Origin of the sequence: Enterobacter sp. P82 (assembly GCF_037053385.1) — a bacterium.
Taxonomy (GTDB): Bacteria; Pseudomonadota; Gammaproteobacteria; order Enterobacterales; family Enterobacteriaceae; genus Enterobacter.
Genome location: NZ_JBALHX010000001.1, coordinates 2,476,221 through 2,532,997, shown reverse-complemented (window position 1 = coordinate 2,532,997; position 56,777 = coordinate 2,476,221). Strand labels below are relative to the sequence as shown.

Sequence of the window (56,777 nt, the reverse complement as noted above, 5' to 3'; positions counted from 1 at the left end):
GAATGTCATCCTGAACCTGGAATGCCAGACCGATACTTTCTGCGTATCTGTCCAGAATCGGCAGGGCTTTGCGCCCTTGCTCACCCGCGCTCAGCGCGCCCAGGCGAACGGCGGAACGAATCAATGCCCCGGTTTTATGGCGATGGATACGCTCCAGCTGTTCCAGATTAACCTGACGTCCTTCGGCGTCCAGATCCAGTGCCTGCCCCCCGCACATACCGGCCACACCGCTGGCCATGGCCAGTTCGGAGATCATTGCCAGACGGTCGCGATCGGCCACCTCAGCCATCGGTGCATCGCTCAAAATCGAAAATGCCAGTGTTTGCAGGGCATCTCCCGCCAGAATGGCATTTGCTTCGCCAAACTTGATATGGCAGGTAGGTTGACCCCGACGTAAGTCGTCATCGTCCATTGCCGGTAAATCATCGTGGATCAGCGAGTAGGCATGGATACACTCAACGGCGGCTGCCGGAGCGTCCAGCGTGTTTTCGCTGATACCAAACATATTGCCTGTGGCATAGACCAGGAATGGGCGCAGGCGCTTTCCACCCAAGAGTGCGCCATAGTGCATGGCCTCAACCAGTGGAGTGTTCTGAAAAGGCTGTGGCTCGATAAAACGGCGCAGCGCATCGTTGGCACGCGCGACGCATGCCTGAAGCTCGTTGGCAAAATCCATTTACTCGGCGTCCGGTGTAAAAGGCGTGGTTTTAGCGTCTTCGCTGTCGGACAGCAGGATCTGCACACGCTGTTCGGCCTGCTGCAGTTTGACCTGCCCCTGACGTGCCAGTTGCACGCCACGCTCGAATTCGTTGAGTGCCTCTTCCAGCGGGAGATCGCCGCTCTCAAGACGGGTAACGATTTGCTCCAGTTCACTCAGCGCAGTTTCGAAACTGGCCGGTGCGTCGTTCTTCTTCGGCATAGTGAATTGACTCTTATATTCTCAGCCCTGACATGGTAACGGACTCAGGGCAATTATCAAATAACGCGCAATGTGCACAGGAGCGGCGCGATGGTGGTATACTTGCGCGCCTGGAAGCAGCCTTCGGTTATAGGGGCTGCTGTATTTTTCCATTACAAGCCTTATAAGCTTGCCTAAGAAACATTGCCGCCATGAAGTTTATCATTAAATTGTTCCCTGAAATCACCATCAAAAGCCAATCTGTGCGTTTGCGCTTTATTAAAATTCTCACCGGGAACATTCGTAACGTATTAAAGCACTACGACGAAACCCTTGCCGTGGTGCGCCACTGGGACCACGTTGAAGTCCGTGCGAAAGACGAAAACAAACGTCAGGATATCCGCGACGCACTGACCCGTATTCCGGGCATTCACCATATTCTGGAAGTGGAAGATGTTCCTTTCACCTCCCTGCATGACATCTTCGAAAAAGCGCTGGTGCAGTACCGCGACCAGATCGAAGGCAAAACCTTCTGTGTCCGCGTGAAGCGTCGCGGTAAGCATGAATTCAGCTCCATTGAAGTGGAACGTTACGTTGGCGGCGGTCTGAATCAGCACGTCGAGTCTGCGCGCGTGCGTCTGACCAACCCGGACGTAACCGTTAACCTGGAGATCGAAAACGATCGTCTGCTGCTGGTGAAAGGTCGTTACGAAGGTATTGGCGGTTTCCCAATTGGTACTCAGGAAGATGTATTGTCACTGATCTCCGGCGGCTTCGATTCCGGCGTCTCCAGCTATATGCTGATGCGTCGTGGCTGCCGCGTGCACTACTGCTTCTTCAACCTGGGCGGCGCGGCACATGAAATCGGCGTTCGTCAGGTTGCGCATTATCTGTGGAACCGCTTCGGCAGTTCCCACCGCGTGCGTTTCGTGGCGATCAACTTTGAGCCGGTCGTGGGTGAAATCCTCGAGAAAGTCGACGACGGCCAGATGGGCGTGGTGCTGAAGCGTATGATGGTGCGTGCAGCATCCAAAGTGGCTGAGCGCTACGGCGTGCAGGCGCTGGTTACCGGTGAAGCGCTTGGCCAGGTCTCCAGCCAGACGCTGACCAACCTGCGTCTTATCGACAACGTGTCAGATACGCTGATCCTGCGTCCGCTGATTTCCCACGACAAAGAGCACATCATCGACCTGGCGCGCGAAATCGGTACTGAAGATTTTGCCCGTACCATGCCGGAATACTGCGGCGTGATCTCAAAAAGCCCGACCGTCAAAGCGGTGAAGGCGAAGATCGAAGCGGAAGAAGAGAACTTCGATTTCGGCATTCTGGAAAAAGTGGTGGCGGAAGCGTCCAACATTGATATCCGCGAGATTGCCCAGCAGACCGAACAGGAAGTCGTAGAAGTTGAAACCGTGAGCGGTTTCGGCGCTAACGATGCAATTCTGGATATTCGCTCCATTGATGAGCAGGATGACAAGCCGCTGCAGGTTGAAGGCGTCGAAGTGGTTTCTCTGCCGTTCTACAAGCTGAGCACCAAATTTGGCGACCTCGACCAGAGCAAAACCTATCTGCTGTGGTGTGAGCGTGGGGTGATGAGCCGTCTGCAGGCGCTGTATCTGCGCGAGCAGGGCTTTGCGAATGTGAAGGTGTATCGCCCGTAGTTTCTCACCCGGTGGCGCCTCGCTTACCGGGCCTACGGGTGTATGCATTTGTAGGCCGGGTAAGGCGCAGCCGCCACCCGGCTTTTCTTTGCACTACTCTTCATAATAATTATAAATCCCCGCCGGTATCACCAGCGATGACGCCACTTCGTACGCCTTCTCACGCCCGACCAGCAGGTCAATAATCTTTAAGCCAAAATCAATCGCGGTACCGGGCCCCTGGCTGGTCAGCAGGTTGACGCGCGGGTCCCAGACGACGCGTTTATCCACCCAGTGCTCTTCCGGGATCGTATCCTTAAGCCCTGGGAAACCGGTCATATTGCCGATGGGGAAAATGTCGTGCGGAACCAGAACCGTTCCGGCGGCGGCGCAGATGGCTGCGACGATACGGCCGGATAAATGAAACTGGCGCACGGTTTCGACCAGCAGCGGGCTGTCGCGAAAGCACTCTGCGCCCTTCAGGCCACCGGGCAGGACGATGATGTCGTATTCCCCGTCGGCCACCTGCACCAGCGGGGCATCCGCGAGGATTTTTACCCCGCGTGAGCAGGTGATTGCCAGATTACCGTCGCTGGCGACGCTGGCGGTTGTCACCTTAATACCGCCGCGCACCATTAAATCAATGGTGGTGACCGCTTCTGTCTCTTCGCTACCAGGAGCGAGGCAGACCAGTGCCGACGCGCTCATATTCACTCTCCTTACGTTTAACCAGGTCATACAGACGGGCGTTTTCCGGCACCGTAATACCGTGTGCGCGGGCGCGTTTTAGCAGATAGCCGGTAATGTAGTCGATTTCAGTGTGGCGTAATGCCCGAACATCCTGCAACATCGAGGAGATATTTTCTGCAGTACTATCAATAACCTGCTCGACATAATAGCGTAAATCCTCCGCCGAGGTATGCAAGCCTTCCCGTTCAATGACCTCCGCGACTTCTGCACACAGCATCGCAACCTCCTGCGGATGTTTTTTCAGTTCTCCGTTCGGACAGTTCCACAACGCGGTTAGTGGGTTAATCACGCAGTTTACGGCCAGCTTGCGCCAGAGCTGAGGACGGATATTGTTATGCCAGGCCACGTCCGGCAATACCTTCTGCAGTATGTCGGCAAGATAACTGTAGTCGCCATCCTGTGTCCTGGCTGGGCCGATATGCGTCACCCCACTGGCGACATGTACGATGATATTGCCGTCGCGACGTGCAGCGTGCGTGGTCGTTGCCATCAGCAGCGGCTGCGGGATACTTTTGAGCTCATCAAGCGTCCCCATGCCGTTATGCAGCAGCAGAACAGGGGAAGTGGGGGGGAGTTGAGCGGCCAGTGCTTTTACGGCGTCTGAAACCTGCCATGCCTTGAGCGTCACCAGTAAGAGGTCGCTTTGCGCCAGGAAGTCAGGATCGTTCGCGGTGAGAGATTCGTTAAAGATGCTTCCGTCTTCACCAATCAGGTTTACCCTGCAATAGGGCTGGGGCACGCGCAGCCAGCCCTGAACCTCATGTCCGTGCTTGCACAGCGCGGTCAACCACAGCTGACCAAGCGCTCCGCATCCGAGCACTGTAATTTTCATTGTTCCTCCTCACCTGCAACTGCGCCAGGTGTTACAGCTTAATTATACAGCTAAGCTTCTGTTGAGTTATGCCTCGTAGCGGGTATTATGCAACGCAACAAAAGTGAAGGGAGAAGAAAAGATGCCATCTTTCGATATTGTTTCCGAAGTTGATATCCAGGAAGTTCGCAACGGCGTTGAGAACGCAACCCGCGAAGTTGAGTCACGTTTCGATTTTCGTGGCGTTGAGGCAACGTTTGAGCTGAACGATGCAAATAAGACCATTAAGGTGCTGAGCGAGTCTGATTTCCAGGTGAATCAGCTGCTCGACATTCTGCGTGCCAAGCTGTTAAAGCGCGGCATTGAAGGAACATCTCTGGATGTGCCGGAAGAGTTTGTGCACAGCGGTAAAAACTGGTTTGTCGAAGCCAAACTGAAGCAGGGTATTGAGAGCGCGGTGCAGAAGAAGATCGTTAAGCTCATCAAAGACAGCAAGCTGAAAGTGCAGGCGCAGATCCAGGGCGAAGAAATTCGTGTAACGGGCAAATCCCGTGATGATTTGCAGTCCGTAATGGCGCTGGTGCGTGGCGGCGATCTGGGGCAACCGTTCCAGTTTAAAAACTTCCGCGATTAAGACGAAAATGCCCGGTCAGACCGGGCATTTTTTCAGGCTTTGAGTGCCTGCTCGACTTCAAAGCGGTTAGTTACCTTACTGTCTATTTTGACATAGGCACTGCGCTCTTCCGGGGCGATCAGCACTTCACTTACCCCCTCCGTGGTTTCAAGACGCTGTTTGAGTGCGTCGTTGATCTCAACATCATCCGGAATTTCTACTCGCAGACTGCTGACGTAGCGCGGTTCTTTCATGGTGCTGGCAACCAACAGCCAGACAGTAGCCAGCAGCGCGCCCGCAAGGAACACGGTTTGTGAGTCAAACAGACCATCCACCCAGCCGCCAAGCGAACCGCCAATTGCCACGCCGATAAACTGGCTGGTGGAGTAAATACCCATCGCCGTGCCTTTGTAACCCGCAGGAGATTCTTTACTGATAAGCGACGGCAGCAACGCTTCCATCAGGTTAAACGCCAGGAAGAAGAGTTGCACACCCGCTACCAGTTCCCAGAAGTGAGGGCCGGAGCCCCAGAGCACAATCTCGGCAATCAGCAGTACCGCCACGCAGCCCACGAAGACGCGCTTCATCTTGCGTTTCACTTCGGCGTAGATGATGAACGGTACGACGGAGACAAACGAAATTAGCATCGTGACCAGATAGATTTTCCAGTGCTCAGCGGCCGGGAAACCCGCCGCAGCAAGCTGGCCTGGCAGGGCGACAAAGGTCGACATCAGCAGGATATGCAGGCACATAATGCCAAAATTGAGCTTGAGCAGGCGAGGCTCGACAATCACTTTGCTGAAGCAGCCTTTTACCATCCCGGATTCACGGTTGAGGACGTGGTTTTTGCTGTCTGGCACCACCCATAGGGTTAAGACGATACCGACTGTCGCCAGCACGGCAATCATCCAGAACAGGGCGTGCAGGCCGAGTGCATGGGTAATAATGGGGCCGAGCACCATTGCAATGGCAAAGGTGACGCCAAAACTTACACCGATAAACGCCATCGCCTTAGTGCGGTTTTGCTCGCGGGTTAAATCTGACAGCAATGCCATCACCGCAGCAGCTATTGCGCCGGAACCCTGCAAGGCCCGGCCAAGAATAATGCCCCATATGGAGTGGGAGAGGGCGGCAATGACGCTCCCGAGAACAAAAATAAGCAGACCACCGACAATTAGCGGTTTTCGTCCAACCCGGTCAGAGAGCAGGCCAAACGGGATCTGGAATACCGCCTGCGCCAGTCCGTAGATACCGATTGCGAGTCCAATCAGCGCTTCGCTGGCTCCCTGCAACGCCATACCGTACGTGGTCAGAACAGGCAGGACCATAAACATGCCAAGCATCCGTAGCGAGAAGACAGTCCCTAAGCCCCAGGTCGCGCGAAGCTCGCCTGGCGTCATTTTATAATCGTTCATTACCACCTCAGTTCAAAAGCAGGCCATAGTGTAGTGCGGGGAAGGGGCGGGGTAAATAAAGGGTTATTTAACAAATATTACATGCGTTATTAATAGATTCAGTGAATAAAAAAGGGTGCCGAAGCACCCCTCTATTCACCTGTTGTGGCTTACCAGACGTAAGTCAGCAGGTTGTGTGATTCAGGCACCATGAAGTCTACGGACATCATCACGGACAGCGAGGTGATGGCCACAATCGAGAACACAAACAGTTTGCGCGCCCAGACTTTGTCATCCTCCACTTTGTAACCGCGCAGCGCCATACCGAGCCACCAGACGCTCACTGCGGCCGCTACCGCCAGATATTTGTATCCAGCGTAGCCGCCCAGAGAGAGCATCAGTGTTGCCACGGCAAAAGCGATGATGTACAGCGTGATGTGGTTCTTGGCAACGGAGATGCCTTTCACGACTGGCAGAACCGGGATATTCGCTGCCTGATAATCCTTAAAGCGGAAAATCGCGATGGCATAGGAGTGCGGCATCTGCCACAGGCTAAAGATAGCCAGCAGGATAGCTGCACCACTGTCGAACTCGTTCGTGACCGCGCAGTAGCCAATCACCGGCGGCGCAGCGCCGGAGAGAGAACCAATCAGCGTGCCGTAAACGGAGTGACGTTTCATATACAGGCTGTAAACGCCCACATAAACCACGAACCCCATCACCCCCAGCCAGCAGGCCAGTGGGTTAGCACCAAACCACAGCAGCATAAAGCCAGCAATACCCAGCAAGGTGGCGTACACCAGCGAGACGGAAGGGGCGATCAGGCCTTTCACCAGCACCCGATTTTTGGTCCTTTCCATCTTCTTGTCGATATCCATGTCGATGTAGTTGTTAAATACACAACCGGACGCAACAACCAGTGACACACCGACCAGCGTGTAGATAAAGAGGGTGTAATCAATGCTACCTTTAGAGGCCAGCAGGAACCCTCCGATCACAGAGATCAGGTTGCCAAAGATGATGCCTGGTTTCGTTACTTGCAGGTATTGCTTAAACATACTCGCCGCTCTTAGTGAACCATCATGTTGTAGTTGAGGTTCCACATAATCCAGATGGAACCGACTACCAGGATAGCGATGATAATCACGGTAAAGACGAAGGCCGTCATGTTCCAGCCTTCATCGGACTTGGTGTTCATGTGCAGGAAGCAAACCAGATGCACCAGAATCTGAACCACAGCGGTGACCAGGACAGTGCCCAGAATCGCCGCGTGAGAAGCAGAACCGCTCATCACCATCCAGAACGGGATCACCGTCAGGATGATCGACAGGATAAAACCTGTCATGTAGGTTTTTACGCTACCGTGGGAAGCGCCATGATCGGTTGAATGACTCATTACATCGCCCCCATCAGATAGACAACAGAGAACACACAGATCCATACCACGTCCAGGAAGTGCCAGAACAGGCTCAGGCACATAATACGGGTACGGTTAGTGCTGGTCAGGCCGCGACGGGATACCTGGAACATCAGTACCGCCATCCAGATCAGGCCTGAGGTTACGTGCAGACCGTGAGTACCGACCAGCGCGAAGAACGCGGACAGGAAGCCACTACGATCAGGCCCGAAACCTTCCATAATCAGGTGATGGAATTCATAGATTTCCATCCCGATAAATCCAGCACCAAACAACCAGGTCAACGCCAGCCAGGAGACAACCTGGCTCTTGTTGTTTTTATACATGGCGATAGCCGCCATGCCGTAGGTGATAGAGCTGAATAACAGCAGTGCGGTTTCAACCAGAACGAACGGCAGTTCAAAGATGTCCTTGCCAGTCGGGCCGCCCGCTGTGCCGTTCACCAGAACGGCATAGGTCGCGAACAGACAGCAGAACAGAATGCAGTCGCTCATCAGGTAGATCCAGAAACCGAAGACTTTGGTCGGTCCTGTATCGTGGTGCGCATGTTCATGCGCGTGGGCAGTTGAGTGCGCCAGAGTATCAGTTGCCATTTTTCAGCCCCGCTTTAGAAATCTCGTCGAAATGCTGGTTTTCCAGTTTTTCGACTTCACGGACTGGTACGTAGTAGTCCACGTCCTCGTCAAAGCTCTTCACAATCCAGCTAATGATGACGCCAGCGAAGCTCGCAATCGCCAACCACCAGATGTGCCAGATCATTGCGAAACCAAACACCGTTGCGAAAGCGGCAATCACAATGCCCGCGCCGCTGTTTTTCGGCATATGGATCTCTTCGTAATGAGCAGGTTGCTTGTACGCTTCACCTTTTTCTTTCATTTCCCAGAATGCGTCACGCTCATGAACGTGTGGCACGATGGCAAAGTTATAGAACGGAGGTGGAGAAGAAGTCGCCCACTCCAGCGTACGACCACCCCATGGGTCACCGGTCAGGTCACGGTTCTGATCGCGGTCGCGAATAGAAACGTAGAACTGAATCAGCTGGCATGCGATACCCAGTGCAATCAGCGCCGCACCACAGGCTGCAACAACCAGCATTGGGTGGAACTGAGGGTCAATCTGCTGGCTCAGGCGACGGGTCATACCCATGAAGCCCAGCACATACAGCGGCATGAACGCTACGAAGAAGCCGATGATCCACAGCCAGAACGCACGTTTGCCCCAGGTCTCGTTCAGCGTGAAGCCGAACGCTTTTGGCCACCAGTAAGTGACGCCAGCGAAGCAACCGAAGACCACACCACCAATAATAACGTTATGGAAGTGCGCAATCAGGAACAGGCTGTTGTGCAGTACGAAGTCAGCACCCGGTACCGCCAGCAGTACGCCGGTCATCCCACCCACGGAGAAGGTCACGATGAAGCCGATGGTCCACAGCATTGCTGAGTGGAACACGATGCGGCCCTGGTACATGGTGAACAGCCAGTTGAAGATCTTCACCCCGGTAGGGATGGCGATAATCATGGTGGTGATACCGAAGAAGGCGTTTACGTTCGCGCCAGCACCCATGGTGAAGAAGTGGTGCAGCCAAACGATGAACGACAGCACGGTAATACACACGGTTGCCCACACCAGAGAGGTGTAACCAAACAGGCGCTTACGTGAGAAGGTCGCTGCGATTTCGGAGAACACACCGAAGACAGGCAGAACCAGAATGTACACTTCCGGGTGACCCCAGGCCCAAATCAGGTTGATGTACATCATCATGTTGCCACCCATATCGTTGGTAAAGAAATGGGTGCCCAGGTAGCGGTCCAGGGTCAGCAGCGCGACGGTGACGGTCAGAATTGGGAAGGAGGCAATAATCAGGATGTTGGCGCACAGAGATGCCCAGGTAAATACTGGCATCTTGAACATCGTCATGCCAGGGGCACGCATCTTGATAATGGTCACGAAGAAGTTAATACCGGTCAGGGTTGTACCGATACCGGAGAGCTGAATCGCCCAAATCCAGTAGTCGACACCTACGCCAGGACTGTATTCAATTCCCGAAAGCGGTGGATAAGCCAGCCAGCCGGTCTGAGCAAATTCGCCCACACCCAGTGACAGGTTAACCAGGATTACGCCGACAACCGTGAACCAGAAGCTCAGGTTGTTCAGGAACGGGAATGCAACGTCGCGCGCGCCGATTTGCAGCGGAACGACAACGTTCATCAGACCGATAACCAGCGGCATCGCCACGAAGAAGATCATGATAACGCCGTGGGCGGTAAAGATCTGATCGTAGTGGTGAGGCGGCAGGAAGCCCGCTTCACCCGCAGAGGCAAGCACCTGCTGGCTACGCATCATGATCGCATCCGCAAAGCCACGAATTAACATGACGATACCGACGATGCAGTACATGATACCGAGTTTTTTGTGGTCAACCGAAGTCAGCCACTCATTCCACAGGTAGCTCCACTTACCGAAGTAAGTGATTAAGGCCAGTAAAGCCGCACCACCAATGATAATTGCAGCCACCGTAACCACGATAATGGGTTCATGGTATGGCACTGCATCCAGTGTCAATTTTCCGAACATTTTCTTCCTCGGCCCCTTAGTGAGCGGTTTCCGCGTGGCTCATGTCCATGCCTTCCATACCTTCATGCGCGCTGTGCTCGCCTTCTGGCTGGGACATGTTCATGCTCTTACCGTGATCCATAAATTTGCCAATAACGTCTTTGAACAAATCAGGTTTCACGTTAGAGAAGTACTCCACCTTGTTGTATTCGCTAGGTGCAGCCACTTTATCGAACGCCGCCATGTCAGACATGGTGTTTTGAGACTGTTTCGCTTTTTCAACCCACTGGTCGAAAGCGGCACGGTCTGGCGTCGCAATAGCTTTGAACTTCATACCTGAGAAGCCCGGACCGCTATAGCTGGCGGAGATACCATCATAGGTGCCTGCTTCATTGGCAATCAGGTGCAGGTTAGTCTGCATACCGGCCATCGCGTAAATCTGGCTGCCCAGACGCGGGATGAAGAAGGAGTTCATTACGGAGTTGGAGGTCACTTTGAACTGAACCGGAGTGTTCGCCGGGAAGGCGATTTCATTCACGGTAGCAATGCCCTGTTCCGGATAGATGAAGAACCATTTCCAGTCCATGGAGACCACTTCGATGGTAATCGGTTTTTCATCATGAACCAGCGGTTTGCTTGGTTCGAGGGAGTGAGTGGTTTTCCAGGTCAGCACGGCAAGGAACAGGATGATCAGAATAGGCACTGTCCAGACCACAGCTTCCACTTTATTGGAGTGTGACCAGTTAGGACTATACTTCGCATCTTTATTGCTCGCACGATACTTCCAGGCGAAACCAACAGCCATCAAAACGGCAGGAATAACCACAATCAACATCAGGCCAAAAGCCGTCAATATCAGTGAACGTTGTTCCAGTCCAATCTGCCCTTTGGGGTCTAGTAGTGCAGAATCGCAGCCACTGAGTAATACAGTGCCCGCGAATAATGACAACCATCCCAAACTTTTATTGTATTTCCCGAGTCTCATTTAACGACCTCAATTCCACGGAGTCTGGTGGCGTTTAAAGTGTGCGGGCATTTTACGGGAAGGTTACATTACTGTAAACATCATTAGGACTGTGTCAGGAAGGTGTTACCGGGTTCTGCCGCACGTGTCACAAGTGTTGCAAATTATGTCGGTTTTTATGACCGAAGCCGCATGGCAAGGGCTTTATAACGAAAGGACCCCCAAGCATACCCTAAAAGGGGCAATTGGTATAACCATTGTTGAAAATAAACAAAAAATTAACAATTAATTATCAATAAAGAGACATATAAAAAACGAAAAATCAAACTATCTGATGCTGAATCGGTTAATGAAAAATAGTGTTTTGGAACAGGCTCCAATAATTTCCAAATTTTATCCCGCACAAAACAACAATTATTTTTTTCAGCGGTTGGCGGCTATTTCACCGTTATAATTTCGTTTAGTGATTACAACGGGAAATAACCTTTCGCATTTCTCTTCAGGTCACCTGTGTTTTACGCAGAGCCATGAAATCGAGTAGACCCCCGATCAGGATCCCGGCAACAGCCAGCAGGGCTCCTGCATCCAGCAGAAGGGTATCAACGGGAAGTGCCAGAGAGGTACTGGCATTAATAATGAGCACCACAAGCCAGAGCACCAGCGCGAAGCAACCCGCCATTAACAGACGTAACGCGAAACGGTAAGCGCGGTGATATTCAGTGCGCGGCATAAAGTGTTCTGTCCGTTGGGTGTATTCCAGCGTCTGGCGACAGACCAGCAACAATAAAATACCCGGCACGGCAGCCACCACGGAGAAGAGATAAAACGTTGGCCAACCGTGCGCTTCAACAAACCAACCGGCAATCGGCCCCACATATACGCGACCCACGGCAGAAAGCGCCGAGAGCAGGGCGAACTGCGTTGCAGAAAACGACTTGTTGCAGAGCGTCATCAGCAGGGCGACAAACGCCGCGGTACCCATTCCGCCACACAGGTTCTCAAAGAACACTGCCGCGGCCATGCTGATCATATGTTTATCGGTAATCGACAGCAGCCAGTAGCCTGCGTTGGAGACCCCCTGAAGAATGCCAAAGATCAGCAGTGCACGGAACAGCGTCAGGCGCTGCATCAATACACCGCCGTAAAGTGCACCGACAATGGTTGCAAACAACCCGAGCGTTTTGTTCACCACGCCCACTTCCCCCGCATCAAAACCCACACCACGAATGAGGAAGGTGGTGGTCAGGCTCATCGCGAAGGCATCGCCCAGCTTATAAAGGACGATAAGCAGCAGGATCAGCCAGGCATTGTTGCGGCCAAAGAAATCACGTAGCGGTTCGGCGACGGCCTGTTCCAGCGAGCGTGGTACCGGGATCACATCGCTGGGTTCGGGGGCGAACAGTGTTGCAATAATGCAGGGGATCAGCAGGGCAGCCATCAGCCAGTACATACCCTGCCAGCCGAGGTAGCGGTCGGCCAGCCACAATGCCAGCCCACCAGAAACCAGCATCCCGAGGCGATAGCCCAGCACGCTGATGGCCGCACCGGCTCCGCGTTCTTCCGCAGGCAACACGTCCGTCTTCCAGGCATCAAACACAATATCCTGGGACGCGGAACAGAAGGCGATCACCACCGCAAGGGCGGCCATCCAGCGAAGTTGTGTTGAGGGTTCCAGGAAGCCCATGGCGGCAATGGCCAGCAGCAGCAGCACCTGCGTCATAACCAGCCAGCCGCGACGGCGGCCCAGGAACGGTGGGGTGTAGCGATCCATCACCGGCGACCACAGGAACTTAAAGACATACGCCTGGCCGACGAGTGAGAAGAAACCAATAGTTTTGAGATCGATATTCTCGACCGTCATCCACGCCTGAAGCGTGCCGGAGGTGAGCGCGAGCGGTAAACCGGAGGCAAAGCCAAGGATCAGCAGAATGGCTGATTTGGGTTGCTGGAAAATGCGTAAGTAATGACTGGACATGTTCTTAAAAACTGACCCGGCTAAAAACCGGGTCAGTCAGCAGGATTAACGCGCGTTCTGCTTGATGAAGTCGTGAATGCTGGTGTCCTGCGCCATATCGGAGATGGTATCGGTCAGCACGCTGTTCACCGCGTTAGCAATGTTCTGATTAGAGGCCTGGAACGCACCTTCTACGGAGTAGCTGGCGCGATAGTTTTTGGTCATCTTATTGCCGTTCTTCGCGGTGGCGATGATGGCGATATCAGCTTTGGTGGCGATGTTGTAGCGAACGTTACCCTGGGAAACATCAGCGTACAGATTGTTGACGATGATCTGCAGATCAACTGCACCGCTTGGGCCAATCATGTAGCCACGGGAAGTCATCTGTTTCTCCAGCACTTCCTGCAACAGGAAGCGCAGGTCACGGGATGCGGTCAACGTCACCAGTTGATTGTCGCGGGTCACTTTCGCCAGGGCCTGATCCTGACGCTGATCGGCACCGTTAATGCTCACGGTAACGCCCATCAGGCTTGGATCCTGCTGAGGCAGCGTAATTTTTGGTGAGACATCAATTGTTGTTGGCGGGGTAGCGCAGCCTGCCAGCATAAAAAGGGCTACCAACGGAAAGAAGAGTTTTTTTAACATTTTCGGGTTCTCAACGAATCGTAAGCATATAGAGAGAAAAATTGCCGCCATCATAACATCGCTAACGGCCAGGGGAAGTGGTCAACGCATGTAAATTCATCGCCTTGTCTGAAAACTGACCAGCTTACTCTTTTTCTCAACCTTTGAATGACAAAACGTATGAGCCTCACAGTAAACTTCATTCGTTTGAATGAGAAAATCAGACGAAAGCTAAATATTTGTTGTCAAGGTGTAATGGAAACGGTAAAAGCGGCTAACATTTAAAGGGATGGGTGACATCCTGGCGTTGTCGGAGGAGTAATTTCATGATGATACGTGAGCAGATAGAAGATAAATTAAGGGCAGCGTTCAACCCTGTGTTCCTCGAAGTCGTCGACGAAAGCTATCGTCATAACGTGCCGGCAGGTTCTGAAAGCCACTTTAAAGTGGTTCTGGTTAGCGATCGCTTCACGGGAGAACGTTTCCTGAACCGACACCGCTTGATCTACAGCACCTTGACGGAAGAACTCTCCACAACCGTACATGCGCTGGCATTGCATACCTACACCATTAAGGAATGGGAAGGTTTGCAGGATACGGTTTTCGCATCGCCGCCGTGCCGCGGTGCTGGCACCATCGCCTGATAAATCGGATTTGCAACGGCTGGAGCTTTTCCAGTATGTTGCTTAAAGATTTCCTCAAAACGGCCTCCGGGCCGTTTTGTTTTGTCTGAGTTTTGAGCGGATGGTGCGATTTTAAGGCTAAAAATAGCCTTAAAGTGTGAAAAAAGCCGCAGCAACATGCCCCAACCGTTCTCGACTCACCTAAGTGATGCCGCTATAATGCCGCGTCTTATTGAATGTCTTCGGGATGATTCTGGCGACAGGGAATGTGAATCTGCACTAAGAGAGCATCCCGGTATAACAGACAGATTCAGAGTTGACCGAGCACTGTGATTTTTTTGAGGTAACAAGATGCAAGTTTCAGTTGAAACCACTCAAGGCCTTGGCCGCCGTGTAACGATTACTATCGCTGCTGACAGCATCGAAACTGCTGTGAAAAGCGAGCTGGTCAACGTAGCAAAAAAAGTACGTATTGACGGCTTCCGTAAGGGCAAAGTACCAATGAATGTTGTTGCTCAGCGTTATGGCGCTTCCGTGCGTCAGGATGTGCTGGGTGAACTGATGAGCCGTAACTTTATTGATGCGATCATCAAAGAAAAAATCAATCCGGCCGGCGCGCCGAACTACGTTCCAGGCGAATACAAACTGGGCGAAGACTTCACCTACTCCGTAGAGTTCGAAGTATATCCAGAAGTTGAGCTGAAAGGTCTGGAATCAATCGAAGTTGAAAAACCGATTGTGTCCGTGACTGACGAAGATGTTGACGGCATGCTGGACACCCTGCGTAAGCAGCAGGCGAACTGGAAAGAGAAAGAAGGCGCTGTTGACGCGGAAGACCGTGTGACCATCGACTTCACCGGTTCTGTAGACGGCGAAGAGTTCGAAGGCGGTAAAGCGTCTGACTTCGTACTGGCAATGGGCCAGGGTCGTATGATCCCAGGCTTCGAAGACGGTATCAAAGGCCACAAGGCTGGCGAAGAGTTCACTATTGATGTGACCTTCCCTGAAGAGTACCACGCTGAAAACCTGAAAGGTAAAGCGGCCAAGTTCGTTATCAATCTGAAGAAAGTCGAAGAGCGCGAACTGCCAGAACTGACTGAAGAATTCATCAAACGTTTCGGCGTGGAAGATGGTTCTGTAGCGGGTCTGCGTACTGAAGTGCGTAAAAACATGGAACGCGAGCTGAACGGCGCTGTGCGTAACCGTGTGAAATCTCAGGCGATCGAAGGTCTGGTGAAAGCGAACGATATCGACGTTCCAGCTGCCCTGATCGACAGCGAAATCGACGTACTGCGCCGTCAGGCTGCACAGCGTTTCGGTGGCAACCAGCAGCAAGCGATGGAACTGCCACGCGAGCTGTTCGAAGAGCAAGCGAAACGCCGTGTTGTTGTTGGCCTGCTGCTGGGCGAAGTGATTCGTACCCACGAGCTGAAAGCTGACGAAGAGCGTGTGAAAGGCCTGATCGAAGAGATGGCGTCTGCATACGAAGATCCATCAGAAGTTATCGAGTTCTACGGTAAAAACAAAGAGCTGATGGACAACATGCGCAATGTCGCACTGGAAGAGCAGGCTGTTGAAGCAGTACTGGCGAAAGCTAAAGTGTCCGAAAAAGCGACCTCTTTCAACGAACTGATGAACCAGCAGGCGTAATTTCGCCCCAAAGGTTTAAAGTTTGAACAGAAAACCCGTTGCCTTGTGGCAGCGGGTTTTTTTTATCACACCAATAGCCCAGGAAGAGTGCTAAAACGCCCTTTCAGTGTTAGCGTAACAACAAAAGGTTGTTATGCTTGAAATAGGGCACAGTGAACCCCATAAGTGTGTAATCACGATGAATGAGACTGGCTGATAATCCGTCCGTAAGGTTACAATCAGTACAGCAGGTGTTTTCAATTTTGATCCAGGAGACGGAAATGTCATACAGTGGCGAACGAGATAACTTTGCACCCCATATGGCGCTGGTGCCAATGGTTATTGAACAGACCTCACGTGGTGAGCGTTCTTTTGATATCTATTCCCGTCTGCTCAAGGAACGCGTTATCTTTCTGACCGGTCAGGTGGAAGACCACATGGCTAACCTGATCGTGGCGCAGATGCTGTTTCTGGAAGCGGAAAACCCGGAAAAAGACATTTACCTGTACATTAACTCCCCGGGTGGCGTGATTACGGCAGGTATGTCCATTTATGACACCATGCAATTCATCAAGCCTGATGTAAGCACTATCTGTATGGGTCAGGCTGCATCTATGGGCGCGTTCCTGTTAACTGCAGGGGCTAAAGGTAAGCGTTTCTGCTTACCTAATTCCCGCGTGATGATTCACCAGCCGCTGGGTGGTTACCAGGGGCAGGCGACGGATATTGAAATCCACGCCCGTGAAATTCTGAAAGTAAAAGCGCGCATGAATGAACTCATGGCGCAGCATACAGGTCAATCGCTTGAGCAGATCGAGCGCGATACCGAGCGCGATCGCTTCCTCTCTGCTTCAGAGGCAGTTGAGTACGGCTTAGTCGACTCCGTATTGACCCATCGTAATTGATGCCCGCGACGCAAGTGTGCCGCTATACTAAAGTAAGGCGGCACTTTGCCTGAGAGCAGCTTGCGTCTTAGAATGGCATTTGCGTCGTCATGTGCGGCACAAAGAACTTAAAAAGAGGTTTGGACTCATGACAGATAAACGCAAAGATGGTTCGGGCAAACTGCTGTACTGCTCTTTTTGCGGCAAAAGCCAGCATGAAGTGCGTAAACTGATTGCCGGGCCGTCCGTGTATATCTGCGACGAATGTGTCGATTTATGTAACGACATCATTCGCGAAGAGATTAAAGAAGTTGCGCCACACCGTGAACGTAGTGCACTGCCAACACCGCATGAAATTCGTCATCACCTTGACGACTATGTCATCGGTCAGGAGCAGGCCAAGAAAGTGCTGGCGGTAGCGGTATATAACCACTACAAACGTCTGCGTAACGGTGATACCAGTAATGGCGTCGAACTGGGTAAAAGTAACATTTTGCTGATCGGCCCAACCGGTTCAGGTAAAACGCTGCTGGCTGAAACTCTGGCGCGTCTGCTGGATGTTCCGTTCACCATGGCGGATGCCACCACCCTGACCGAAGCGGGTTATGTGGGTGAAGATGTAGAAAACATCATCCAGAAACTGCTGCAGAAGTGCGATTACGACGTACAGAAAGCCCAGCGCGGGATTGTTTACATCGATGAGATCGACAAGATTTCTCGTAAATCCGACAACCCGTCGATCACCCGTGATGTGTCGGGTGAAGGCGTACAGCAGGCACTGCTGAAGCTGATCGAAGGGACTGTTGCCGCCGTTCCGCCACAGGGAGGTCGTAAACATCCGCAGCAGGAGTTCCTGCAGGTTGATACGTCTAAGATCCTGTTCATCTGTGGTGGTGCGTTTGCGGGTCTGGATAAAGTTATCTCCCACCGTGTTGAAACCGGCTCCGGCATTGGTTTTGGCGCGACGGTGAAATCGACGTCAGAAAAACCGAACGAAGGCGAACTGCTGTCGCAGGTTGAACCAGAAGATCTGATTAAATTCGGTCTGATTCCTGAATTCATTGGTCGTCTGCCGGTTGTGGCCACCCTCAATGAGCTGAGTGAAGAGGCGCTGATCCAGATCCTGAAAGAGCCGAAAAATGCGCTGACTAAACAGTATCAGGCGCTGTTCAATCTGGAAGGTGTTGATCTGGAGTTCCGTGACGAAGCGCTGGATGCGATTGCTAAAAAAGCGATGATTCGTAAAACCGGTGCGCGTGGTCTGCGTTCTATCGTAGAAGCGGCGCTGCTGGATACCATGTACGATCTGCCGTCGATGGAAGATGTCGAAAAAGTGGTTATCGACGAGTCTGTCATTAGCGGTCAAACCAAACCGTTACTGATTTACGGCAAACCGGAAGCGCAGCAGGCGTCTGGCGAATAATTCACCAAATCATACAAGCAGTTAATCAAAAAGGGGGGATTTTATCTCCCCTTTACTTTTTCCGTAATCATGGCGTTGAATGTGTGGGAAACATCCCCATATACTGGATACATGTTAATGGTTGTGTGAAGTACTGTTACATGACCAGCTTACCTGGCGGACACTAAACTAAGAGAGAGCTCTATGAATCCTGAGCGTTCTGAACGCATTGAAATCCCCGTATTGCCGTTGCGCGATGTGGTGGTTTATCCGCACATGGTCATACCCTTATTTGTAGGGCGGGAAAAATCTATCCGTTGCCTTGAAGCTGCCATGGATCATGATAAAAAAATCATGCTGGTGGCGCAGAAGGAAGCATCAACGGATGAGCCGGGTGTAAACGATCTTTTCACCGTCGGGACCGTGGCCTCTATTTTGCAGATGCTGAAGCTGCCTGACGGCACCGTGAAGGTGTTGGTTGAAGGCCTGCAGCGTGCGCGTATTACCACTCTGTCTGACAATGGCGAACATTTCTCTGCGAAGGCAGAGTACCTTGATTCGCCTCAGCTTGATGAACGCGAGCAGGAAGTGCTCGTACGCACCGCGATTAGCCAGTTTGAAGGCTATATCAAGCTGAACAAGAAAATCCCACCAGAAGTGCTGACGTCGCTGAACAGCATCGACGATCCTGCCCGTCTGGCGGACACCATCGCTGCACATATGCCGCTGAAACTGGCTGACAAACAGTCCGTTCTGGAAATGTCCGACGTTAATGAGCGTCTGGAATATCTGATGGCGATGATGGAGTCTGAAATCGATCTGCTGCAGGTTGAGAAGCGTATTCGCAACCGCGTGAAAAAGCAGATGGAGAAATCTCAGCGTGAGTACTATCTGAATGAGCAAATGAAAGCTATTCAGAAAGAACTGGGCGAGATGGACGATGCGCCGGACGAAAACGAAGCGTTGAAGCGCAAGATCGACGCGGCGAAGATGCCAAAAGAGGCAAAAGAGAAAGCGGAAGCAGAACTGCAGAAGCTGAAAATGATGTCTCCTATGTCAGCTGAAGCGACCGTCGTACGTGGCTACATTGAGTGGATGGTGCAGGTTCCGTGGAATGCCCGCAGCAAGGTCAAAAAAGATCTGCGTCAGGCTCAGGAAATCCTCGATACTGACCACTACGGCCTGGAACGCGTGAAAGATCGTATTCTTGAGTACCTCGCGGTACAAAGCCGTGTAAACAAAATCAAAGGCCCAATTCTGTGCCTGGTAGGACCTCCTGGCGTGGGTAAAACCTCTCTGGGTCAGTCCATCGCCAAGGCGACCGGGCGTAAGTACATCCGTATGGCGCTGGGTGGTGTACGCGATGAAGCGGAAATCCGCGGTCACCGTCGTACCTACATCGGTTCTATGCCGGGTAAACTGATCCAGAAGATGGCGAAAGTGGGCGTTAAAAACCCGCTGTTCCTGCTCGATGAGATCGACAAGATGTCGTCGGACATGCGTGGCGATCCTGCGTCTGCTTTGCTGGAAGTGCTTGATCCAGAACAGAACGTGGCGTTCAGCGATCATTACCTGGAAGTGGACTACGACCTGAGCGATGTGATGTTCGTGGCGACCTCCAACTCCATGAACATTCCGGCCCCACTGCTGGACCGTATGGAAGTGATCCGTCTCTCCGGTTATACCGAAGATGAGAAGCTGAACATCGCTAAGCAGCACCTGCTGCCGAAACAGATTGAGCGTAACGCGCTGAAAGCCAATGAGCTGACCGTAGAGGACAGCGCGATTATTGGCATCATCCGCTACTACACCCGTGAAGCGGGCGTGCGTAGCCTTGAGCGTGAAATCTCTAAACTGTGCCGTAAAGCGGTCAAACAGCTGCTGCTGGATAAGAGCCTGAAACACATTGTGATTAACGGCGACAATCTGCATGCCTATCTCGGTGTTCAGCGTTTCGACTATGGTCGCGCGGACAACGAAAACCGCGTGGGTCAGGTGACGGGTCTGGCATGGACGGAAGTGGGTGGCGATCTGCTGACCATCGAAACCGCCTGTGTACCGGGTAAAGGTAAGCTGACCTACACCGGCTCTCTGGGCGAAGTGATGCAGGAGTCCATTCAGGCTGCATTGACCGTGGTACGTGCGCGCGCGGAAAAACTGGGTATCAACCCGGATTTCTACGAAAAACGCGACATCCACGTTCATGTTCCTGAAGGCGCGACGCCGAAAGATGGCCCAAGCGCAGGTATTGCCATGTGTACCGCTCTGGTTTCCTGTCTGACAGGTAACCCGGTGCGTGCCGATGTGGCAATGACGGGTGAAATCACCCTGCGTGGTCAGGTACTCCCAATCGGTGGATTAAAAGAAAAACTGCTGGCTGCACATCGTGGTGGGATCAAAACAGTATTGATTCCTTACGAGAATAAACGCGATCTGGAAGAGATTCCGGACAACGTAATTGCCGATCTGCAGATCCATCCGGTTAAACGCATTGAGGAAGTTCTTAGTCTCGCACTGCAGAATGAACCCTCCGGAATGCAGGTTGTAACCGCAAAATAGTGACCTCGCGCAAAGAGCGTCAATAAAAACAAGGCTGGTAAGTCATTTCGCACTTGCCAGCCTTTTTTTGTATAGCTAATTTAGATTGCTGATTAGGTCAGCCATCAACAACGGGTGTTGTAAGGTCATGGCAGGCCTGATATAACTGCTGCGCGGTCGCGTTGTGAAGGATTCAGGCGCGATATAAATTATAAAGAGAGGAAGAGAACAGTGAATAAATCTCAACTGATTGACAAAATTGCTGCTGGTGCTGATATTTCTAAGGCTGCAGCTGGACGTGCGTTAGATGCATTAATTGCTTCTGTTACTGAATCTCTGCAGGCTGGGGACGACGTTGCACTGGTAGGCTTCGGTACTTTTGCTGTTAAAGAGCGTGCTGCCCGTACTGGCCGCAACCCTCAGACCGGTAAAGAGATCACCATTGCTGCTGCTAAAGTGCCGGGTTTCCGTGCAGGTAAAGCGCTGAAAGACGCAGTAAACTGATTGCTTTCCCGATTCAGGGAAGCTGAATAGTACAAGGGCGCATCATTTGATGTGCCTTTTTTGTTTGTCCAGACCTGATTTGTGCGAGTTTATGCGAGTTGTGGGCTGACAATCGCCCCGTTTTCTTGTCACAATACGACCTTACGCGCGACGGGCAGGATTTTCCGTCAGCGTCAGGTAACCAGTCACCTACAGCGGAGTGTTGTTACACCATGATGGACAGCTTACGCACGGCTGCTAACAGTCTCGTGCTCAAGATTATTTTCGGTATCATTATCGTGTCGTTCATATTGACCGGCGTGAGCAGTTACCTTATTGGCGGTGGCGCAAACTATGCCGCAAAAGTGAATGGCCAGGAAATCAGCCGTGGTCAGTTCGAGAATGCTTTTGCCGGTGAACGTAACCGTATGCAGCAACAGCTGGGCGACCAATTCTCTGAACTGGCGGCGAACGAAGGGTATATGAAAACCCTGCGCCAACAGACACTGAACCGTCTTATCGACGAAGCGCTGCTGGATCAGTATGCCAAAAAACTGGGTTTGGGTATCAGTGATGAGCAGGTGAAAAAAGCCATCTTCTCCACGCAAGCCTTCCAGTCTAACGGCAAATTCGACAACGCACGTTACAACAGCATCGTTAATCAGATGGGCATGACTGCCGATCAATACGCTCAGGCTCTGCGTAATCAACTGACCACCCAGCAGCTCATCAATGCCGTCGTGGGCACCGATTTCATGCTCAAAGGTGAAACGGATGAACTGGCAGCATTAGTGTCACAGCAGCGCGTTGTTCGTGAAGCGACCATTGATGTGAATGCCCTGGCGGCGAAACAGCAGGTGAGCGATGCTGACGTTAACGCTTACTACGAGCAGAATAAGAATACCTTTGTTTCTCCGGAGCAGTTCCGTGTGAGCTATATCAAGCTGGATGCCGCTGCGTTGCAGGAAACTGCGTCTGATACGGAAATCCAGTCTTACTTCGATCAGCATCAGGATCAGTTCACTCAGCCGCAGCGTAACCGCTACAGCGTGATCCAGACCAAAACTGAAGCAGATGCTAAGGCAGTTCTGGACGAACTGAACAAAGGTGCTGATTTCGCCACCCTCGCGAAAGCGAAATCCACCGATATTATCTCCGCGAAAAACGGCGGTGATATGGGCTGGCTGGAAGATGCAACGACCCCTGATGAGTTGAAAAATGCCGGTCTGAAAGACAAAGGCCAGCTCTCTGGCGTAATCAAGTCTTCCGTTGGTTTCCTGGTCGCGCGTCTGGACGATATTATCCCTGCGAAAACCAAGCCACTGGCTGAGGTTCGTGATGATATCGCGGCGAAAGTGAAGCAAGAGAAAGCGCTGGATGCCTACTACGCGCTGCAGCAGAAAGTGAGCGATGCAGCCAGCAACGACAACGAGTCTCTGGCAGGTGCAGAGCAGGCGGCTGGTGTGAAAGCGGTTGAGACGGGCTGGTTTGGTCGTGACAACCTGCCGGAAGAGCTGAATTTCAAACCGGTTTCTGATGCCATCTTCAACGGTGGTCTGGTGGGCGAAAATGGCACTCCTGGCAGTAACTCTGACATCATTACCGTCGACGGCGATCGTGCATTCGTTCTGCGTGTCAGCGAGCACAAACCAGAAGCGATTAAACCGCTGGCGGAAGTGAAAGATCAGGTTGTCGCCCAGGTTAAGCACAACAAAGCGGAACAGCAGGCAAAACTGGATGCTGAGAAGATTCTGGTTGATCTGAAAGCGGGCAAACAGGACGCGCTGAAAGCCGCTGGTCTGAACTTCGGTGAGGCGAAAACGCTGAGCCGTACCGGCCAGGACCCAATCAGTCAGGCTGCGTTTGGTCTAACTCTGCCAGCAAAAGACAAACCGAGCTTCGGTACCACAACGGATATGCAGGGTAATGTGGTTCTGCTGGCGCTGGATGAAGTGAAAGCCGGCACGATGCCAGAAGCGCAGAAGAAAGCGATGGTTCAGGGAATTACCCAGAACAACGCTCAGATTGCTTTCGAGGCGATGATGAGCAATCTGCGTAAAGAAGCCAAAATTAAGCTGGGTGATGTGATGACTCAGCAGCAATAATTACGTAACTGCTCGCAGATTTTCGTAACGCTCTGCAAAAACTAAAGGCCGCTTTCGCGGCCTTTTCCATTTCTGTTATCTGTCGTTTGTGCCTGTTTTCCCGGGCGGCTATCGTGGTGTGGCTGTCAACAAACAAGGAGATAACAGCATGAAATGTGGAATCAAAGTACTGCTCATTACACTGGTTATTGCCACCACCGGGATGAGCACTGGGGCGCTGGCTGCAAAAGCACAGGGCGTACAAAGCCAGGCAGAGACATCAGCACAAACGAATGCTCCCGCCAAAACAACAGAGAGTAACAAAGCGACTGACAATGATGGCTCGCGAGTCAGCATCAATTCGGCATCAGCAGAGGATATCGCTCGTGTGATGAATGGGGTTGGGCTGAAAAAGGCGCAGGCCATCGTCAGCTACCGCGAAGAATATGGCCCCTTTAAAACGATCGACGACCTGAAGCAAGTCCCTGGGATGGGTAGCTCACTTGTTGAGCGCAATCTCTCACACCTGACGTTGTAAACAAGCAATTTCTTGCACTGCGGCAAAAATTTGCCAGGATAATGAGGTCATACCAGTTGTGACCTCTAATCCTATAACAACACTAAAGGCTATTGCGCTATGCAGACAAAAATCAAAGTTCGCGGTTTCCATCTTGATGTATACCAGCATGTCAATAACGCCCGCTATCTTGAGTTTCTTGAGGAGGCTCGTTGGGACGGTCTGGAAAACAGCGAAAGTTTTCAATGGCTGACTGCGCACAACATCGCGTTCGTGGTCGTCAATATTAATATTAACTACCGTCGCCCTGCCGTACTGGGGGATGTGCTGACTGTCACCAGCCAGGTACAGCAGCTAAACGGGAAGAGTGGCGTGTTAAGTCAGGTGGTGACGCTGGATCCCGAAGGACAGGTGGTGGCTGATGCCCTCATTACCTTTGTCTGTATTGATCTTAAAACCCAGAAAGCGCTACCGCTGGAAGGAGAGTTGCGTGAAAAGCTGGAGCAGATGATCGTGTAGGGTATTTTTCCAGTCCACCTATGCTGTCGACGCTTATTCGTCGACAGCAGGGTGAAGTAACTTTATTTCAGTCCGGTTTTTTTCTGCATCGCGGCCATTACGCCGGCTTTATCGGCCAGATAGTGATTAAGCCCGTTAGCGCGCAGATTGCAGGCAGCGCACTGACCACAACCGTTACCTTTGATACCGTTATAGCAGGTGAGGGTTTCACTGCGAACCAGGTCCAGTTTGCCCCAGTAGTCTGCCAGCGCCCAGGTCTCTGCTTTATCCAGCCACATCAGGGGTGTTTCAAAGCGCGTTTCTTTTGCCATCCCAAGATTGACCGCGTGGTTTAGTGCCTTCACGAATTCGTCGCGGCAGTCCGGGTAGCCAGAGAAGTCAGTCTCGCACACGCCGGTGATCACCGCTTCGGCTTGCACCTGGTAAGCATAAATCGCTGTCAGGGTCAGGAAGAGAATATTACGTCCAGGAACAAAGGTATTGGGGATACCGCTGGCGTCAGGTACATAGTCAGGTACAGGAATACTGTCGCGGGTGAGGCTACTGACGGCGAGTTCATTTAACAGTGTAACGTCCAGTACCTTGTGCGCGCGTGCACCCAGTTTCAGAGCCAGTTCACGCGCAACGTCGATTTCAGCACGATGGCGTTGACCATAATCGAAAGTGACACAGTGAACTTCATCATACTGATGAAGGGCCTGAACCAGGCAGGTAGTAGAATCTTGTCCTCCGCTGAATACGACGACGGCACGTTTCATAAATCATCTCGATAGTTACGATAAAACGTTATGTTACCGTCTGACCACGACGGCGACCAGCTTCTTCACGATTTGGGGGCGGGCAGCCAGGCTTCGGTAAAATCAAACCAGCCGCGAGTGTTAAGCCGAATTCCGTTGACCCCTGGCGGGGCGCTGATCTGGTATTGATAGTTGAACAGTGGCGTTAGTACAGCTTTTTCCATGAGCTGAGAGAAAATGGCTTTGAGCCCGGCATGTCTGGCCTGTTCGTCGGTCTGGGTCTGTACGGCGTCCAGAGTGGCTTGCAGATGGGCAAATTGCGGCGCGTTCAGCAGGTGTGGCCATAAGACGTCACAGCGTAGCCATTGTTCAAGCGTATATTCTGGCGCTTCGCCAATCAGTCTGTCCCCCATCATGATGTCAGCATCAGCAAGACTTTGACATCCGTCCCAGGTTTTCGCATCGTAAAAGTTGACCGTAAGCTCACAGCCCTGTTGCGCAAGATACAGTTTAAGTTGGCTTGCCATCGTATGTAACTCGACGGGCAAATGGTAAGCCAGTGTTAATTTTTCCGGCAGAGGTACATTCGTTAAATCAGGCCACTGTGGGATCGCCCAGCCGGGAAGTAACTCCTCTGTCGGGGTAATCAACCCTTCATCCAGTGGAAGCGTATGCAGAAGCGTTGAGAGATGGATGATATTGATGAGCCGTCGCGCCTGCATTTCACTCAGGCGCGGGCTTTGCTTCAGGGTGAGATAACAAAAACCCAGGCTGGTGCTGTTAGTAACCAGTCGCAGGCGCTCCAGTTCATCCGGCTCGCCAATGGCGATCTGCACCGGATGGCGACAGCTGGTACCTAACCCATAGTCAAACAGCGACGGTGTTATCCAGTATTCGATAGCTTTAAGCAATGGATGGCTGAGATGGTACTGTTCGTGGCTTTCCAGCCGCACCAGATCGGGGGCGTACACGCTGAGTCTGAAGGGGCCGCTACCCGTCATCGGCTGGTCGGGATGCGCAAGCCGGCTACAGTAGGTTGCCAGTCGATGCGCCAGCCAGAAATCCGGTTGATGCAGGATAAAGGTCAGGCACTGAGGATGGGTGACTTCAATACATAAGACGCTCTGGAATAGCTTACGCAAGGCAGGCAGTGCAAGCAGTGCCATCAGGCTTTGCTGAAGCTGCATGGTTTCGACCTTATCACCGTTATGCCAGTGTAGCGTGGAGCGAATATAAAAATGCCAGCGCAAACCGTCCTCTGACACTTCCCAGTGATGGGCAAGATCGCCAGTTGGTTCACTGCTGTTGCCGTGAAAGCGTGTTAACCCGGAAAAAACCTGTCCTGCCAGGTGCTGTTCTGCCCGGCCGGGTAAAAAACCCGGATGAAGGGGATCCAGTGAGCGGTAATAGGGAATGCGCAGCGTCGGCGTATCGTTTTGCCATTGCCCGCCTAAGAACGGATGCAGCAATGAACGTAACTCTTGTGGTGCAAGCTGGGCAAGCTCAAGCGCATTGTGCTGCTGCCCATGCTTCAGAGCCTCTTCCATCATCGCATTGCGCAGTGACTCCGGGGTGACATGGAACGTCAGTTCACCGCGCTTTCCGCGACCAGACTGTGCACGCCAGGTAAGCCATCCCGCCTCATGAGCCTGACGCAGCAGCGTTCGAACATGTCTTTCACTACAGAAACAGCGGGTGGCCAGTTCGCTGATGGTGACGTGTTGTGTCGCGCCAGCGGAAGGCTGCCACAAACGGTGATACTGGTTGAGTCGGTTGAGCTGGCGCATGAGAAACCCGGAACAATAATTATCATCTATTCACTATTACTTCCGTATATCTCACGTAATACTGAAGCACAAGTTAATCGCATCACACTTCAGGAGTAATCATGGCTCGGCTCGCTGCATTTGATATGGACGGTACGCTGTTAATGCCGGATCACCGTTTAGGGGAGAAAACCCTGAACACGCTGAAGCGTCTGCACGAGCGTGATGTCACTTTGACGTTTGCCACCGGCCGCCATGTGCTGGAGATGCGCCATTTACTGGGGGCGTTTTCCCTGGACGCTTTTCTGATCACGGGCAACGGGACGCGCATTCATTCCGCGGAAGGGGACGTTCTGCACCGTCAGGATCTTAATCCGGAAGTGGCGGATATCGTGCTACACAGTACCTGGGATACGCAGGCCAGCCTCCACGTTTTTAACGATAACGGCTGGTTTACCGGGCGTGAAATACCGGAGCTGTTGCATGCGCATGTCTACAGCGGTTTTAAATATCAGCTTATCGATCTGCGTCGGATCCCTGCCCATGCGGTGACCAAAATCTGTTTTTGTGGCGATCATGACGATCTCTGTCGCTTGCGCATTCAGTTAAATGAGTCTCTGGGAGACAAGGCGCACCTGACCTTCTCGGCGGTGGATTGCCTGGAAGTGCTCCCCGTGGGCTGTAACAAAGGTTCTGCCCTGGCGGTACTGAGTGACCACCTGGGCTTCACACTGCAGGATTGTATGGCGTTTGGTGATGCCATGAATGACCGCGAGATGCTGGGCAGCGTAGGTCGCGGTTTGATAATGGGGAATGCGATGCCGCAGCTAATTGCAGAACTTCCTCATCTGCCTGTTATCGGGCATTGCGGTAACGAAGCGGTGTCCCATTTTTTGACGCATTGGCTGGACAACAACAACCTCCCATATTCCCCCGAATAGTGAGACCCTTCCAGCAAGCCAGACTTCGGTCTGGCTTTTTTTATTTCACCAGCTGTGCAATTTGCGCTTTCCAGGGCTCAATATCGCCGATATTTGCCTGCACCCATTGCGCATTGTAATAGGTCTCAAGGTAGCGCTCGCCGCTGTCGCAGAGCAGGGTGACGATGGAGCCGGTTCGACCCTCTTCACGCATACGTACTGCGAGCTGCAGGGCTCCCCACATATTGGTCCCGGTAGAAGCCCCGACTTTGCGGCCAAGTTGCGTTTCCAGCCAGTGCGCGGTGGCGACACTTGCGGCATCCGGCACGCGCAACATCTCATCCACCACATCCGGGATGAACGACGGTTCCACGCGTGGGCGGCCAATCCCTTCAATTTTACTTCCCACCGGGCTGCGCAGGCCGATATCGCGGTTCTGCCAGTAGTCGAGGAACACGGAGTTTTGCGGATCAACCACCATCAGTTGGGTGTCGTAGCCCTGGCAGCGGATATAACGCCCGATGGTGGCGGAGGTGCCGCCCGTTCCGGCGCTCATCACAATGTATGAGGGAACGGGATGCGGCTCATGGGACATCTGACGGAAAATACTGTCGGCGATATTGTTATTACCGCGCCAGTCGGTGGCACGTTCCGCAAAGGTGAACTGATCCATGTAGTGGCCGTTCAGCTCGCGTGCCAGCATTTCGGATGCCGCGTAGATTTCACAGGCGCTTTCCACAAAGTGGCAGCGTCCGCCGTAGAATTCGATCTGTTCAATTTTACGTTTCGCCGTGCAGGAAGGCATCACGGCGATGAAGGGTAAACCCAGCAGGCGGGCAAAATAGGCTTCAGACACCGCCGTTGAACCGGATGAGGATTCAATGATGGTGGTACCTTCTTTAATCCAGCCGTTACATAAACCGTATAAAAACAGTGAACGCGCCAGGCGATGCTTCAGGCTACCGGTAGGATGGGTGCTTTCATCTTTCAGATAGAGCTGAATACCGTCAAATCCCGGCAGGGAAAGTCGAATCAGGTGCGTATCCGCCGAGCGCTGATAGTCGGCATTGATTTCGCTGATGGCATGTTTAACCCAGGAGCTATTCATCGTAGTTATCCGTTTGTCATTTTGTGCCCAGCATAGCGAAAAGCACAGAAAAAATTGTTGCTATCTGGCCTTTAAAATAGAATGAAGGGAGAAAAATTTTCTCTGTGAGGTGGGTATGCTAGATAAAATTGACCGCAAGCTCCTTTCATTGCTGCAAAGTGACTGTACCCTCTCTTTGCAGGCGCTGGCAGATGCCGTTAATCTGACCACCACACCGTGCTGGAAGCGCCTCAAGAAGCTTGAAGATGACGGCATTCTTCTGGGACGCGTCGCGCTATTAGATCCCGAAAAACTAGGGCTTGGGTTGACGGCATTTGTCCTGATTAAAACCCAGCATCACAGCAGCGAGTGGTATTGCCGTTTTGTCACTCAGGTTTCTGACATGCCTGAGGTGCTCGGTTTCTGGCGTATGGCCGGAGAATACGATTACCTGATGCGCGTTCAGGTAGCTGACATGAAGCGCTATGACGATTTTTACAAACGACTGGTGAACAGCGTGCCGGGCTTGTCGGACGTCACCTCGAGCTTCGCTATGGAACAGATTAAATACACCACAGCACTACCTATTGAATAACTTCGTAAAATACCTTCAGGAACAAACCGCGTGCGATTATTTGCCCAATTAAGCTGGTACTTTCGTCGGGAGTGGCAACGCTACCTCGGTGCAGTAGCCCTGCTTATTATCATTGCCATCCTGCAGCTGATCCCGCCGAAGGTGGTGGGCTACGTCGTGGATGGCGTCACTGAACAACATTACACCACCGCACGGGTGTTGATGTGGGTTGGCACGCTGGTGCTGACGGCCGTCATTGTTTATCTGTTGCGCTATGTCTGGCGGGTGCTCCTTTTTGGCGCTTCCTATCAGCTGGCCGTTGAGCTGCGTGAAGATTTTTACCGCCAGTTGAGCCGGCAACACCCAGAGTTTTATCTGCGACACCGCACCGGGGATCTCATTGCACGCGCGACAAACGACGTCGATCGCGTGGTGTTCGCCGCAGGAGAAGGGGTGTTAACGCTGGTGGATTCTCTGGTCATGGGGTGCGCAGTCCTGATTGTGATGTCTACTCAGATCAGCTGGCAGCTCACCCTGCTGGCATTGTTGCCGATGCCGCTGATGGCACTGGCGATCAACCGTTTTGGTGAGCAACTGCATGAGCGCTTTAAGCTGGCGCAGGCGGCGTTCTCTTCACTGAACGACCGTACGCAGGAGAGTATGACCAGCATCCGTATGATTAAAGCCTTTGGTCTGGAGGACAGACAATCAGCACTGTTTGCAGCCGATGCCGCAGACACGGGGGCGAAGAACATGCGCGTCGCGCGAATTGATGCGCGTTTTGACCCGACAATCTATGTCGCGATCGGCATGGCAAACCTGCTGGCTATTGGTGGGGGAAGCTGGATGGTGGTACAGGGCTCGTTAACCCTGGGACAATTGACCAGCTTTGCGATGTACCTGGGGCTGATGATCTGGCCGATGCTGGCATTGGCCTGGATGTTTAACATCGTTGAACGCGGTAGCGCCGCCTACAGCCGTATTCGCACCATGTTGGCCGAAGCACCGGTGGTGAATGACGGCAACGAAGCCGTACCTGAAGGGCGCGGTGTCATAAATGTTGACGTCCGTAAGTTTGTTTATCCGCAAACGGAACATCCGGTACTGGAGAACGTTAGTTTTACGCTCAAGCCAGGTCAGATGTTGGGCATTTGTGGCCCAACAGGTTCTGGCAAAAGTACCGTGCTCTCACTGCTTCAGCGCCACTTTGACGTCACGCAGGGCGATATTCGCTTCCATGATATTCCCCTGACGCAACTGTTGCTGGACGACTGGCGAGGTCGTCTGGCGGTCGTCAGCCAGACGCCGTTTCTCTTTTCTGACACCGTGGCTAACAACATTGCCCTCGGACGTCCGTCGGCGACGCAGGAAGAGATTGAGCATGTGGCGCGTTTAGCCAGCGTACATGATGATATTTTGCGTCTACCGCAGGGCTACGAAACGGAAGTCGGGGAACGTGGCGTCATGTTGTCCGGAGGACAAAAGCAGCGAATCTCAATTGCCCGCGCGCTGCTTCTTAATGCCGAAATCCTGATTCTGGATGATGCGCTTTCCGCGGTGGATGGTCGTACCGAGCACCAGATCTTGCATAACCTGCGCCAGTGGGGCGACGGACGTACGGTGATTATCAGTGCCCACCGTTTGTCGGCGTTGGCGGAAGCCAGCGAAATTTTAGTGTTGCAGCACGGGCATATTGCCCAGCGCGGGCAGCATGAAAAACTGGCTGAGCAACCGGGCTGGTATCGCGACATGTATCGTTATCAACAGCTTGAAGCGGCGCTGGATGATGCTCCGGAACAGGATACGGAGGCCGCTAATGCGTAAATTTGGCTCGATGTGGCCGACGTTAAAACGTCTGCTGGCCTACGGTTCACCGTGGCGAAAACCGCTGTCTGTTGCCGTGCTGTTGCTCTGGATTGCGGCGATTGCTGAAGTCAGCGGTCCACTGCTTATTAGCTATTTCATCGACAACATGGTTGCCAAACGTTACCTGCCACTGGGGCTGGTGGCGGGCCTGGGTGTGGCTTACGTTGGCTTACAGCTGACAGCGGCGGGGCTTCATTATGCTCAGTCGTTGCTGTTTAACCGTGCAGCCGTGGGGGTCGTGCAGCAGTTGCGTACCGATGTCATGGACGCTGCGCTGCGCCAGCCGCTCAGCGAGTTTGATACCCAGCCAGTCGGGCAGGTGATTTCGCGCGTGACCAACGATACGGAGGTGATCCGCGATCTGTACGTCACCGTGGTGGCAACCGTCCTGCGCAGCGCGGCGCTGATTGGCGCGATGCTGGTGGCGATGTTCAGCCTCGACTGGCGTATGGCACTGGTGGCGATCACCATCTTCCCGGCGGTGTTGATTGTGATGGTTATCTATCAACGTTACAGCACACCCATTGTGCGTCGGGTGCGAGCCTATCTGGCCGATATTAATGATGGCTTCAATGAAGTGATCAACGGCATGAGCGTCATCCAGCAGTTCCGCCAGCAGGCACGTTTTGGCGAGCGGATGGGCGAAGCCAGTCGTTCGCACTATATGGCGCGTATGCAGACGCTGCGGCTTGACGGTTTCCTGTTACGCCCGCTATTGAGCCTCTTCTCCGCGCTGGTGCTCTGTGGCCTGCTCATGCTGTTTGGCCTGACCGCTCACGGAACCATTGAAGTTGGGGTCCTGTATGCTTTTATCAGCTACCTTGGCCGCCTTAACGAACCGTTGATTGAGCTTACGACACAGCAGTCGATGCTCCAGCAGGCCGTTGTGGCAGGGGAGCGCGTGTTCGAGTTGATGGACAGACCGCGTCAGACCTACGGCAACGATGACCGCGGGCTGCAAAGCGGGGCCATTGCTTTTGATAACGTCTCGTTTGCTTATCGCGAAGACCGGCTGGTATTGCAGGACATCACACTGGATGTCCCGTCGCGGGGCTTTGTTGCGCTGGTGGGGCATACCGGCAGCGGTAAGAGTACGCTCGCAAGCCTGTTGATGGGTTACTACCCGCTAAGCCAAGGTGAAATTCGCCTCGACGGACGCCCGCTCGCGTCTCTCAACCATAATGTGTTACGTAAAGGCGTTGCAATGGTGCAGCAGGATCCGGTCGTGATGGCGGATACTTTCTACGCCAACGTGACGCTGGGCCGGGACTATACCCATCAACAGGTCTGGGATGTACTGGAGAAAGTGCAACTGGCAGAGCTGGCACGTGGTTTCAGCGACGGGATCAATACGAAGCTGGGTGAGCAGGGGAACAATCTCTCTGTTGGGCAAAAACAGCTTCTGGCGCTGGCACGGGTACTGATTGAAACGCCGCAAATTTTGATTCTGGATGAAGCGACGGCCAGTATTGATTCCGGTACCGAACAAGCTATCCAGCAGGCGCTGGCCGCCGTGCGTGACCATACTACGCTGGTGGTGATTGCCCACCGCCTTTCCACGATTGTTGACGCGGATACCATTCTGGTGCTGCATCGCGGACAAGCCGTTGAGCGCGGTACACACCGGGAGTTGCTGGAAGCAAAAGGGCGCTACTGGCAAATGTACCAGTTGCAACTGGCAGGCGAAGAGCTGGCTGCCAGTGTGCGCGAGGAAGAGTCACTGAGCGCCTGATGCACCAAAATGAGGCGGCGCACTAACAGTCATTCCTGTTGGTGCAAAACTGAAACGCACCATGCACTGGCATGGTGCGTTTTTTTTCACCCGTTTGTTGATCAAGGCCGCGTAATGCTCCTTGCACCGCGATTCACCCTGTTTTTCATTTCTGGCACATCCCTTGCAATATCTTCTGCGTTAGCTGCGGCCATTACCGAATTCTGACTGGAGGGGATCTATGAAGCTGGTTACGGTTGTAATCAAACCATTCAAACTCGAAGACGTGCGTGAAGCGTTGTCTTCAATGGGTATTCAGGGACTGACTGTCACCGAAGTGAAAGGCTTTGGTCGTCAGAAAGGTCATGCCGAGCTTTATCGCGGGGCGGAATACAGCGTTAACTTCCTGCCAAAAGTAAAAATTGATGTCGCGATTGCTGATGACCAGCTTGATGAAGTCATCGATGTGATCAGCAAAGCGGCCTACACCGGCAAAATTGGCGACGGCAAAATTTTCGTTGCCGAACTGCAGCGCGTCATTCGCATCCGTACTGGCGAATCCGACGAAGCGGCACTGTAAGTAACTCCTGGCACACAGTGATAGGGATCGAGAAAATGAAGATAGCAACACTTAAAACGGGTCTGGGTTCGCTGGCACTGCTGCCGGGCCTGGCGCTGGCTGCTGCTCCTGCGGTGGCAGACAAAGCCGATAACGCCTTTATGATGATCAGCACCGCGCTGGTGCTGTTTATGTCCATTCCGGGCATTGCGCTGTTCTACGGCGGCCTGATCCGTGGCAAAAACGTTCTCTCCATGCTGACGCAGGTTGCCGTGACGTTCGCACTGGTCTGCGTGCTGTGGGTGGTTTACGGTTACTCGCTGGCCTTCGGCACGGGCAACGCCTTCTTTGGCAACTTCGACTGGGTGATGCTGAAAAATATTGAGCTGACCGCGCTGATGGGTAGCTTCTATCAGTACATCCATGTTGCTTTCCAGGGCTCGTTCGCCTGTATTACCGTCGGGCTGATTGTGGGCGCGCTGGCTGAGCGTATTCGCTTCTCTGCGGTGCTGATCTTTGTGGTGGTCTGGCTGACGCTCTCCTATGTGCCAATTGCACATATGGTCTGGGGTGGTGGTCTGCTGGCAACGCACGGTGCGCTGGACTTCGCAGGTGGTACCGTTGTACACATCAACGCTGCGGTCGCAGGCCTGGTGGGCGCATACCTGATTGGCAAACGCGTTGGCTTCGGTAAAGAAGCGTTCAAACCGCACAACCTGCCGATGGTCTTTACGGGTACTGCGATCCTCTACTTTGGCTGGTTCGGCTTCAACGCCGGTTCGGCAAGTGCTGCGAACGAAATTGCCGCACTGGCTTTCGTGAACACTGTAGTGGCAACGGCGGGTGCAATCCTCTCCTGGGTATTTGGTGAGTGGGCGGTGCGCGGTAAACCTTCCCTGCTGGGTGCCTGTTCGGGAGCCATTGCCGGTCTGGTTGGTATCACGCCAGCGTGTGGTTATGTTGGTGTAGGCGGTGCGCTGCTGGTTGGCCTGGTGTCCGGTCTGGCGGGTCTGTGGGGCGTGACTGCACTGAAACGTGTTCTGCGCGTTGATGACCCTTGTGATGTGTTTGGTGTACACGGTGTGTGCGGCATCATCGGTTGTATCATGACAGGTATCTTCGCCGCGAAATCTCTCGGTGGCGTGGGTTACGCAGAAGGCGTCACCATGGCACATCAGCTGCTGGTACAGCTGGAAAGTATTGCTATCACCGTTGTGTGGTCTGCTGTAGTGGCCTTCATTGGCTATAAACTGGCGGACATGACAGTCGGTCTGCGCGTACCGGAAGAGCAGGAGCGCGAAGGTCTGGACGTCAACAGCCACGGCGAGAATGCGTATAACGCATAATAAACAGCAAAACGGCAACTTCGGTTGCCGTTTTTAATGGTTGTTCCCTCAGCCTCTATTACGCATCACCCCTTCCTGTACGGTCGAGGCTACCAGCACGCCATCCTGGGTATAAAACTCCCCACGTACAAACCCGCGTGCGCTTGACGCCGACGTACTCTCCACACTGTAGAGCAACCACTCATTCATGTTGAACGGACGATGGAACCACATGGAGTGATCAATCGTCGCAACCTGCATCCCTTTTTCCAGGAACCCGACACCGTGCGGCTGCAGCGCCACCGGCAGGAAGTTGAAATCAGACGCATAGCCCAGCAAATACTGATGAACGCGGAAGTCTTCTGGCACATTACCGTTAGCCCGGATCCAGACCTGGCGCGTCGGCTCGGCGGTGTGACCTTTCATCGGGTTATGGAACTCGACGGGACGGATCTCAAGCGGCTTGTCACAGAGGAACTTCTCTTTGACCTGCGGTGGAAGCAGGTGCGCCAGCGCGCGGGCGATGTCGGTTTCAGATTTCAGCTCGTCGGGTACCGGTGCCGGAGGCATCGCCTTCTGGTGCTCATAACCGGTTTCAGGTGCCTGGAAAGAGGCGGTCATGTAAAAGATTGGCTTACCGTTTTGAATGGCTGCTACGCGGCGCGCGCTGAAACTGTTGCCATCTCGCAATACTTCGACGTCATAAACAATCGGTTTTGCGCTATCGCCGGGGCGTAAGAAGTAGCTGTGGAATGAATGCACCAGACGGTCTGCCGGGACAGTCTCCTTTGCAGCGTACAGCGCTTGTCCAACGACTTGCCCACCGAAGACCTGGCGTAAGCCCAAATCTTCGCTCTGTCCGCGAAAGAGTCCTTCCTCAATTTTTTCCAGATTCAGTAATGTCAGCAGATTGTTCAGTGCCTGACTCATAGTTGTCCTCAATAAACGCCGTAGCGAAAGATAGGCAGAGTATAACGCAGAAATGAAAGTGGTCCGATGGGTAGAATAATCTGAATATCGGGACGATCTCAGGCATTAATCAGTGATCTGTGCCACACTTGAATATGTTATGTGATTGAAACGACATCGGATGGGATCGATCCCGCTGGTGCATTGATGATAAGGAGACTTCAATGAAACTCGTGCCCATGCTAAGTGGTGTAGCTATTGCGGTGGCGTTGTCCGCCTGTGCCGGTAAGAGCGCCCAGGTGCCAGTGCCAGCAGCAGATCCATACGGGATTAATACCCTTTCTCAGCAATCCATTCAGCAGCCTAACGTTTCTGGTACCATCTGGATTAAACAGAAAGTGGCGTTACCGCCGGATGCGATATTAACGGTCACACTGTCTGATGCTTCTCTGGCAGACGCGCCGTCGAAAGTACTCGCGCAGCGTGCCGTCCGTACTGAAGGTAAGCAAGCACCGTTTAGCTTCGTGTTGCCGTACAACCCATCAGACGTGCAGCCTAATGCCCGTATCCTCATGAGTGCAGCGGTAACGATCAACGGTAAGCTGGTCTTTATCACCGATACGGTCCAGGAAGCGATCAACAACGGTGGGACCAAAGTCGACCTGAACCTGGTGCCGGTGCAGCAGACCGAAGTGCCTGTGGCTCCGCAGACGAACCAACCGTCTGTACCAACCCCACCGACTCAGCTGTAATTTATACCCCTCTCCTTTGGGGGAGGGGTCAGTATACCCAGCGATACTTCTGTAAATCGATCTGACCTGATCCAGATACCTGCACACCTTCTGAGAGTAACGCCTGACGTTGACGCTGGAGATCCGGACCCGTCAGCGAGATGACACCATGTCGGTTCACCACCCGGTGCCAGGGCAGGGTACTCCCTTCCGGTAGCCTTTTCAGGACACCGCCCACCTGCCGCGCTGCGCGCGGGGAACCCGCCAGACGCGCGACATCACCATAGGTGGTGACATAGCCTTCCGGAACAGAGGCCACGATTTGCCATACACGCTGTGGAAATGAGTCGTGTTCGTCCATACGTTCACCTGTGGGATTTACTGGACAGCCATGTTAAACGAAGATCGTCAGGATTGCTGCGCCAGTTTGCGCAAGAAACCAGCATCCGGTTCCTGGCGGCTTGCAATTGGGCGTTAGCACAGGGATAATGCGCCAGCGCGTTGGTTATCAACGCTCTCAATGGGGGCTCTGTTGGTTCTCCCGCAACGCTACTCTGTTCACCAGGTCAGGTCCGGAAGGAAGCAGCCAGGGCAGACGACGTGTGTGCCGGGATGTAGCTGGCAGGGCCCCCACCCATTTCTGGCTCCGCAAGATTTTCCCTGCTTCTCCTTTCCCCTTAAACGGTTAGTCCGCAATATTTGTGTGCCTATATCGTGTAATATATATTTCATCGCATTGAAATATTATTGTCATAAACCTGTAATAATAGACTGTCATTTTATCATTGGATGTCTATTTTCTTCCATAACTCAAAAAAATATATATCTGGATAACATTGTTAACTTCGTGTATTAAATAAAGCACTTATTCCGAAGGGAAGTGACAAACATGGCTACTGCGGTATTAAACGTTAAAATTGATGGCGCGCTAAAAGAAAGACTTCGTCACTATGCGGAAGTGAATAACGAGAATTTAAGCGTGACGACAGAGAAACTACTGCTGCTGGCATTTGAAGCAGTAGAAGAGGCGGGAGTATCGGAAGAGGATATTGATAATCAGCATACGGAAGAAGAGAGTGTTACTCCTTTTACTCCTAAAGAAATCAAAGCTCTACGTAAACTTCTGAAGAAGAGAAAATGAAACAACAACTGTCTACTGCCAGTGACTACAAAGAGGCCTGTGATTTGTTGCGTTCAGGCTACGTGAAGCATGTACGTCTTGGCTGGAATGTCGGAAGTGATGAGTTCTTTCGTATTGCGTCTGACTGGTGTGATACCGGCGCAAAAATAAAGAAAGACGGTGAAAACTTCGTTATTTCACTGAAAGGTTTTCCTATTCCTCCTCAGCACTAAATCCTGACAGGTGAAAACTGCTGACTGCATGTATTACAGTCAGCAGTTTTTATTTTATGATCTACTTCAAATTTTTAAATATTACACCAGACTGCGTTTTATTGACGGCACGTTTTTATTCAGGGCGAGCCAGAGTGGTTTGATCCTCAGTAAAGCCTGTTCAAGCTCTGTCGGTTCGAGCGAAAAAGGCATCCGTAAATAGCGGTCGAACGCCCCCGATAAGCCAAACCGTGTACCGGTCCCCAGGTTGATCCCTGGTATTTCCGCTCGTGCGGCTAGCTGTGTAGCTTGCATACCAGGCAGTTCGATCCAGTATGAGAGTCCACCTTCCGCTTCATGAAATTTCCATTCCGGGAAATGTTCACGTAGCAATTCACCACATCGATCACGTCGTTCTGCCAACATTTTTCGTCGAGCAGGGAGAAACGTCTCGCTATTGTTAATCAGCCACAGCGTCGCCAGTTGCTCCAGCAGCGGAGATCCCAGATCCAGGGTATCTCGGGTCTGAGCGAGTGTCGCGATGGTGCGAGAAGAGGCGCGGATCCAGCCGAGACGTAACCCTCCCCAGAAACTTTTTCCGGCGGAACCTAGCGTGATTACGTTGGCTTGAGGATTAAACGATGCCAGCGGTGGCGGTGGCGGTGAGTCAAACCAGAGATCGACCATCGTCTCATCCACCACCAGCGCCGTACGGGTCTGTGCGGCGATATCGGTTATTGCCTGACGGGTCGCGATATCCATACATCGTCCGGTTGGGTTATGAAAATCTGGCATCAGATACGCCAGACGAGGTGCCGTCTGGGCAAGCGTTGCCGCAAAGCCATTCGTATCCCAGCCGGTTTCCGGCAGTGAGACCCCCACGGGCCGACACTGTGCCCCCTGAATGGCGGCAATCGCCAGCGGATAGGTGGGATGATCGACCACGACACGATCCCCCGGCCCGGTCATCATCCGCAGTACCAGCGCAAAACCACTGACGGCACCATTAACCACCATCACCTCGTCCGCCCTGGTCGGAAGACCACGCGAGGTATAGCGTGCAGCGATGGCTTCCCGCAGTGACGGCAGCCCAAGCTGATCGTAACCCGTCAGCGAGAGATGCTGGGTAATGGCCGTGAGCGCATGGGTGTAAGCCTGGTGGATCTCTGGCCCGGCATTGAGCGCGGCAGTGGAGAGATCCAGCGCGGCGCTTGCCGCTGAAAGTGTTGGAACGGCGCGCGTATCCGGGAGGATCACGCGTGATCCACTACCGTGTCGGCTTTCGAGGTATCCCTCTTCGCGCAGATGGGCGAGGGCGCTGCTGATAGTCGTCCGGCTCACATCCAGCGCGGTGGCCAGTTCCCGTTCGCCTGGTAGCCGCGTATTCAGTGCCAGCCTGCCATCAAGGATTAACAGACGCAGCGCGTCGGCCAGCTGACGCCAGAGTGGGCTGCGGGATGAGGTTTGCTGCCAGTGGCCTAAAAGACGTACCAGAGACTGACTTCCGAAGCGACGTGATGACATATGCAGTCCACTATTTGAAAACTGGACATTAATCATAGTGCCATTTTAGGTCAGGATGAAAGCCTGGTTCACTGGAGAAGATAAAAAATGGTACGTCGCCTGCTACAACTCTATGTCGGTTTAGGACTGTATGGCCTTTCCACCGCAATGTTTATTCGTTCCGATTTGGGTGTCGATCCCTGGGATGTTTTTCACCTTGGGGTGGGGATACAGCTGGGAATGACTATCGGGACGGTAATCATTGTGACCGGCGCTGCGGTGCTGCTGCTGTGGATCCCACTGCGTCAGATGCCGGGCCTTGGCACAATCAGTAACGTGATTTGTATCGGTCTGGCGGCGGACGCCAGCATGGCGCTTATCCCGGAACTTGATTCCTTATCCGTTCGAATCGCTTTCCTGGTGTCGGGCATCGTGATGAATGCGATTGCGACCAGCATGTACATCGGTGCCGGTTTCGGGCCTGGACCGCGCGACGGTTTGATGACCGGTATTCATTCCCGGTTGGGGTGGTCCATTCGTAGCGTGCGTACGTCAATTGAAGTGTCCGTCCTGCTGATTGGGTGCGTGCTTGGTGGCTCGTTTGGTGTGGGAACCGTCTTGTATGCCCTGACCATTGGCCCGCTTATTCAGCTCTGTTTGCCCTGGTTCCGCCAAAAGCCTCGCATTGAGAAAGTACCTCAGCCGGAACGGGTTGTTTAATTTTGCGAAGCGCTCACATGCTTTAACGGCGTCGCTGTGCCAGAATAGAAGCTTCTAAAATTGCGATGCCAGAATGCATGAAAGCAATCACTCTCTATGATGTTGCCCTCCTTGCGGGGGTTTCTTATCAGACCGTGTCCCGCGTCATTAACGATGCGGAACATGTCTCTGCCCGTACGCGGGAAAAAGTGCAGCAGGCGATGGCGGAGCTGCACTACGTTCCTAACCTTCGGGCACAGCAGCTGGCGGGTAAACGCACCCGTACGCTGGGTCTCATCACTACCGACCTGGCCCTGCACGCGCCTTCGCAAATTGTGTCGGCGGTAAAATCGCGTGCGGCGGAACAGGGGGCGAGCGTCCTTATCTCCATGGTTGAGCAACCGCAGCAGTGTCAGATCGCGCTTCAGACGCTGCTGGCCCAGCGTGTGGAAGCGCTACTGGTGAATGTGCCGCTTGACGATCGTCTCGCTGAACAGCTCAGGGCGCTGGCGTCACCTGTCCCGGTGCTGTTCCTCGATGTATCGCCTGCAGCGCAGGTGAACAGCCTGGTGTTTAATGCCGAGCAGGGGGCACGTCTGGGCGTTGAGCATTTACTTTCATTAGGGCATCAACGTATTGCCCTCCTGAGCGGTCCGGAAAGCTCGGTTTCTGCGCGGGCGCGTCTGGCGGGTTGGAAAGCTACGCTGGCACAGGCTGGTCTTGAAGCTATCGCGGTGGCATACGGTGACTGGAGTGCGGCGTGTGGATATGAGAAAGGACATGTGCTGTTGTCGGCGGCGGAATTACCTGATGCCATTCTGGTGGCGAACGATCAAATGGCGCTCGGAGTAATGCGTGCCTGCGCAGAAAAGGGGATATCTATTCCCGGGCAGATATCCGTGGTTGGGTTTGACGATACCGCAGACAGCGCCTGGTTTTCCCCGCCGCTGACGACCGTTCGCCAGGCGTTTCGTGAGGCGGGAGAGCAAAGTGTGGAATGGCTGCTGGCGCCCACTCAGGGTGATGAGTGCTGGCAGATTCAGTTGCCTGTTACGCTGGTGACCCGTAATTCCAGCGCGCGCCGTGTACCGCAGCAGGCAGAATATGAGGATCTCGCGCAGCAGCTCAGAAGCCTGGCGCTACGGGCTGAACAACTTGCCCGTAAATAAGACTTTTGTGATCTGACTCGCTACCCCACGATCGAACACTTTACCGTAACCCAGTGCCAGGGCATGTTAAGCAAAATTGTGAGCGCTTCGCAAAAGAGGTCGATATGCCCAACACACCATCGCTGACTCTCGGCGCAATTCTGGCCCGTCGGGACTGGGAAAACCCAGGGGTAACTCAGTGGAACCGCCTGGCTGCACACGCGCCGTTACACAGTTGGCGTCATGAACAACCAGCCCGGGATGATGCCGGTTCCCTCAGCAAGCACTCCCTTAACGGAGAATGGCAATTTAGCTACTTCCCAGCTCCGGAGCAGGTTCCCCAGACATGGGTGACAGAAGATTGCGCGGATGCAGTCGCGATGCCCGTGCCGTCTAACTGGCAGATGCAGGGTTTCGACACGCCCATCTATACCAATGTCACCTATCCCATTCCCGTTAACCCGCCTTTTGTGCCGCAGGAAAACCCGACCGGTTGTTACTCGCTCACATTTGAAGTGGATGATGCCTGGCTGCAGAGCGGGCAAACCCGGATTATCTTTGACGGCGTGAACTCGGCGTTTCATCTGTGGTGCAACGGGCAGTGGATGGGGTATTCACAGGACAGCCGACTCCCCGCCGAGTTTGATCTCTCGGCGGCATTACGCCCCGGACAAAACCGCCTGGCAGTTATGGTCTTACGCTGGTGTGATGGGAGTTATCTGGAAGATCAGGATATGTGGCGCATGAGCGGCATTTTCCGTGATGTGTCATTGCTGCATAAACCTGAGACGCAGATTGCCGATTATCAGGTGGCGACAGACCTGAATGTAGAGCTGGACCGTGCAGTGCTGAAGGTCGACGTCCAGCTTGCAGGTGCTGGTTTTACGGACTGCGAGGTGGTCTTTACCCTGTGGCGTAAGGGGCAAAAATGCGCCAGCGCAACCCAATGCCCTGGGTCTGTCATTGTGGATGAGCGCGGCAGTTGGGCCGAGCGTTTAACGGTAGCCATTCCCGTTGAGGCCCCGGCGCTATGGAGTGCTGAAACACCGGAGCTGTATCGCCTGACAATCGCGCTTCGGGATGCGCAGGGCAACGTGCTGGAGATTGAAGCCTGCGATGTTGGCTTCCGTCGCGTTGAAATCAGTAACGGTCTGCTGAAACTCAACGGTAAACCGCTGCTGATACGCGGGGTAAACCGGCACGAACATCACCCGGAAAATGGCCAGGTGATGGACGAAGCGACAATGCGCCGTGATATCGAAATCATGAAGCAGCACAACTTTAACGCTGTACGCTGCTCGCACTACCCGAACCATCCACTGTGGTACACGTTATGCGACCGCTACGGGTTATATGTTGTTGACGAAGCCAATATCGAAACCCATGGCATGGTGCCGATGAGCCGTCTCGCTGACGATCCGCGCTGGTTGCCCGCCATGAGCGAGCGTGTGACCCGCATGGTGCAACGCGATCGTAATCATCCTTCTATTATCATCTGGTCTCTGGGCAATGAGTCCGGGCATGGCGCGAATCACGATGCCATGTACCGCTGGCTAAAAACCACGGACCCAACGCGCCCGGTACAGTATGAAGGCGGTGGGGCAAACACGGCGGCGACCGATATTGTTTGCCCGATGTATGCCAGGGTCGATCAGGACCAGCCTTTCCCGGCAGTCCCCAAATGGTCAATCAAAAAATGGATCGGCATGCCGGATGAAACGCGTCCGCTGATCCTCTGCGAATACGCCCACGCGATGGGTAACAGCTTCGGTGGATTCGCGAAATACTGGCAGGCGTTTCGCAACCATCCTCGCCTGCAGGGTGGTTTTGTCTGGGACTGGGTCGATCAGGCCCTGACGAAAAAAGACGAAAATGGCAACACGTTCTGGGCGTACGGCGGGGACTTTGGCGATAAACCGAATGACCGTCAGTTCTGTCTCAATGGCCTGGTGTTTCCCGATCGCACGCCACATCCGGCGCTGTATGAGGCGCAGCACGCGCAGCAGTTTTTCACTTTTACGTGGGTGAGTACGTCACCGCGGGTGATTGCGGTGCGAAGCGACTATCTGTTCCGTCATACCGATAACGAAGTGCTGAAATGGACGATTACCCGGGACGGGAACGTGCTGGCCGTGGGCGAGGTGACGCTCGCTATTGCTCCCGGAGGAACTCAGCATGTGGAAATCGATCTTCCGGAGATCAAACCCGAACCGGGTGAAGTTTGGCTGAATGTTGAAGTATCTCAATCGCGGGCAACACCGTGGTCGCCGGCAAACCATCGCTGCGCATGGGAACAGTGGTTGCTCCCGGCCCCGCTGTTTATTTCACCGCCAGCTCCCACGTGCGAGCCTCCGGTTTTAATGCAACACGATCGCTTCCTGGAGGTCACGCATCGTCAACAGCGCTGGCAGTTTGATTGCGCATCCGGAAACCTGACCCAGTGGTGGCGAAATGGTGTTGAAACGCTGATTTCACCTGTGACGGATAACTTTAGCCGTGCGCCGCTGGACAACGACATTGGCGTGAGTGAAGCGACGCAGATCGATCCGAACGCCTGGGTTGAACGCTGGAAAGCGTCGGGCATGTACGATCTCACCTCGCGCGTGCTGCACTGTAAGGCTGAGCAGCACGCAGGCGAAGTGATGATCACAACCCAGCACGTGCTTGAGTATCGCGACAAAGCCCTGTTCATGAGCCGTAAAATCTGGCGGGTGGACGATCAGGGCGTGCTGCATGGTGACATTCAGGTCGATATTGCGTCTGATATTCCGCAGCCCGCGCGCGTTGGACTGAGCGTTCATCTCGTCGAAACGCCGGAAAACGTCCACTGGCTGGGACTGGGACCACACGAAAACTACCCGGACAGAAAGCTGGCGGCGCAGCAGGGTCGCTGGACATTACCTCTCGAGGCCATGCACACGCCGTATATTTTCCCGACGGAAAATGGTTTGCGCTGCGATACCCGGGAACTTGTGGTGGGAACGCATCAGCTGAACGGCCGATTCCATTTCTCGGTGAGCCGCTACGGCCAGCAGCAGCTGCGTGAGACAACCCATCATCATCTGCTGCGCGAAGAGCCGGGTTGCTGGCTCAATCTCGATGCGTTCCATATGGGCGTGGGCGGCGACGACTCCTGGAGCCCCAGCGTCTCTCCGGAGTTCATCCTGCAGACACGCCAGCTTCGCTATACCTTCAGCTGGCAGCAGAACTCTTAACTGACCATGAAGATGCGGCCACAGAGCGTGGCCGCACTCTTACGCCAGAATGCCGCTCAGGCCATGCAGGCTCATGTAAATCCCTACTATGGTAATCAGCGCAGCGGAGATCCACGGTGCTTTTCGTGAAAATTCGCTAAACCCGGGCCAGCGTTTGGTCGCGTGCTTGAGGCTTAAGGCGGCAATTGCGCCGGAAGCCACCAGCGTGATCGCCAGGCCAATGCTGAAACTGAACACCAGCGTTGCGCCGAGGGCAAAATGCTTCAGCTGCAGGCAGATCAGCAGGACAGTTATTGATGCTGAGCAGGGGATAAGCCCCCCGGTCAGACCAAACATCGCGATCTGCCCGGTGGTGACGTTTTGACCGTTGAAACGTCGGTTAATATCCTGTGCGTGCGCCCGTTGATGGGTGTCCTGCCACTCCTCCTCAACCAGTTGATGTCCATGGTGGTGATGCTCATGATGGTGGTCATGGTCATGGTCATGGTCATGGTCATGGTGGTGATCGTGATGATGATCGTGCGGCTGACTCTCTTTCCAGGTTCGCCAGGCCATCCACAAGGCGATTGCTATGATCAATACCCCGGAGATCAGCTGGAACCAGGGTTCGGACGTGTGTGCATCCCATCCCTGACCAAACCATAAGCCAGCCATGGCAATGATCCAGACCACCGCCGTGTGGGAAAGTGTTGCCGACAGACCGAGCATCACAGCCTGTTTCATCGTACCGCGGATTGCCACGATAAAGGCGGCCATCATCGTTTTTGAGTGGCCCGGTTCGAGGCCATGCAGCGCGCCGAGCAGGATAGCGCTGGGGACAAACAGCAAGGCGTTGCCCTGTTGCAGGAGTGAAGCAAAATCGTTCATCGAAGATTCCGGAATGGAAAGCGAGATCAAATACTACTCCCCCCCAGTAGGTTAATACTCCCCCCAGTAGAAAAATACTCAGGGGGAGTAGAGCGTGATATGCTTTAAACGTCAAAAAAGAGAAGGGATCACCAGATGTCACATACCGTTCGCGACAAGAAAATGTTATTGACTCGCCTGAAGAAAATTCAGGGGCAGAGTAACGCCCTGGAGAAAATGCTGGACAGTGATCACGAATGCGCCGAGGTGCTACAACAGCTGGCGGCGATCCGTGGAGCGGTTAACGGCATGATGATGCAGGTGATCGAAGGGCATTTAACCGATCACGTGGTGAAAGAGCCCGAAGAAGCAAAGCGTGAAGCCGATCTTGGCGTGGTGTTACAGGTAATCAAATCCTACCTTAAGTAGAATGCAACCTGAGGTTATTTTCTGCCCAAAAAATAAATTCCGCTTTTGGTAGCGCCTTACTGTAGTACCACCCCTGTCCATACTGCACCCCGTGGCGGTGCAACCACTCGAGCTGTCTTGCGGTCTCAATCCCCTCCGCCACCATCGCCAGTTTCAGCGATTTCGCTATTTCAATAATGTGCGGGGTGACATTTTTGTACTCCAGTGCATCCACAAACGATTTATCAATTTTTAGCGTATCGACATCAAGATCCTGCAGATAACTCAGGCTCGAATAGCCTGTGCCAAAATCATCAATATAGACAGAGTGCCCTGAACGACGGAAGGCGGCGATGGCTGGCGCGCTGATTTTAGGGTCGGCAAAGCCACGTTCAGTTAGCTCAAGGGCGATTTGTTTAGGATGGATTTTCCACTTATTCAGTAATTGACCCAGCAGAGGGGGAAGATCGCCGGAGGTCAAATCAGCTGGCGCGAGATTGATGGAGATATGCTGTTCGTCGTGAAGATGCAGCCAGTTGCCCATATCTTCGAATACTTTTTCGATAACTAACTGGGTCAGCTGCGAGATGAGCCCGGTTTGCTCTGCAAGAGGAACAAAAATATCAGGCGCGAGGATGCTCCCGTCTGGCTGAGGCCAGCGTGCCAGTGCCTCGGCACCCACAATTTTTCCGCTACAGAGTGCTACGATAGGTTGATAGTGAACCACAATGTCGCGGCTGTTAATGGCGTCAAGCAGGCGATTGCGCGGCGACTGGATACGACGCAATACACGCAAGACAAAGAATGCGGCAAGCAGGCTTATCAGCATGCCAAAGGGTAGCCAGAAAAGAAGTTGCTGGTGCCAGGTTTCCGCCAGTGGCTTGAGTGCAGCCCAGGCGACCACCGTAAAACCCAGCTCAGGAATCGGCTTCATAACGTACATGGCACCGTTGTATTGAATGTTGGTGACCTTCTGGCCCATAACCATGTTACGGATATGCGGATCAAGTTTGTTGTTGCTGGCAAAAATGAGATGTGTTTTATGCCCCACCAGGGCGGCATTTATCGTGAGCTGACTTAAAGGGATCACATCCACAAGTGAAGCCGGATCAATAAGCACAAGATAATGACCTTTGCCCATGACGGCCATGTAGCGGTTAAAGCCGAGATCATTTTGTGTGGTTAGCCATGTGCTGTAACCATCTTCTGTAATACGCATCGGAGGGGGAAAATAGACCGCTTTGCTGGCTTGCTCAAGGGAAGAGCAGAGGATTTTAAGGTTGTCGACATAGATAACTTCCTGGACATAACGCCACGAGAAAGCGGACCGGCGCATTTCCATTAAATGCGTAGGGCTACAGGGGACTCCCTTAAACGCCTGCAATTGATTTAGCGCTTCTTTTGCCTGCTCCACGACCATGTCAGTACGTACCAGTACACGTGAGGCATACCTGTCCAGCGCATCGACAAATTGTTCTTCCGCCTGGCGATGCGCAAGCCAGATGCTCAGGCAAATGGGGAGCAGCACAGAAAGAATAAGTACGCCAGTCACCAGACTGACCAGATGTCGGGTATTCATGCTGTCGTTTCCTTCCTCATGTGCCCGTTCCTGGGCACCGAGTTCCCTGCCAGAAGAGAAAGATTTTACCGCGAAATGATGTAGTTATAGCACGTGTACGGGTTTGTTTTCATTTTATCTAAGGCAAATCAGAAAATAGCATCAGGATAGAGGGGGTTGTTATTTCAGCAGAGCTTCGATATTATTTTGTTATGTTATAACAAAACATGAAGGGCTTACGATGAAACCAGATATCCATCCCGCCTATCGCACCGTGGTTTTCCACGACACCAGTGCCAATGAGTACTTTAAAGTTGGCTCGACTATTAAAACCGACCGCGAAATTGAACTCGACGGTGAAACCTATCCCTACATCACTATTGAGGTCTCTTCAAAATCGCATCCGTTCTATACCGGCAAGCAGAAAACGTTCTCTACGGATGGCAGCGCGGCACGCTTCCGCAAGCGTTTTGGTGGTTTTCTTAATGCGAAACGGGGCTAACTATGCAGGTACTTAACTCATTACATAGTGCGAAACAGCGTCACCCGGATTGCCAGATAGTCAAACGCAAGGGACGCTTATATGTGATTTGCAAATCTAACCCGCGCTTTAAAGCGGTTCAGGGACGTAAAAAAAGACGCTAGATGCGTGTTTCTCGCCAACTTTCCAGGGATCTTTTCTGTTTGCCATCGGCAGTAAAATTGTCGGTGGCAAGCCAACCTTCAAAGGCCTTCGCCAGCACCGGCCACTCTTTGTCGAGTATCGAAAACCAGTCGGTATCCCGGTTATGACCTTTTGTGACCAGCGCCTGGCGAAAACGCCCCTCAAACTGAAAACCAAGACGCAGTGCGGCCTTGCGCGATGGCTCGTTCAGACTGTTACATTTCCACTCATAACGGCGGTAGCCAAGAGTATCGAACACGTACTGCATCAGCAGATATTGCGCTTCTGTTGACTCTGGCGTGCGGCTTAACAGTGGGGAGAAATGAACGTGCCCCACTTCCACTACACCGTTTTTAGGATCGATCCGCATCAGGGCCAGTGTTCCGACAGGAGACTGTGTGTGGTTATTAATTACGGTAAAGTGAATGGGATCGGATAATTCACACACGCTCGCCACCCACCCGGCAAACTCACCCGCCGAGGTATCTGGCTCCCGTAGCAGCCATGTCCAGCTGCGGGTATCTTCTGCCCGGGAATAAGCGCTGAACAGTGCGTCGGCATGCTCCACCCGCAGAGGCTCAAGTCGACAATATCGCCCCTGAAGAACAACCCGGGACGGATGCTGACGAGGTTGCCAGTCGATAAGGGGCTCTCCCACCGGCTGACCAAACTGATTGAATGTCTTCATCTTAATATCCGTGACGTTGAAAAGAGTTCCAGATTAGTGAGTTACTGGTTCCATAAAAAGAACCACTCGGCTATGTTTTGGTGGTACCAGCAGGAGGTGGGATGAATATACCGGGTGATGAATTTTATACGTTGCTCAATGCTGCTCTGAAAGTTCGTGGGGAAGAGACGCTTCAACGTACGCTCTATCTAACATTGCGGGAGGCCATACTGTGCGGCAGGTTACAGTCTGGCTGCCAGCTTGCGGGTTCGCGAACGCTGGCGCATCAACTTTCTCTTTCGCGGAACACCGTGAATGCAGCGCTGGAGCAACTCACGCTCGAAGGATATTTACTGCGTAACCGCCAGGGAACGCGTGTGGCACAGCTAGCTCACCGTTCTGTCGCTCAGGCATTACCGGACGCTGTCATCACGCTCGCAAAGCGCGTCTCCTTGTTACCTGCACCAGTGGCCCGGGATACACCGGTTATGGCGTTCACCCCCGGGACGCCTGCCATCAACTATTTTCCTCTACCGCTGTGGCGACGCTTGTACGATCGCGTATTACGGGAGGAGGGAAGTAGTTTGTTGGGGTATGGTTCTCCTGCCGGGGAGCCGTCGCTGCGGGCGGCTATCGCCCGTCATCTTGCCCTGTCTCGCGGCATTGACTGCGACGCCAGCCAGATTGTAATAACGGAAGGTGCTCTTGAGGGCGTCAATCTTTGTACGATGCTGCTGAGCGAGCAGGGGGATGTTGCCTGGGTGGAAAATCCCGGATATAGCGGGGCAAAAAGTGCCTTTGTGAAAAATGGTTTGAGGATGACGGGAATACCTGTCGATGACGAGGGAATGTACTGGGAAGGGTTGGATGTTTCTTCCCCCTCGCTTATTTTCACCTCCCCTTCGCATCAGTTCCCTTACGGAAGCGTACTCAGCGCGCGACGGCGTCTGGCATTGCTGGAACTTGCCCGGAAACATAATGCCTGGATTATTGAGGATGATTACGACAGTGAGTTCCGTTACACCGGTGAGCCCGTACCGGCAATGTTGGGAATGGTAACGAACGCCCCTGTTGTCTATCTGGGGACATTCAGCAAAACGCTGTTTCCGTCGCTCAGAATGGGGTTCATGGTGTTACCCCCGGCGCTGGCAAATGCGGTTCATCCGGCCATTGGTGCACTGTTACGCGGTGGGCACCGTGCTGAACAGCGTACTCTGGCGCTGTTTATTGAAGAAGGCCATTATGCCCGTCATTTAGCCGCCATGCGTCGGCTCTATCGTAAACGTTACCGCCAGTTGCGGGAGGCGCTGAGCGCGGAGCTTCATACTCCGCATCGCATTCTTGCTGGCGAGGGCGGAATGCATCTGACGCTGGCGATAGAAGGGATTGATGACCAGAAGCTGGTGGAGCAGGCGAGGGCGTTTCAGCTTGCCCCCGCTGCATTGAGCGGATATTACCTGGAGAAGAAGCAGGGGCAAGCCGGTCTGGTATTAGGTTACGGCAATACCTCTGCTTCTCAGTTTGTGCCGGGGATCCGACGCCTGCAGGCGTTAATTACGCAGCAACAGGGCGAGAAAGGGTAAAGACATCGTAGAAAGAAAGCTGACCTTTGGTAGAGATCATTTTCTGTAGCTTCTCTTTTTGCACGTTTTCGACAGCCGGAGAGTGCATGATGCTGTCGATCAGCTCCGTTGGTACGTAACGGGTGTTGTACCATTCGCCGTTGTAGCAGACCCGAAAATCGAGTACGTCGATATCTTCGTAGCGGTAGCGGGGATTCACGTCGAAAAAGAAAAAGGCGTTAAATACAACAAACAGCACAACGAGCAGCCAGACGGAATCCACCAGCGTTTCGGATTTCAGCATTACAATAAGCGTCGCCAGCCAGGCGGCATACATTGCGACAAACAGTCCGGGATGTTTGCGGATAAAGCTAATGCTAAAGCGCGGGCGATTGTCGCGCTTTTCGCGGAGGTTAAGATCGTCGATGGTGGCAGTGAGCAGGCGCTGTATCTCGGTCATTTTTTGCCTTCATGAGAGTTGACAATACAGGGGATCTGCCAATTTTAGGGGAGCCATTTGGTTGAAAAAAGTAACAGTATGGCGCTAAAAGACCATAACAGTTGACTCCCCGCAGCCTTACAGTTTTTTGATGATTTTTGCCGGGTTACCGCCAACGACGACATTGGTCGGGACGTCTTTCGTCACGACAGCGCCGGAGGCCACCACCACATTATCGCCAATGGTTACGCCGGGATTAATGACCGCACGTCCGCCAATCCAGACATTGTTACCAATACTCACGGGCTTGCCAAATTCCACGCCGCTATTGCGTTCCTCGGCGTCCAGTGGATGGGTTGCCGTATAAATATGAACACCCGGCGCGAGCATGCAGTTATCACCTATGTGAATAGGGCACACATCGAGCATCACGCAATCGAAGTTAGCGTAAAAGTCTTTACCCAGATAAATGTTATATCCGTAGTCGCATCGGAAGCTCGGTTCAATATAAGCCCCTTCGCTTTTCCCCAGAAGTTCCGCCAGAATGTTCTGGCGTTCTGTTTTTTCATCAGGTGCGGTGTGGTTATAGCGATGAACCAGATGGCGGGCTCTCAGTCGGTCGGTCCGCAATGTCTCATCACCGGGGCGGTAAGGTTCACCTGCTATCATCTTCTGTTTTTCAATGCTCATCCTGGAAACCTCTCTGAACGTAGTTACCGCAGGGTAATCTTAACCGTTTGGAACGGGAACGTTCCCTGGTGGCTGATGTGACTATTGTCACAACATTGTTGCTGATGAGCACGTTTTACACGGAGGCCTGCTTTTGCACAGGAAGCATAACGGGATAGGTGAATACAGTTCAGAACGTGGCGTAGAACTCTACAGACACACTTCAAAGATTAACGGACAAATTTCCATACAGAAGTAGGAATTTTGTCATACAACTTATTCATCGTCAGCTCGGCAAGACGATGGTCAGCAGCTGAATAAAATACCGCCAGTTCATTATCAGAAAGCTCGTATTTATTCTTTTCAATGACACGTTCGAGTGTGTCAATTGATTGACAACGTCGTAAACGCATCAAATAATCGATTTTTGTAAGTGGTTTATCAGACATAAATTCACCTTAGTAATTGTAATAATTTTAACAGGAAAGACTAACCGGGTTAGCTCTGCTCACGTTGACGAAACAGCGGAATAGCCGGTTTCCCGATTTACGCCATTTTTGCAAATCCTGGGCGTTAATGCCGTAACTGCTGAACAACATAAAGGTGTCATCCAGGTATTCATCAATTTGCTCAATGAGCTTATTATCTTCATTGTACTTAATTTTATAATTAAGTGCGAAGGTTGCGATATGCTCTATCAGCTCATTCAACTGTAAATTGATGGCAGACGTTGGGTCGTTCACCCAACCATGGTTACTTTCATCAAGATTGGCAAGGCAGTCATGGTACAAGGATTCGCAGAGAAATTTCAACTGCGCGATATCATGCCTTTTTGGCGAGTACTCGTCCATAGCGCATCCCCTTCTGAGTGATTTCTTACTCACCGAACAACATTGTCGGGATGGATACAACATACTTAGCCGCACGGGTGCTGTGTTCCTGATATCTCTAACTATAAGCCACTCCATTCAAGATTTCACCGCGCTATTACGAAAAATTACAAATAAAACCGCAGACTGCGAGCGTTTACGCAAATGTTTGTCCGGAACTGAACATTTTTCTCTAAATTAACAATAATTTTTTTTCGCTCCCTTACGTTTCATTGGTTTAGCTTAAACGATGGGAAGACGTCCTGGTCCTGAGTTCTGTTTGTTTGGACTTGCTGTTAGGAATATTCCTAATAGCTTAAGCGTGGAAATGAAATTAAAAAAATCACGAATTCACCGATTAAGTTATCAGTTAATTATGATATGTCTAATAAACATGGCAGGAAATAAATGGAAGCACAATAAGCGTATTTTATGATTTTTTCAGAAAATGAAAAAGGCCGCTAATGCGGCCTTTTTATCATGTGAAACCGGTATCAGTGATGCTCTACTGAATGACTGTGTTCAACATCTTCATTCTTACGACTGAAGCGGCGGCGAACCACCACGAAGAACACCGGTACGAAGAAGATGGCGAGAATGGTCGCGGTAACCATACCACCCATTACACCTGTACCTACTGCGTTCTGCGCACCGGAGCCAGCACCAGAGCTGATAACCAGTGGCATAACGCCGAGGATAAACGCCAGCGACGTCATCAGGATTGGACGCAGACGCATACGAACCGCTTCCAGCGTCGCCTCAATCAGGCCTTTACCTTCTTTCTCCATCAGGTCTTTGGCGAATTCCACGATAAGTATCGCGTTCTTCGCCGACAAGCCAATGGTTGTCAGCAGGCCTACCTGGAAGTACACGTCGTTGGTCAGGCCACGGAAGGTTGCGGCAAGCAGTGCACCGATAACCCCCAGCGGAACCACCAGCATGACGGAGAACGGAATCGACCAGCTCTCGTACAGTGCTGCCAGACACAGGAAGACCACAATCAGTGAAATGGCGTACAGGGCAGGGGCCTGGTTACCGGACAGACGTTCCTGATAGGACATACCGGTCCAGTCGTAGCCAATTCCCGACGGCAGCTTTCTCGCCAGTTGCTCCATCATCGCCATCGCTTCACCTGTGCTTCGACCCGGTGCAGCCTGACCCAGAATTTCCATGGATGGCAGACCGTTATAGCGCTCCAGACGCGGTGAACCGTATTCCCAGCGTGAAGTTGAGAACGCCGAGAACGGTACCATCTGACCGTTACTACCGCGCACGTACCAGTTATTGATATCGTTCGGCAACATACGGTATTGAGCTTCTGACATCACGTACACTTTCTTCACACGACCACGGTCGATGAAGTCGTTGACGTAGCTACCGCCCCAGGCTGCACCCAGAGTGGTATTGATGTCACTGATGGAAACACCCAGGGCCTGAGCTTTCTCCTGATCGATATCGATCTTGTACTGAGGCGTATCTTCCAGGCCGTTAGGACGCACGCCAACCAGCAGGTCAGGGTGTTTCGCCACTTCGCCGAACAGTTGGTTACGTGCCTGCGTCAGTTTTTCGTGACCCAGCCCCCCCTGGTCAATCAGCTGGAAGTCGAAACCAGTCGCCGTACCCAGCTCAACAATCGCAGGCAGGTTGAAGGCGAAGACCATTGCATCTTTGATCTGCGAGAACGTGCCCATTGCACGGCCAGTAATCGCCTCGACCTTGTTTTCCTTACCTGGACGTTCAGACCAGTCTTTCAGGGACACGAAGGCAATACCGGTGTTCTGACCTCGACCCGCAAAACCGAAGCCGTTAACCGCAAACACGGATTCAACGTTGTCTTTCTCTTTGGTGAGGTAGTAGTCGGTCATCTCATCCAGCACTTTCTGGGTACGTTCTTGTGTCGCCCCCGCCGGAAGCTGAGCCATACTCAGGAACACGCCCTGGTCTTCATCTGGCAGGAACGAACTTGGCAGACGAACGAACAGATAGGCCATGCCCACCACGATGATGATATAGAGCAGCAAATAACGACCGGTGCTGCGCAGGATGTTGCCCACGCTGTCGGTGTAGTGGTGCGTACTCTTATCAAACATGCGGTTAAACCAGCCGAAGAAGCCTTTGTGCTCGCCGTGTCCGCCTTTCTGAATTGGCTTCAGCATGGTGGCACACAGTGCAGGTGTCAGGATCAACGCAACCAGTACCGACAGCGCCATTGCAGAAACAATGGTAATCGAGAACTGACGATAAATCGCACCGGTAGACCCCCCGAAGAACGCCATCGGGATAAATACCGCCGACAGTACCATCGCGATACCGACCAACGCGCCCTGGATCTGGCCCATTGATTTACGGGTGGCTTCCTTCGGCGGCAGACCTTCCTCCGCCATTACACGCTCGACGTTCTCTACTACCACGATGGCGTCATCCACCAGCAAGCCGATGGCGAGCACCATCCCGAACATCGTCAGGGTGTTTATCGAATAACCGAATATTGACAGGATGGCAAAGGTACCGAGCAATACGACCGGAACGGCGATGGTTGGAATCAACGTCGCACGGAAGTTTTGCAGGAACAGATACATCACCAGGAATACCAGGATGATCGCTTCTACCAGAGTTTTAACCACTTCGTGAATCGAGATTTTAACGAATGGCGTGGTGTCGTACGGGTAGACAATTTTCAGGCCTGAAGGGAAGTACGGTTCCATCTTCTTCAGTTCTGCGCGGATCGCATTTGCCGTATCCAGGGCGTTAGCGCCTGTTGCCAGCTTAATACCCAGACCGGATGCCGGTTTGCCGTTGTACTTCGCGATGATGTCGTAGTTCTCGCCACCCAGCTCCACTTTTGCCACGTCGCGCAGGCGAACCTGCGAACCGTCCTGATTCACTTTCAGCAGGATCTTGCTGAACTCATCGGCAGAGGTCAGACGCGTTTGCGCAATGATCGACGCGTTAAGTTGCTGGCCTTTCACCGGCGGCGTACCACCTAACTGACCGGCAGCAACCTGGGCGTTCTGAGCTTTGATTGCACTGATTACATCAACCGGCGTCAGCTGGAAGTTGTTCAGTTTGTTCGGGTCCATCCAGATACGCATCGCGTACTGAGAACCGAACAGCTGCACGTCACCTACACCAGAAGTACGGCTAATGGCGTCCTTCATGTTGGCGCCCACGTAGTCGGAAATATCCTCCTGCGTCATGGTGCCGTTGGTGTTGATAACGCCGACAACCATCAGGAAGCTACTGGACGATTTCTCGACGCTCACACCCTGTTGTTGTACTTCCTGCGGCAGCAGCGGCATCGCCAGTTGCAGCTTGTTCTGCACCTGAACCTGCGCGATATCAGCATCAGTACCTGACTGGAAGGTCAGGGTGATCTGTACCGTACCGGTGGAGTCACTGTTTGAGGACATGTACATCAGGTTATCGATACCGTTCATGTTCTGTTCGATAACCTGAGTGACAGTGTCCTGCACTGTTTTCGCATCAGCCCCTGGGTAGGTCGCGGAAATTGTTACCGCCGGTGGCGCAATGGTCGGATATTGCGCGACAGGCAGCTTCAGGATCGCAAGTCCCCCAGCCAACATGATGATTATGGCGATCACCCACGCAAATATGGGGCGATCGATAAAGAAATTAGGCATGTCTTAACGGCTCCTGTTTAAGTTAAGACTTGGTTTGTTCTGACTGCCCAGCGGCCGAAGCTTGTTGTTTATCGTCAGATTTCACTTCCTGTGCTTTGACCTGCGCGCCAGGACGAACTTTTTGCAAACCAGTAATAATCACGCGATCGCCTTCTTTCAGGCCTTCCGTCACCAGCCATTTATCGCCAATCGCCTGTGTTGCCGTGATATTACGCGTTTCGACTTTGTCATCAGCCCCGACAACCAGTGCGCTCGCATCCCCGCGTGGTGTACGGGTCACACCCTGCTGTGGAACCAGAAGTGCGGTTGGATTGGTCCCTTCTTCCAGACGTGCGCGAACAAACATACCTGGCAGCAGATTTTTGTCAGGGTTCGGGAAAATCGCACGTAAGGTGATGGAACCGGTGGTCTGGTCGACCGTCACGTCAGAGAATTCCAGCGTACCTTCCTGCGGGAACTTGATACCATCATTCGTCACCAGCTCCACTTTGGCTTTGCCGTTTTCCTGCTTCAGGGTGCCGTTAGCCAGCTCTTGTTTCAGGCGCAGGAAATCGTTGCTCGACTGCGTCACGTCGACGTAGATAGGATCAAGCTGCTGCACGGTAGCCAGCGCAGAAGCCTGACCGTTCTGTACCAGTGCACCTTCCGTAACGGAAGATTTACCAATACGACCGCTAATCGGAGAGGTCACTTTGGTATAGGCCAGATTAATGCGGGCGGTTTCGACTGCTGCTTTCGCTGCCACTACGGCCGCGTTAGCCTGCTGTGCATCTGCCAGGGCAGTATCGTAATCCTGTTGACTGATGTACTTGGTACCGAGCAGTTTTTGGTAGCGGTTCAGCGTCAACTGGGCGATTTTGGCTGCGGCTTGTGCTTTCGCCAGGTCGCCTTTGGCGCTTTCATAAGATGCCTGATAGGTTGCCGGATCAATCTGATACAGAGACTCACCCGCTTTAACATCCCCGCCTTCGGTAAAGTTACGTTTCAGGATAATGCCACTCACCTGAGGACGAACTTCCGCAATGCGATATGCATTTGTACGGCCGGGTAATTCTGTAGTGATTTGAAGAGGTTC

At 53.0% G+C, this 56,777-nt stretch carries 54 protein-coding genes and 1 other RNA gene (2 of these 55 cut by a window edge); 28 read left to right on the top strand and 27 right to left on the bottom strand.

The genetic code is table 11. The features are described from left to right. Positions 1 to 676, bottom strand: the 5' portion of a protein-coding gene (gene ispA, locus WB237_RS12135; protein WP_028017656.1) for a (2E,6E)-farnesyl diphosphate synthase. Its footprint begins 224 nt before the window's first position; 676 of the gene's 900 nt are visible here — the first part of the coding sequence; it begins with the start codon at positions 674 to 676; its stop codon lies off the left edge, out of view. Continuing rightward, the gene (gene xseB / locus WB237_RS12130; protein ID WP_008503331.1) at positions 677 to 919 is read right to left on the bottom strand and encodes an exodeoxyribonuclease VII small subunit; all 243 of its coding nucleotides are present in this window, start codon (positions 917 to 919) and stop codon (positions 677 to 679) included. A 191-nt stretch (positions 920 to 1,110) separates the two neighbouring features. Between xseB and thiI the strand changes: the two genes are divergently transcribed. After that, positions 1,111 to 2,559 carry a tRNA uracil 4-sulfurtransferase ThiI gene (gene thiI / locus WB237_RS12125; RefSeq protein WP_114977924.1) on the top strand — a complete coding sequence of 483 codons (1,449 nt, stop codon included), beginning with the start codon at positions 1,111 to 1,113 and terminating at the stop codon, positions 2,557 to 2,559. Positions 2,560 to 2,652: 93 nt separating this feature from the next. On the opposite strand, the gene yajL is transcribed toward thiI, so the two are convergent. After that, positions 2,653 to 3,246, bottom strand: a complete 594-nt coding sequence (gene yajL / locus WB237_RS12120) for a protein deglycase YajL (protein ID WP_237995583.1) — start codon at positions 3,244 to 3,246, stop codon at positions 2,653 to 2,655. Beyond that, positions 3,209 to 4,120, bottom strand: a complete 912-nt coding sequence (gene panE, locus WB237_RS12115) for a 2-dehydropantoate 2-reductase (RefSeq protein ID WP_336213256.1) — start codon at positions 4,118 to 4,120, stop codon at positions 3,209 to 3,211. Before panE ends, yajL begins: the two co-directional genes overlap by 38 nt. 121 nt (positions 4,121 to 4,241) lie before the next feature. On the opposite strand from panE, the gene WB237_RS12110 reads away from it, so the two are divergent. Further along, a complete protein-coding gene (locus tag WB237_RS12110; RefSeq protein WP_028017651.1) occupies positions 4,242 to 4,733 on the top strand; it encodes a YajQ family cyclic di-GMP-binding protein in 492 nt (163 codons plus the stop codon). 32 nt (positions 4,734 to 4,765) lie between these two features. Here WB237_RS12110 and WB237_RS12105 read toward each other — a convergent pair whose 3' ends face one another. The 8 genes from WB237_RS12105 to WB237_RS12070 all read right to left on the bottom strand — a co-directional run bounded on the left by WB237_RS12105 (position 4,766) and on the right by WB237_RS12070 (position 13,639). Beyond that, the gene (locus WB237_RS12105; RefSeq protein ID WP_336213253.1) at positions 4,766 to 6,127 is read right to left on the bottom strand and encodes an MFS transporter; all 1,362 of its coding nucleotides are present in this window, start codon (positions 6,125 to 6,127) and stop codon (positions 4,766 to 4,768) included. A 149-nt stretch (positions 6,128 to 6,276) separates the two neighbouring features. Beyond that, on the bottom strand, positions 6,277 to 7,164 hold the full coding sequence (gene cyoE, locus WB237_RS12100) for a heme o synthase (RefSeq protein ID WP_028017649.1): 888 nt from the start codon (positions 7,162 to 7,164) through the stop codon (positions 6,277 to 6,279). An 11-nt stretch (positions 7,165 to 7,175) separates the two neighbouring features. After that, positions 7,176 to 7,502, bottom strand: coding sequence for a cytochrome o ubiquinol oxidase subunit IV (locus tag WB237_RS12095; RefSeq protein WP_028017648.1), 327 nt, complete (start codon positions 7,500 to 7,502; stop codon positions 7,176 to 7,178). Beyond that, positions 7,502 to 8,116, bottom strand: coding sequence for a cytochrome o ubiquinol oxidase subunit III (locus WB237_RS12090; RefSeq protein ID WP_028017647.1), 615 nt, complete (start codon positions 8,114 to 8,116; stop codon positions 7,502 to 7,504). The genes WB237_RS12095 and WB237_RS12090 overlap by 1 nt, the downstream gene beginning before the upstream one ends. Further along, positions 8,106 to 10,097 (bottom strand): cytochrome o ubiquinol oxidase subunit I, encoded by a 1,992-nt coding sequence (cyoB, locus tag WB237_RS12085; RefSeq protein ID WP_028017646.1) that lies wholly within the window; start codon positions 10,095 to 10,097, stop codon positions 8,106 to 8,108. The genes WB237_RS12090 and cyoB overlap by 11 nt, the downstream gene beginning before the upstream one ends. A gap of 16 nt (positions 10,098 to 10,113) precedes the next feature. Next, the gene (gene cyoA, locus WB237_RS12080; RefSeq protein ID WP_049007496.1) at positions 10,114 to 11,061 is read right to left on the bottom strand and encodes a cytochrome o ubiquinol oxidase subunit II; all 948 of its coding nucleotides are present in this window, start codon (positions 11,059 to 11,061) and stop codon (positions 10,114 to 10,116) included. Between the two features lie 478 nt (positions 11,062 to 11,539). Further along, positions 11,540 to 13,015 (bottom strand): muropeptide MFS transporter AmpG, encoded by a 1,476-nt coding sequence (gene ampG, locus WB237_RS12075; RefSeq protein ID WP_336213250.1) that lies wholly within the window; start codon positions 13,013 to 13,015, stop codon positions 11,540 to 11,542. A gap of 45 nt (positions 13,016 to 13,060) precedes the next feature. After that, positions 13,061 to 13,639 (bottom strand): lipoprotein, encoded by a 579-nt coding sequence (locus tag WB237_RS12070; protein WP_114977931.1) that lies wholly within the window; start codon positions 13,637 to 13,639, stop codon positions 13,061 to 13,063. 305 nt (positions 13,640 to 13,944) lie between these two features. On the opposite strand from WB237_RS12070, the gene bolA reads away from it, so the two are divergent. The 9 genes from bolA to WB237_RS12025 all read left to right on the top strand — a co-directional run bounded on the left by bolA (position 13,945) and on the right by WB237_RS12025 (position 24,297). After that, complete coding sequence (gene bolA / locus WB237_RS12065; RefSeq protein WP_013095855.1) at positions 13,945 to 14,262, top strand: transcriptional regulator BolA; 318 nt, start codon at positions 13,945 to 13,947, stop codon at positions 14,260 to 14,262. A gap of 330 nt (positions 14,263 to 14,592) precedes the next feature. Further along, the gene (tig, locus tag WB237_RS12060; protein WP_028017642.1) at positions 14,593 to 15,891 is read left to right on the top strand and encodes a trigger factor; all 1,299 of its coding nucleotides are present in this window, start codon (positions 14,593 to 14,595) and stop codon (positions 15,889 to 15,891) included. Between the two features lie 260 nt (positions 15,892 to 16,151). Then, positions 16,152 to 16,775 (top strand): ATP-dependent Clp endopeptidase proteolytic subunit ClpP, encoded by a 624-nt coding sequence (clpP, locus tag WB237_RS12055; RefSeq protein WP_020885210.1) that lies wholly within the window; start codon positions 16,152 to 16,154, stop codon positions 16,773 to 16,775. 127 nt (positions 16,776 to 16,902) lie between these two features. Then, complete coding sequence (clpX, locus tag WB237_RS12050; RefSeq protein ID WP_028017641.1) at positions 16,903 to 18,177, top strand: ATP-dependent protease ATP-binding subunit ClpX; 1,275 nt, start codon at positions 16,903 to 16,905, stop codon at positions 18,175 to 18,177. A 183-nt stretch (positions 18,178 to 18,360) separates the two neighbouring features. Next, positions 18,361 to 20,715, top strand: coding sequence for an endopeptidase La (gene lon / locus WB237_RS12045; RefSeq protein WP_028017640.1), 2,355 nt, complete (start codon positions 18,361 to 18,363; stop codon positions 20,713 to 20,715). 210 nt (positions 20,716 to 20,925) lie between these two features. Next, on the top strand, positions 20,926 to 21,198 hold the full coding sequence (hupB, locus tag WB237_RS12040) for a nucleoid-associated protein HU-beta (RefSeq protein ID WP_002444653.1): 273 nt from the start codon (positions 20,926 to 20,928) through the stop codon (positions 21,196 to 21,198). 212 nt (positions 21,199 to 21,410) lie between these two features. Next, a complete protein-coding gene (gene ppiD / locus WB237_RS12035; protein WP_336213245.1) occupies positions 21,411 to 23,282 on the top strand; it encodes a peptidylprolyl isomerase in 1,872 nt (623 codons plus the stop codon). Positions 23,283 to 23,430: 148 nt separating this feature from the next. Further along, positions 23,431 to 23,799, top strand: a complete 369-nt coding sequence (locus WB237_RS12030; protein ID WP_336213243.1) for a helix-hairpin-helix domain-containing protein — start codon at positions 23,431 to 23,433, stop codon at positions 23,797 to 23,799. A 99-nt stretch (positions 23,800 to 23,898) separates the two neighbouring features. Next, positions 23,899 to 24,297 (top strand): YbgC/FadM family acyl-CoA thioesterase, encoded by a 399-nt coding sequence (locus WB237_RS12025; protein ID WP_028017637.1) that lies wholly within the window; start codon positions 23,899 to 23,901, stop codon positions 24,295 to 24,297. Positions 24,298 to 24,359: 62 nt separating this feature from the next. On the opposite strand, the gene queC is transcribed toward WB237_RS12025, so the two are convergent. Beyond that, complete coding sequence (gene queC / locus WB237_RS12020; protein WP_114977939.1) at positions 24,360 to 25,055, bottom strand: 7-cyano-7-deazaguanine synthase QueC; 696 nt, start codon at positions 25,053 to 25,055, stop codon at positions 24,360 to 24,362. Positions 25,056 to 25,120: 65 nt separating this feature from the next. Beyond that, positions 25,121 to 26,821, bottom strand: a complete 1,701-nt coding sequence (locus WB237_RS12015) for an SgrR family transcriptional regulator (protein ID WP_336213240.1) — start codon at positions 26,819 to 26,821, stop codon at positions 25,121 to 25,123. A gap of 101 nt (positions 26,822 to 26,922) precedes the next feature. On the opposite strand from WB237_RS12015, the gene cof reads away from it, so the two are divergent. Next, positions 26,923 to 27,741 (top strand): HMP-PP phosphatase, encoded by an 819-nt coding sequence (gene cof / locus WB237_RS12010; protein WP_336213238.1) that lies wholly within the window; start codon positions 26,923 to 26,925, stop codon positions 27,739 to 27,741. A gap of 40 nt (positions 27,742 to 27,781) precedes the next feature. Here the strand turns inward: cof and WB237_RS12005 are convergent, their stop codons facing one another. Beyond that, the gene (locus tag WB237_RS12005; protein WP_049007488.1) at positions 27,782 to 28,828 is read right to left on the bottom strand and encodes a PLP-dependent cysteine synthase family protein; all 1,047 of its coding nucleotides are present in this window, start codon (positions 28,826 to 28,828) and stop codon (positions 27,782 to 27,784) included. A gap of 115 nt (positions 28,829 to 28,943) precedes the next feature. On the opposite strand from WB237_RS12005, the gene WB237_RS12000 reads away from it, so the two are divergent. From WB237_RS12000 to amtB, 5 genes are all read left to right on the top strand, one after another. Next, the gene (locus WB237_RS12000; protein WP_015571267.1) at positions 28,944 to 29,402 is read left to right on the top strand and encodes an Lrp/AsnC family transcriptional regulator; all 459 of its coding nucleotides are present in this window, start codon (positions 28,944 to 28,946) and stop codon (positions 29,400 to 29,402) included. A gap of 30 nt (positions 29,403 to 29,432) precedes the next feature. Continuing rightward, a complete protein-coding gene (locus WB237_RS11995; RefSeq protein WP_336213235.1) occupies positions 29,433 to 31,205 on the top strand; it encodes a SmdA family multidrug ABC transporter permease/ATP-binding protein in 1,773 nt (590 codons plus the stop codon). After that, positions 31,198 to 32,979, top strand: a complete 1,782-nt coding sequence (locus WB237_RS11990) for a SmdB family multidrug efflux ABC transporter permease/ATP-binding protein (protein ID WP_336213233.1) — start codon at positions 31,198 to 31,200, stop codon at positions 32,977 to 32,979. Before WB237_RS11995 ends, WB237_RS11990 begins: the two co-directional genes overlap by 8 nt. Before the next feature lie 220 nt (positions 32,980 to 33,199). Beyond that, positions 33,200 to 33,538 (top strand): P-II family nitrogen regulator, encoded by a 339-nt coding sequence (gene glnK, locus WB237_RS11985; protein WP_008503304.1) that lies wholly within the window; start codon positions 33,200 to 33,202, stop codon positions 33,536 to 33,538. A 35-nt stretch (positions 33,539 to 33,573) separates the two neighbouring features. After that, entirely contained in the window at positions 33,574 to 34,863 is a 1,290-nt protein-coding gene (gene amtB / locus WB237_RS11980) for an ammonium transporter AmtB (protein ID WP_114977945.1), read from the top strand. Between the two features lie 48 nt (positions 34,864 to 34,911). Here the strand turns inward: amtB and tesB are convergent, their stop codons facing one another. Continuing rightward, a complete protein-coding gene (tesB, locus tag WB237_RS11975) occupies positions 34,912 to 35,772 on the bottom strand; it encodes an acyl-CoA thioesterase II (RefSeq protein ID WP_028017629.1) in 861 nt (286 codons plus the stop codon). Positions 35,773 to 35,975: 203 nt separating this feature from the next. On the opposite strand from tesB, the gene WB237_RS11970 reads away from it, so the two are divergent. Next, on the top strand, positions 35,976 to 36,503 hold the full coding sequence (locus WB237_RS11970; RefSeq protein WP_114977946.1) for a YbaY family lipoprotein: 528 nt from the start codon (positions 35,976 to 35,978) through the stop codon (positions 36,501 to 36,503). Between the two features lie 28 nt (positions 36,504 to 36,531). Here WB237_RS11970 and WB237_RS11965 read toward each other — a convergent pair whose 3' ends face one another. Further along, positions 36,532 to 36,843, bottom strand: a complete 312-nt coding sequence (locus tag WB237_RS11965) for an MGMT family protein (RefSeq protein WP_028017627.1) — start codon at positions 36,841 to 36,843, stop codon at positions 36,532 to 36,534. A gap of 169 nt (positions 36,844 to 37,012) precedes the next feature. Between WB237_RS11965 and ffs the strand changes: the two genes are divergently transcribed. The 3 genes from ffs to WB237_RS11950 all read left to right on the top strand — a co-directional run bounded on the left by ffs (position 37,013) and on the right by WB237_RS11950 (position 37,835). Continuing rightward, positions 37,013 to 37,109: signal recognition particle sRNA small type (ffs, locus tag WB237_RS11960), an RNA gene on the top strand. Between the two features lie 262 nt (positions 37,110 to 37,371). After that, a complete protein-coding gene (locus WB237_RS11955) occupies positions 37,372 to 37,623 on the top strand; it encodes a hypothetical protein (protein WP_114977949.1) in 252 nt (83 codons plus the stop codon). Next, positions 37,620 to 37,835, top strand: a complete 216-nt coding sequence (locus tag WB237_RS11950) for a hypothetical protein (RefSeq protein ID WP_028017625.1) — start codon at positions 37,620 to 37,622, stop codon at positions 37,833 to 37,835. Before WB237_RS11955 ends, WB237_RS11950 begins: the two co-directional genes overlap by 4 nt. An 81-nt stretch (positions 37,836 to 37,916) precedes the next feature. On the opposite strand, the gene yczR is transcribed toward WB237_RS11950, so the two are convergent. Next, a complete protein-coding gene (gene yczR, locus WB237_RS11945) occupies positions 37,917 to 39,338 on the bottom strand; it encodes a MocR-like transcription factor YczR (protein ID WP_336213227.1) in 1,422 nt (473 codons plus the stop codon). A gap of 87 nt (positions 39,339 to 39,425) precedes the next feature. Here yczR and yczE point away from each other — a divergent pair, with 87 nt between their 5' ends. The 3 genes from yczE (at position 39,426) to WB237_RS11930 (ending at position 44,379) form a co-directional block, all read left to right on the top strand. After that, positions 39,426 to 40,037, top strand: a complete 612-nt coding sequence (gene yczE, locus WB237_RS11940) for a membrane protein YczE (protein ID WP_336213225.1) — start codon at positions 39,426 to 39,428, stop codon at positions 40,035 to 40,037. Positions 40,038 to 40,114: 77 nt separating this feature from the next. Beyond that, positions 40,115 to 41,185 carry a LacI family DNA-binding transcriptional regulator gene (locus WB237_RS11935; RefSeq protein WP_336213222.1) on the top strand — a complete coding sequence of 357 codons (1,071 nt, stop codon included), beginning with the start codon at positions 40,115 to 40,117 and terminating at the stop codon, positions 41,183 to 41,185. Positions 41,186 to 41,289: 104 nt separating this feature from the next. Beyond that, positions 41,290 to 44,379, top strand: coding sequence for a beta-galactosidase (locus WB237_RS11930; RefSeq protein ID WP_336213219.1), 3,090 nt, complete (start codon positions 41,290 to 41,292; stop codon positions 44,377 to 44,379). Between the two features lie 39 nt (positions 44,380 to 44,418). Here the strand turns inward: WB237_RS11930 and WB237_RS11925 are convergent, their stop codons facing one another. Further along, the gene (locus WB237_RS11925) at positions 44,419 to 45,246 is read right to left on the bottom strand and encodes a nickel/cobalt efflux protein RcnA (RefSeq protein WP_336213217.1); all 828 of its coding nucleotides are present in this window, start codon (positions 45,244 to 45,246) and stop codon (positions 44,419 to 44,421) included. Positions 45,247 to 45,381: 135 nt separating this feature from the next. On the opposite strand from WB237_RS11925, the gene WB237_RS11920 reads away from it, so the two are divergent. After that, on the top strand, positions 45,382 to 45,654 hold the full coding sequence (locus WB237_RS11920; protein WP_028017619.1) for a metal-sensing transcriptional repressor: 273 nt from the start codon (positions 45,382 to 45,384) through the stop codon (positions 45,652 to 45,654). Here the strand turns inward: WB237_RS11920 and WB237_RS11915 are convergent. After that, the gene (locus WB237_RS11915; RefSeq protein WP_336213213.1) at positions 45,647 to 47,212 is read right to left on the bottom strand and encodes an EAL domain-containing protein; all 1,566 of its coding nucleotides are present in this window, start codon (positions 47,210 to 47,212) and stop codon (positions 45,647 to 45,649) included. The genes WB237_RS11920 and WB237_RS11915 overlap by 8 nt on opposite strands. 220 nt (positions 47,213 to 47,432) lie before the next feature. Between WB237_RS11915 and WB237_RS11910 the strand changes: the two genes are divergently transcribed. Together WB237_RS11910 and ykgO are read left to right on the top strand one after the other, a co-directional pair. Beyond that, positions 47,433 to 47,693 carry a type B 50S ribosomal protein L31 gene (locus WB237_RS11910; RefSeq protein WP_010428154.1) on the top strand — a complete coding sequence of 87 codons (261 nt, stop codon included), beginning with the start codon at positions 47,433 to 47,435 and terminating at the stop codon, positions 47,691 to 47,693. Between the two features lie 2 nt (positions 47,694 to 47,695). Further along, positions 47,696 to 47,836: a type B 50S ribosomal protein L36 gene (gene ykgO / locus WB237_RS11905; protein WP_336213209.1), complete on the top strand. Its 141-nt coding sequence runs from the start codon at positions 47,696 to 47,698 to the stop codon at positions 47,834 to 47,836. Here ykgO and WB237_RS11900 read toward each other — a convergent pair. Further along, the gene (locus WB237_RS11900) at positions 47,833 to 48,543 is read right to left on the bottom strand and encodes a GNAT family N-acetyltransferase (protein WP_336213208.1); all 711 of its coding nucleotides are present in this window, start codon (positions 48,541 to 48,543) and stop codon (positions 47,833 to 47,835) included. The two genes, ykgO and WB237_RS11900, sit on opposite strands and share 4 nt — an antisense overlap. Positions 48,544 to 48,644: 101 nt before the next feature. On the opposite strand from WB237_RS11900, the gene pdxR reads away from it, so the two are divergent. Next, on the top strand, positions 48,645 to 50,105 hold the full coding sequence (gene pdxR / locus WB237_RS11895; protein ID WP_336213206.1) for a MocR-like pyridoxine biosynthesis transcription factor PdxR: 1,461 nt from the start codon (positions 48,645 to 48,647) through the stop codon (positions 50,103 to 50,105). On the opposite strand, the gene WB237_RS11890 is transcribed toward pdxR, so the two are convergent. The 6 genes from WB237_RS11890 to acrA form a co-directional block, all read right to left on the bottom strand. Then, a complete protein-coding gene (locus WB237_RS11890) occupies positions 50,077 to 50,544 on the bottom strand; it encodes a YlaC family protein (protein WP_336213204.1) in 468 nt (155 codons plus the stop codon). The genes pdxR and WB237_RS11890 overlap by 29 nt on opposite strands. Positions 50,545 to 50,661: 117 nt before the next feature. Beyond that, on the bottom strand, positions 50,662 to 51,213 hold the full coding sequence (gene maa / locus WB237_RS11885; RefSeq protein WP_336213202.1) for a maltose O-acetyltransferase: 552 nt from the start codon (positions 51,211 to 51,213) through the stop codon (positions 50,662 to 50,664). A 209-nt stretch (positions 51,214 to 51,422) separates the two neighbouring features. After that, positions 51,423 to 51,641, bottom strand: a complete 219-nt coding sequence (locus WB237_RS11880) for an HHA domain-containing protein (protein ID WP_008499287.1) — start codon at positions 51,639 to 51,641, stop codon at positions 51,423 to 51,425. A 27-nt stretch (positions 51,642 to 51,668) separates the two neighbouring features. Beyond that, positions 51,669 to 52,043, bottom strand: coding sequence for an Hha toxicity modulator TomB (gene tomB, locus WB237_RS11875; protein WP_008499288.1), 375 nt, complete (start codon positions 52,041 to 52,043; stop codon positions 51,669 to 51,671). Positions 52,044 to 52,555: 512 nt separating this feature from the next. Continuing rightward, positions 52,556 to 55,702: a multidrug efflux RND transporter permease subunit AcrB gene (gene acrB, locus WB237_RS11870; RefSeq protein WP_336213198.1), complete on the bottom strand. Its 3,147-nt coding sequence runs from the start codon at positions 55,700 to 55,702 to the stop codon at positions 52,556 to 52,558. Positions 55,703 to 55,724: 22 nt separating this feature from the next. Continuing rightward, positions 55,725 to 56,777, bottom strand: partial view of a multidrug efflux RND transporter periplasmic adaptor subunit AcrA gene (gene acrA / locus WB237_RS11865; protein WP_114977962.1) — the 3' portion only. 141 nt of this gene lie beyond the right edge of the window; the window shows 1,053 of its 1,194 coding nt (coding positions 142–1,194); its start codon lies beyond the right edge, outside the window; the stop codon is at positions 55,725 to 55,727.

What these genes read in the sequence shown, in the direction of transcription:
- xseB (WP_008503331.1), bottom strand. Translation starts at nt 919, where the DNA reads ATGCCGAAGAAGAACGACGCACCGGCCAGTTTCGAAACTGCGCTGAGT.
- thiI (WP_114977924.1), top strand. Translation starts at nt 1,111, where the DNA reads ATGAAGTTTATCATTAAATTGTTCCCTGAAATCACCATCAAAAGCCAA.
- yajL (WP_237995583.1), bottom strand. Translation starts at nt 3,246, where the DNA reads ATGAGCGCGTCGGCACTGGTCTGCCTCGCTCCTGGTAGCGAAGAGACA.
- panE (WP_336213256.1), bottom strand. Translation starts at nt 4,120, where the DNA reads ATGAAAATTACAGTGCTCGGATGCGGAGCGCTTGGTCAGCTGTGGTTG.
- WB237_RS12110 (WP_028017651.1), top strand. Translation starts at nt 4,242, where the DNA reads ATGCCATCTTTCGATATTGTTTCCGAAGTTGATATCCAGGAAGTTCGC.
- WB237_RS12105 (WP_336213253.1), bottom strand. Translation starts at nt 6,127, where the DNA reads ATGAACGATTATAAAATGACGCCAGGCGAGCTTCGCGCGACCTGGGGC.
- cyoE (WP_028017649.1), bottom strand. Translation starts at nt 7,164, where the DNA reads ATGTTTAAGCAATACCTGCAAGTAACGAAACCAGGCATCATCTTTGGC.
- WB237_RS12095 (WP_028017648.1), bottom strand. Translation starts at nt 7,502, where the DNA reads ATGAGTCATTCAACCGATCATGGCGCTTCCCACGGTAGCGTAAAAACC.
- WB237_RS12090 (WP_028017647.1), bottom strand. Translation starts at nt 8,116, where the DNA reads ATGGCAACTGATACTCTGGCGCACTCAACTGCCCACGCGCATGAACAT.
- cyoB (WP_028017646.1), bottom strand. Translation starts at nt 10,097, where the DNA reads ATGTTCGGAAAATTGACACTGGATGCAGTGCCATACCATGAACCCATT.
- cyoA (WP_049007496.1), bottom strand. Translation starts at nt 11,061, where the DNA reads ATGAGACTCGGGAAATACAATAAAAGTTTGGGATGGTTGTCATTATTC.
- ampG (WP_336213250.1), bottom strand. Translation starts at nt 13,015, where the DNA reads ATGTCCAGTCATTACTTACGCATTTTCCAGCAACCCAAATCAGCCATT.
- WB237_RS12070 (WP_114977931.1), bottom strand. Translation starts at nt 13,639, where the DNA reads ATGTTAAAAAAACTCTTCTTTCCGTTGGTAGCCCTTTTTATGCTGGCA.
- bolA (WP_013095855.1), top strand. Translation starts at nt 13,945, where the DNA reads ATGATGATACGTGAGCAGATAGAAGATAAATTAAGGGCAGCGTTCAAC.
- tig (WP_028017642.1), top strand. Translation starts at nt 14,593, where the DNA reads ATGCAAGTTTCAGTTGAAACCACTCAAGGCCTTGGCCGCCGTGTAACG.
- clpP (WP_020885210.1), top strand. Translation starts at nt 16,152, where the DNA reads ATGTCATACAGTGGCGAACGAGATAACTTTGCACCCCATATGGCGCTG.
- clpX (WP_028017641.1), top strand. Translation starts at nt 16,903, where the DNA reads ATGACAGATAAACGCAAAGATGGTTCGGGCAAACTGCTGTACTGCTCT.
- lon (WP_028017640.1), top strand. Translation starts at nt 18,361, where the DNA reads ATGAATCCTGAGCGTTCTGAACGCATTGAAATCCCCGTATTGCCGTTG.
- ppiD (WP_336213245.1), top strand. Translation starts at nt 21,411, where the DNA reads ATGATGGACAGCTTACGCACGGCTGCTAACAGTCTCGTGCTCAAGATT.
- WB237_RS12030 (WP_336213243.1), top strand. Translation starts at nt 23,431, where the DNA reads ATGAAATGTGGAATCAAAGTACTGCTCATTACACTGGTTATTGCCACC.
- WB237_RS12025 (WP_028017637.1), top strand. Translation starts at nt 23,899, where the DNA reads ATGCAGACAAAAATCAAAGTTCGCGGTTTCCATCTTGATGTATACCAG.
- queC (WP_114977939.1), bottom strand. Translation starts at nt 25,055, where the DNA reads ATGAAACGTGCCGTCGTCGTATTCAGCGGAGGACAAGATTCTACTACC.
- WB237_RS12015 (WP_336213240.1), bottom strand. Translation starts at nt 26,821, where the DNA reads ATGCGCCAGCTCAACCGACTCAACCAGTATCACCGTTTGTGGCAGCCT.
- cof (WP_336213238.1), top strand. Translation starts at nt 26,923, where the DNA reads ATGGCTCGGCTCGCTGCATTTGATATGGACGGTACGCTGTTAATGCCG.
- WB237_RS12005 (WP_049007488.1), bottom strand. Translation starts at nt 28,828, where the DNA reads ATGAATAGCTCCTGGGTTAAACATGCCATCAGCGAAATCAATGCCGAC.
- WB237_RS12000 (WP_015571267.1), top strand. Translation starts at nt 28,944, where the DNA reads ATGCTAGATAAAATTGACCGCAAGCTCCTTTCATTGCTGCAAAGTGAC.
- WB237_RS11990 (WP_336213233.1), top strand. Translation starts at nt 31,198, where the DNA reads ATGCGTAAATTTGGCTCGATGTGGCCGACGTTAAAACGTCTGCTGGCC.
- glnK (WP_008503304.1), top strand. Translation starts at nt 33,200, where the DNA reads ATGAAGCTGGTTACGGTTGTAATCAAACCATTCAAACTCGAAGACGTG.
- amtB (WP_114977945.1), top strand. Translation starts at nt 33,574, where the DNA reads ATGAAGATAGCAACACTTAAAACGGGTCTGGGTTCGCTGGCACTGCTG.
- tesB (WP_028017629.1), bottom strand. Translation starts at nt 35,772, where the DNA reads ATGAGTCAGGCACTGAACAATCTGCTGACATTACTGAATCTGGAAAAA.
- WB237_RS11970 (WP_114977946.1), top strand. Translation starts at nt 35,976, where the DNA reads ATGAAACTCGTGCCCATGCTAAGTGGTGTAGCTATTGCGGTGGCGTTG.
- WB237_RS11965 (WP_028017627.1), bottom strand. Translation starts at nt 36,843, where the DNA reads ATGGACGAACACGACTCATTTCCACAGCGTGTATGGCAAATCGTGGCC.
- WB237_RS11955 (WP_114977949.1), top strand. Translation starts at nt 37,372, where the DNA reads ATGGCTACTGCGGTATTAAACGTTAAAATTGATGGCGCGCTAAAAGAA.
- WB237_RS11950 (WP_028017625.1), top strand. Translation starts at nt 37,620, where the DNA reads ATGAAACAACAACTGTCTACTGCCAGTGACTACAAAGAGGCCTGTGAT.
- yczR (WP_336213227.1), bottom strand. Translation starts at nt 39,338, where the DNA reads ATGTCATCACGTCGCTTCGGAAGTCAGTCTCTGGTACGTCTTTTAGGC.
- yczE (WP_336213225.1), top strand. Translation starts at nt 39,426, where the DNA reads ATGGTACGTCGCCTGCTACAACTCTATGTCGGTTTAGGACTGTATGGC.
- WB237_RS11935 (WP_336213222.1), top strand. Translation starts at nt 40,115, where the DNA reads ATGAAAGCAATCACTCTCTATGATGTTGCCCTCCTTGCGGGGGTTTCT.
- WB237_RS11930 (WP_336213219.1), top strand. Translation starts at nt 41,290, where the DNA reads ATGCCCAACACACCATCGCTGACTCTCGGCGCAATTCTGGCCCGTCGG.
- WB237_RS11925 (WP_336213217.1), bottom strand. Translation starts at nt 45,246, where the DNA reads ATGAACGATTTTGCTTCACTCCTGCAACAGGGCAACGCCTTGCTGTTT.
- WB237_RS11920 (WP_028017619.1), top strand. Translation starts at nt 45,382, where the DNA reads ATGTCACATACCGTTCGCGACAAGAAAATGTTATTGACTCGCCTGAAG.
- WB237_RS11915 (WP_336213213.1), bottom strand. Translation starts at nt 47,212, where the DNA reads ATGAATACCCGACATCTGGTCAGTCTGGTGACTGGCGTACTTATTCTT.
- WB237_RS11910 (WP_010428154.1), top strand. Translation starts at nt 47,433, where the DNA reads ATGAAACCAGATATCCATCCCGCCTATCGCACCGTGGTTTTCCACGAC.
- ykgO (WP_336213209.1), top strand. Translation starts at nt 47,696, where the DNA reads ATGCAGGTACTTAACTCATTACATAGTGCGAAACAGCGTCACCCGGAT.
- WB237_RS11900 (WP_336213208.1), bottom strand. Translation starts at nt 48,543, where the DNA reads ATGAAGACATTCAATCAGTTTGGTCAGCCGGTGGGAGAGCCCCTTATC.
- pdxR (WP_336213206.1), top strand. Translation starts at nt 48,645, where the DNA reads ATGAATATACCGGGTGATGAATTTTATACGTTGCTCAATGCTGCTCTG.
- WB237_RS11890 (WP_336213204.1), bottom strand. Translation starts at nt 50,544, where the DNA reads ATGACCGAGATACAGCGCCTGCTCACTGCCACCATCGACGATCTTAAC.
- maa (WP_336213202.1), bottom strand. Translation starts at nt 51,213, where the DNA reads ATGAGCATTGAAAAACAGAAGATGATAGCAGGTGAACCTTACCGCCCC.
- WB237_RS11880 (WP_008499287.1), bottom strand. Translation starts at nt 51,641, where the DNA reads ATGTCTGATAAACCACTTACAAAAATCGATTATTTGATGCGTTTACGA.
- tomB (WP_008499288.1), bottom strand. Translation starts at nt 52,043, where the DNA reads ATGGACGAGTACTCGCCAAAAAGGCATGATATCGCGCAGTTGAAATTT.
- acrB (WP_336213198.1), bottom strand. Translation starts at nt 55,702, where the DNA reads ATGCCTAATTTCTTTATCGATCGCCCCATATTTGCGTGGGTGATCGCC.